Source organism: Streptomyces sp. NRRL B-3229, assembly GCF_000719505.1.
Lineage (GTDB): Bacteria > Actinomycetota > Actinomycetes > Streptomycetales > Streptomycetaceae > Streptomyces > Streptomyces griseorubiginosus.
Genome location: NZ_JOGP01000008.1, coordinates 54926 through 112596, shown reverse-complemented (window position 1 = coordinate 112596; position 57671 = coordinate 54926). Strand labels below are relative to the sequence as shown.

Below are 57671 nucleotides of genomic sequence, written 5' to 3'. Positions count from 1 at the left end.
CGCGATCCCTGGTTCTTACGTGCCGCCGAATACCCGGGCGTGGGCTCGTCGTTGGCGTCCGGGACGCGGCTGCCGGTCCCGCCCGGCGAGACCGTCGTACGCCGCATCGTCACCGTCGTCGCCGACGGACGCCTGCCCCGGCTGGAAGCGGCGGCCCTGGTGCGGAAGGCGGTCAGCCAGTGACCCGGCCGATTCCGCACTTCAGGACCGACCACCTGTAACGCACCGAATCCGTAAGCCTGTTGGGAGCCGCAATGACGCAGCACCTTCGTAGCAAGCGCTTGCCGAAAAACGTCACATCTCCGCTGGACCCAGAAGAAGAGAGCCGGCCAATGAAGATCAGCATTCGCAGAAGCAGGCGCGCTGCCACAGCCGTCGCCCTCGGGGCCGTCCTGGCGCTCACCGCCACCGCCTGCGGTGACGACGGCAGCGGGGCCGGCGGCGACAAGGGCGAGGACGGCAGCGGCAAGGGCAAGATCGTCTTCTGGGACAACAACGGCGGTGTGCGCACCGACATCTGGAAGGAGGTCATCGCCGACTTCCAGAAGGCCAACCCCGACATCAAGGTCGAGTACGTCGGCATCGCGTCCACCGAGTACCAGTCCAAGGTCGACACCGCCATCCAGGGCGGCGGCCTCCCGGACGTCGGCGGAGTCGGCGCGGCCATGCTCGCCGGGTTCGCCGCGCAGAACGCGCTGGAGCCGCTCGACGACCGGCTCGCCGGGTCCTCGCTCGACGGCAGGCTCAACAAGGACATGGTGAGCGTGCTGAAGGCGTCCGGTGGCGGGGACGGAACCCTCTACTCGATCCCGACCTCAGCCAACAACGGTGTCCTCTACTACCGGACCGACCTGTTCAAGAAGGCCGGACTGGACGAGCCGACGACCTGGGACAAGTTCTACGAGGCCGCGAAGAAGCTCACGAACGCGAAGAAGAACGAGTTCGGTTACACCATCCGTGGCGGAGCGGGTTCCATAGCCCAGGCGCTGGACGCCGCGTACGGGCAGAGCGGGATCACCTCGTTCTGGAACGGCGACAAGACCACGCTCAACGACCCGAAGAACGTGGCGGCGCTGGAGAAGTACGCGGCGCTGTACAAGAAGGACACCCCGGCCGCCGACCTCAACAACGACTTCACCAAGATGGTCGCGCAGTGGGACTCCGGCACGATCGGCATGCTGAACCACAACCTGGGCTCCTACCAGGACCATGTGAAGGCGCTCGGGGCCGACAAGTTCCGGGGCATTCCGCAGCCGGTCGGCGCGAACGGCAAGCGGGTCCAGGTCTCCAACCCCGTCGACGGGCTCGGGGTGTTCAGGAGCTCGAAGAACAAGGACGCCGCCTGGAAGTTCATCGAGTTCGCGACCTCGCACGCGGAGAACTCGAAGTTCAACAAGGCGGCCGGGCAGGTGCCGTCGAACAACGAGGCCGCGAAGGACGCGTGGATCTCCGAGGCCGAGCCCACGAAACTGGCTGCGGCCGCGCTGACCGACGGTTCCACGTCGATCGTCCAGCTGCCGTACTACCTGCCCGACTGGAACACCATCTCCAAGGCGGACAACGAGCCGAACTTCCAGAAGGTGCTGCTCGGTGACATGAGTGCGAAGGACTTCCTGGACACGATGGCCGAGCAGCTGAACAAGGCTCAGGCGGAGTGGAAGGAACAGAACGGCTGAGAACTCGGGGGGATCGCTGTGCGGCCGGCTGCGGGTCTCGTCGTGGCTGGTCGCGCCCCGCGGCGGAGCCGCATGTCGATACCGCCCCGCACCCCTAAAAGACAGGAAGGTGCACCGGAAATGTCACTCACTCGTCGACAAGTCACCGTCGCAGCGCTTTCCGCCGCGCCGCTCGCATCAGGTGCGGCCGGTATCGCTCACGCCGCTCCCCGAAGGACGCGCACCCTCTATATAGCCGGTGACTCCACCGCCGCCCAGAAATACTCCGACGCCGCTCCCGAGACCGGCTGGGGGATGGCATTGCCCTTCTTCCTCCACAAGGATCTCTCCGTCGCCAACCACGCGGTGAACGGGCGGAGTTCGAAGTCCTTTGTGGACGAGGGGCGGCTGGACGCAATCCTCGGGCTGATCAGGCCCGGTGACGTCCTGCTCGTGCAGTTCGGGCACAACGACGAGAAGTCGGAGGACCCGACGCGGTACACGGAGCCCTGGACGACGTACCAGGACTACCTGCGCAGGTACATCGAGGGCGCCCGCGTGAAGGGTGCCCGGCCCGTGCTGGCCACGCCCGTCGAGCGGCGGAGGTTCGACGCTCAGGGGAACGCCGTCACCAGTCACGGCGAGTATCCGGCCGCCATGCGCGCCCTTGCCCAGGACGAACGCGTCGCCCTGCTCGACATCCAGGCCCTGTCGATCGCGCTCTGGCAGCAGCTCGGGGTCGAGGAGACCAAGCGGTACTTCAACTGGACCGCGACCGAGCAGGACAACACGCACTTCAACCCGCCGGGCGCGATCGCCGTGGCCCGGCTCGTCGCCGGTGAACTGGTGCGCCGACGGATTCTCTCCCCCCGGCATGTGTGCCGGCTCGACGCCGAGATCCCCGAGTCGTGGATCACCTGGCCGCCGCCGGCCACCGCCTGACCCCCCCTTCCCCACAACAGAGAGCCTCATGATGAACACACAGATATGGCATGCCCATGTCATAACAAAGACCCTGGCCGTGGCGGGCTGCACCGCCCTCGTTCTCGCGGTCACCGGTACCACCGCCGGGGCCGAGGGCCACGACACGGCCCGCGAGACCCTCGCCGCCGGGGACGGCTGGGCCTCGTACGGCACCGGCACCACCGGAGGCGCGGCCGCGGACGCCGCCCACGTCCACACCGTCACCGACTGGGCCGGCTTCAAGGCCGCCCTCACCGCGGACGGCAGCGCACCGAAGATCATCAAGGTGAAGGGGACCATCGACGCGGTCTCCGAGGGCTGCGACTCCCTCGCCGCGCCCGGATACGACTTCGACGCCTATCTGGCGAAGTACTCGCCCGAGGCCTGGGGCCTGGACACCGACCTGAGCGCCGAGCCCGACGACAGCCCCGAGGGTTTGCGGCGCGCCTCGGCCGCCAGCCAGGACCAGACCATCAAGGCGAACATCCCGGCCAACACCACGATCATCGGCATCGGCCGCGACGCCGGGTTCAAGGGCGCGAGTCTCCAGATCAAGGGCGTCGACAACGTCATCGTCCGCAACCTCACCTTCGAGAGCCCGGTCGACTGCTTCCCGCAGTGGGACCCCACCGACGGCGCCAAGGGCAACTGGAACTCCGAGTACGACACCGCCGTCGTCTACGGCTCCAGCCACGTCTGGCTGGACCACAACACCTTCACCGACGGGTCCCACCCGGACAGCGCCGCGCCCACCTACTTCGGCATGCTCTACCAGCAGCACGACGGTGAGCTGGACATCGTGCGCGGCGCGAACCACGTCACCGCCTCCTGGAACGTCTTCACCGAGCACGACAAGACGATCCTGATCGGCAACAGCGACAGCGAGTCCACGGCGGCGGGAGACCGGGGCAAGCTCAAGGTCACCTTCCACCACAACCTGTTCTCGAACCTGGTCGAGCGCGCGCCCCGGGTCCGCTTCGGACAGGTCGACTCGTACAACAACCACTTCGTGGCCAACAGCGACTACGTGTACAGCTTCGGCATCGGCAAGGAGTCCCAACTCGTCGCCGAGCACAACGCGTTCACGCTGCCGGCGGGGATCAGCGCGGCCAAGGTGCTCAAGCGGTGGAACATCTCGCCGCTCACCGCCGCCGACAACTACGTCAACGGCAAGCCCACCGATCTGATCGCCGTCCACAACGCGGAGATCCCCGCCGAGACCCTGGAGTCCGGCGCGGGCTGGACACCCACCCTGCGTACGAAGGTGGACCCCACGAAGAAGGTTCCGGCGATCGTCGACCGCGGCGCGGGCGCGGGCCGCATCTGCTGACACCGGCCCCATCCGCTGACACCGGCCCCTTCTGCTCTGACCCGCCTCACCGATCCGCCGGGTCAGCTGACCGACGCCGCCCCCGCCCGGCCAGGGGCGGCATCCAGCGGCCGCCCCGGCCACCCACCTCGACCACCCCCTCACGCGAGGCGCCCCCACGCGAGGCACCCCACCCCAGAGCCGCGTCCCCAAGGAGCACCCGCATGTCCTCGCACCACGACCGACTCCCCCTGTCCAGAAGGGGCTTCCTGCTCGCGGGCACCGGCGCGGCAGCCGCGCTCGCGCCGAGCCCCGCCCTCGCCACGGGCAACCGCAACCGGCCTCCGTTCGGCCGTTTCGGGTCCCCGGCCGCCCGGCTCACCTCGCAGACGCTCTACGTCGACCCGCGCGGCCGAGGCGACCACACGACCGTGAAGGACGCCGTCACCGCCGCCGGCGGCAGCGGCTGGACCCTGGTCCTCGCCCCCGGCACCTACCGGGAGACGGTGGCCGTCGACGTCACCCGCACCGAGACCACCTGGATCGGCGCCTCGGAGGACCCCCGTGACGTGGTCATCGTCCACGACAACGCCGCCGGCACCCCCAAGCCGGGCGGCGGCACCCACGGCACCACCGGATCGGCCACCACGACCGTGCAGGCCGACGGCTTCACCGCCCGCTGGATCACCTTCGCCAACGACTGGCTGCGCGCCGACCACCCCGACATCACCGCCACCCAGGCCGTCGCCCTCAAGGTCCAGGGCGACCGCTCCGCCTTCCACCACTGCCGCTTCCTCGGCCACCAGGACACCCTGTACGCCGACTCGATCGCGCTCACCTCCTTCGCCCGCCAGTACTTCGCGCACTGCTACGCCGAGGGAGACGTCGACTTCGTCTTCGGGCGGGCCACGGCCGTCCACGAGCACTGCCACTTCCGCACCCTGAACCGCACCGACCTGGCGGCGGCGCCGTACGGCTTCGTGTTCGCGCCCTCGACGGCGGGCGCCAACCCGCGCGGCTACCTCGTGACCAGGAGCCGGGTCAGCAGCGAAGCCCCCGACGCCTTCTACAAGCTGGCCCGGCCGTGGGTGCCGAGCTCCGACACCACCGCCCGGCCCTCGCTCGTGGTGCGGGACACCTGGCTCGGTCCCGGCATCGACGCGGTCGCGCCCTACACCACCATGTCGGACGCGTTCCCCTGGCAGAGCCAACGGTTCGCCGAGTACCGCAACACGGGCCCCGGCGCCCGCATCACCGTCCCCGACAACCGGCCCCAACTCACCCGCACGCAGGCGGAGTCGGCCACGCGGGAGGCGTATCTCGGCGACTGGCAGCCCTGGAAGGAGACGTGCTGACATGCGCAGACGGAACTTCCTGGCCGCCGCTACCGGACTCGCTCTCGGGGCCGCCGCCCCGGCCCACGCCGGTACCCGCCGCGTCCTCCACGTCCACCCCGGCGACTCCGTCCAGGCCGCCGTCGACGCGGTCACCGGCCCCGGCTGGACGATCGTCGTGCACCCGGGCACCTATCGCGAGTTCGTCGCCATCCCGGCGAGCGCAGCGGAGTTGACCCTGCGAGGCGCCACCCGTGACCCCCGTGCCACCGTGATCGTGTACGACAACGCCAACGGCACGAAGAAGCCCGACGGCACCACGTACGGCACCGCAGGGTCCGCCACCTTCACGTCCGCGGGCCCCGGCCTCACCGTCCGCGACCTCACCCTGGCCAACGACTGGCTGCGCGCCGACCACCCCGACATCACCGGCACCCAGGCGGTCGCGGCCTGCACCTACGGCGACCGTACCCACTTCGACAACGTCCGGCTCCTGGCCCACCAGGACACCCTCTTCGTCGAGACGACCGCGCTCGCCTCCTTCGACCGCCAGTACTTCCGCCGCTGCTACCTCGAGGGAGACGTCGACTTCGTCTTCGGCCGGGCCACCGCCGTCTTCGAGGAGTGCCACTTCCACACGCTCCAGCGGGACGTGACCTTCACGCCCAAGGGCATGGTCTTCGCCCCCTCCACGGCCCGCGCCAACCCGCGCGGCATCCTCGCCCTCCGCTCCCGGTTCACCTCCGGCGCCGAGGACGGGGCGTACAAACTGGCCCGCCCCTGGGTGCCGTCGTACGAGACGACCGCCTGGCCCTCGCTGGTCGTGCGGGACTCCTGGATCGGCCCCGGCATCGACCCGGTCGCGCCGTACACGAACATGCGCGAGCAGTACCCCTGGCAGACCATGCGCTTCCGGGAGTACGGCAACTCCGGCCCCGGCGCGGCGATCACGGTCCCGGAGAACAGACCCCAACTCACCCCCGAGGAAGCCGAGTCCCACACCAGGCGCGCCTACCTCGGCGACTGGCGCCCGTAAAGCACCCCGCACAACACCCCGTAAAGCACCCCGCACAACACCCCGTAAAGGACCCCGCACAACCCCCCCGAAAAGGACCCCGAAAGCACGACGAAAGGACCCGCCCCCCATGTCTCGTCGTACCCCTCTCATCGTCACGGCCGCCCTCGCCCTCGGCTCCGGCCTCGCCGTCCTCCCCACCCAGGCGCAGGCCGCCACCGTGGTCGTCAGCAACGTCACCGACCTGTCCAACGCCGTCAAGAACGCCACCCCCGGCACCGTCATCCAGGTCCGCGGCGGCACCTACCGCCCGACGGCCACCCTCCAGTCCACGGCCAACGGCACCTCCTCCTCGCCGGTCACCCTGACCGCGTACGGCTCGGAGACCGTGAAGATCGACGGGTCCTCGCTCCCCGCCGGTGCCTGGATCTTCAAGCTGACCGCCGACTACTGGAACGTCTCCAACCTGACCTTCCAGAACTCCCCGGACAGCGCGGTCGTCTGCCAGTCCTGCACCGGGACGGTCTGGAACAACATCAAGACCATCAACGGCGGCGACTCCGGCTTCACGCTCACCGGTGACGGCACGGTCAACAACACCGTGAAGAACATCGACAGTTACGGCAACTACGACGCCGCGAACCACGGCGAGAACGCCGACGGCATCGCCGTGAAGTTCGGCTCCGGCACCGGCAACCTCATCACCGGGGCCCGTCTCTACAACAACTCGGACGACGGCATCGACTTCTGGTCCTTCTCCTCGCCGGTCACCGTCGAGCACACCTGGTCCATGGGCAACGGCGTCAACCGCTGGTCCGACTCCGCCTTCGCGGGCGACGGCAACGGCTACAAACTGGGTGGCGACGGCGAGGTCGTCGCACACGTCGTCAACAACTCCGCCGCCTGGGGCAACGCGGGCAACGGCTTCACCGAGAACTCCAACACCGGAGCCCTGGTCCTCAACCGCACCACCGCCTACGCCAACAGCAAGTGGGGCTACTACTTCGCCACCAGTTCCGCGAAACTCGGCAAGAACCTCGCGGTGAGCAACGGCAGCGGCTCGGTCACCAAGGGCTCCCGGGTGACCTCGTCCGGCAACAACTGGGACAGCGGGATCGGCACCCCCGCGTTCAGGTCGACGGACGCCTCTTCGACGTACAACGCCCGCTCCTCCAGCGGCACCCTGCCCGCCACCACCTTCCTGACCACGGGCAGCACCACCATCGGGGCGACCATGAACTGATCCCACGGCACCCGTGATCAAGGCGCTTGACCCGTTTTTTACCGGGCGGGTCTCGCGCCCGACATGGTGACGCGCGTAGAACCTCTGTCATGCATAAGACATTGCGTATCGCCGCCGTCGCCTCGGCGTGTGCCGTCGCCGCCGGCGCCCTCTACGGCGCCGGTGCGGCCACCGCCGGCCAGTCCACGGCGAACTCCACGCACGAGCCCTACAACATCGGGCTCCTGGTCAAGGACATCGACACCTACTACGGCACCGCGGCCGACGCGAACGGTGTCTACCAGGCGTCGCCCACCAGCCCCTACGCCAAGGACCTGGCGGCCATCGACAAGGCGGCCAGGAAGTACATCGACCAGGCCACCCGCAAGGCGCACCACCGGGGCGAGAAGCCCGCGGTCGTCTTCGACATCGACGACACGCTGCTGCTCAGCCTCGACTACGAGAAGCGCTACAACTACACCTACAACTCGACCACGTGGGCCGACTACGTCAACAAGGCCGACCGCCCGGCCGTGTTCGGCAGCCCCGAGCTCGTGCAGTACGCCGCGAAGAAGGGCGTCGAGGTCTTCTACAACTCCGGTCTGAGCGAGGCCCAGCGCTCCGCAGCGGTCGAGAACCTGAAGAAGATCGGCGCCGACGTGAACCTCGACGCCGCCCACGTCTTCCTCAAGGACAAGGCGAACCCGCCGTCCTACCTCAGCGCCTGCGCCACGCCGGGCACCTGGACCTGCACCACCGTGCAGTACAAGTCCGGTACCCGCGCGCACATCGAGAACGACCTCGGGTACGACATCATCGCCAACTTCGGCGACCAGTACTCCGACCTCGACGGCGGCTACGCCGACAGGACGTACAAGCTCCCGAACCCGACGTACTTCGTCAGCTGAGGCTCACCTCCGTACCGGCCGGATCCCTTCGAGGGTCGGCACCACCGGCCTGATCGAACCGTCCGCCGCGAACTCCATGCGGTCGACGGTGGTCTCCCGGTGCGTGCCGTCCCCGCCCGGCCGCCCCGGCCCGTTCAGGGCGAACCGGTGATAGACGATGTACCAGTCGTCGGTGCCGGGGACGTTCACCACGGAGTGGTGACCGGTGGCGAGGATGCCGTACTCGGGACGCTTGGACAGGACCGTCCCCCTCTTGGTCCACGGACCGAGCGGGGACGGTCCCGTCGCGTAGGCGACGTGGTAGTCCTCGCTGCGGGTGTCGTCCTCGGACCACATGAAGTAGTACGTGCCCTGCCGTTTGATCACGAAGGACCCCTCGCGGAAGTCCTCCGGCGTGATGTCCTCGACCTTCGCCGGGTCGTACGAGGTCATGTCGTCGTTCAGCGGCACCACGTACGCGTGCCCGTTGCCCCAGTAGAGGTACGACGTCCCGTCGTCGTCGGTGAAGACGGCCGGGTCGATCATCTGGCCCTTGAGCGAACCGCCCTTCGCCACCAGCGGCTTGCCCAGCGCGTCCTCGAACGGCCCGGCGGGGGAGTCCGCCACCGCCACGCCGATCTGCTGCTCGGCACAGAAGTAGAAGTAGTACCTCCCGTCCCGCTCGGCGATCGTCGGCGCCCACGCGTACGAGTCGGCCCACGACACGTCCGCACCGAGGTCGAGGATCACCCCGTGGTCCTTCCAGTGGACCAGGTCCGTGGAGGAGTACGCCGTGAACCTGGTGCCGCCCCAGCCCTCGAAGCCGTCCGTCGTCGGGTGGATCCAGTACTCACCGTCCAGGTGGTGCACGTCCGGGTCGGCGTGGAGACCGGGCAGGACGGGACTGCCGGTCGGCACGGCCTCGACGGTCCAGCGGCGGCTGGTCCCGTCCGGAGCCGTCACCGTGTACGTCTGCGGCGTGCGGAAGTCCCGGCGGGTGCCGGATGCGGGGCTCACGCGCGCCCCCTCGCCGACCGCCAACTCCGGTGCCAGGACGGAGAGATCGGTGCCCGGCCGCATCGGCAGCACGACCTTCGACGCGGCCTCCGTGACGATCGCGTACCCCTTCTGACCGGCGGCCGTGGCGTCCACGACGGACGTCCCGCAGACCGGATACGCGGCCAGCAGCCGGTCGTACTCCTCCCGCGTCACCGGAAGCACCGAGCCGTGGCGGGGACTCGCGGGCAACCGGTGGTCCGTGCACGGCGTCCACCTGCCCGAGTCGAGGTCGGCGGTCTCGAAGGGGACGTACCCGCGACCGTCGTACTCGTCGATGAACAGGTACCACTTCCCACCGGAGTTGGCCCGGAAGGCGATCGGCCCCTCGCCCCGGCTCAGCACCCCGCCGCCGATGCCGTCCGCGACCGGTGTGTACGAAGTGCCGGTGAGCGTCGGTGACTTCTCGGCGGTGATGAACTTCGACCCCGGTGCACCGGACGCAGGATCCCGCTCGTCCTTGGTGTAGCGGTAGTAGGTGCCGTCGTGCTCCAGCACCGTCGAGTCGATCACCGAGTGCCCGGGGTCGTGCCAGACCTCCGGGGCGCTGAAGACGCGGAAGTCCTCCGTCGTCGCGTACAGCATGGTGTGGTAAGTCGAGCCGCGCAGCCTCGACGCCCAGTACACGACGTACGCGTCGAGCTCGGGGTCGTAACAGGCCTCCGGCGCCCAGGCGTTGCCCGCGCTCTCGGGAGCGACCTCCACCAGCCGCGGGTCCGTCCAGTGGACCAGGTCGGTCGACTCCAGGATCACGATCGACCGGCTGCCGTTGCGCTGGACCTCGTCCCAGCTGCCGCTGCTCTCCTGGTGCATCCGCAGATCCGTGGCGAGCAGGAAGAACCGGTCGCCCGTGGGGGAGCGGACCAGGAACGGGTCCCGCAGGCCCTTCTCGCCGATCGCTGAGGTGACGACGGGCGCACCGCCGTTCAGCTCACGCCAGTGCAGGGGGTCGTCGCCGCGGCTGAGGGCGTAGCGGATCTGCTCGCCGTCGGCGGTGCCCTCGCCGGTGAAGTAGGCGAAGAGATATCCGGCGTAGGGGGGACGGGTCACGGGCGGGGCTCCTCAGGGGCGGAAGGGGCGGGAGGTGTGGGGGTGTGGGGGTTTCTGTCGGGTCCGCAACGAGGAAACGCCCCGCCTGTCGTCACAGGCGGGGCGCTTCTGGTGCCGGCCCGAGGGGGGCTCCAGCCGGCAGCTGTCGACCGAGGGGGGCTCGGGTCGACAGGTCTGTGCACTGGAAAGGACGTCTAAATCGAACATGAGGTTGTGTCACTTCTACCCCAAGGGAGAAATCCTGCACATGCGGAGTCTTCGCGTCCCTGCGGGCCGCTATGAACCCCCCGCGTCCGCCGAACCGCCACCCTGCGCGGCGAAGCCGCCCTTCACGGAGAGTTTGTTCGACTTTGTGACCGCCGTCGCCGTGTAGCTGTCGCCCTTCACGTTCCGGTCGCCGCGTCCGCGGTTGTACTGCCCGGCGAACACCCACTCGCCCGCCGGGACCGTACGGCCGTCCTTGAGCACCCAGGTGTAGACGAGGAAGCCGTCCTTCTCGGCGACCGTGAGCGTGTAGTCGTCCTCGGGCAGTGAGCGCCAGGCACCCGTGCTGGTGACACCGCCGGTCTGTGCGATCTGCAACTCGACCGTGAGCGCGGTCAGGGGCGCGGAGGTCCTGAGGGTCACATCGCTCTGCGCCCAGAACTCGTTGCTGTTCGAGCCCACCGAGCCGTCCGACCGGAGCGGGCCGTCCTCGGCACCGGAGGCCGGCACCTGGGGGGATGCCTCGGGCGTGCGCGAGGGCGCTCGGGTCGGACGGTCCGTGCCGTGGGAGGTGGAGCGCGGGGTCGGATCCGCCGACGGGGCGGGCGGACGGCTCGTCGCGTCGGGTGACGGGCTGGGCGTGCCGGTGGCGGCGACCGACCTCTCCGCGGGCGGTTCGTCCTTCACGGCCGACGCCACCGCATAGCCGCCGAATCCGAGGACGCAGGCGACCGCGGCCGTGGCGCCGACCACCCGCACCCAGCCGTACACCGGCGGCCGGGTCGCCCGGTGGTCACGCCGGCCCTGCTCCGCCATGCCGCGCTCGACCCGGGCGAGGATCCGCTCACGGTCCGGCTCGTGCTGCCCGGCCGCGTCCCGCAGCCGGGCGCGCAGTTCGCCGTGCCCGTCCCGCCGCATGGTCATCGGTCCCTTCCTCCGGCCTCACCGGTGCGCGCCATCGCCGCACGCATCCTCAGCGGGGCGTCCTGGACGCCCAGCAGGCGCTGCAACTCGGCCATCCCCTTCGAGGTCTGGCTCTTCACCGTACCGACCGACACACCGAGGGCCAGCGCGGTGTCCTTCTCGGAGAGGTCGAACGCGTGCCGCAGTACGACACAGGCCCGCTTGCGGAACGGCAGCCTGCGCAGCGCCTCCCGCACGTCGACCACGCCCGCCACGTCCGGGTTCTCGGCCTTCTCCTCGCGCTGGGACCAGAACAGGGCGATCCGGCGGCGCTCGCGGACCGTGCTGCGGACGCGGGTGCGGGCCAGGTTGGCGACCACCCCGCGCGCGTAGGCCGCCGGGTGCTCGGCCACGCGCACCCGGTCCCAGCGGTGCCACAGCGCCAGCAGCGCGTCCGCCGCCAGATCGTCCGCCGCGTCCGACTCCCCGGTCAGCAGGTGGGCGAGACGGGACAGTTCGGCGTAGTGGCGCTCGAAGAAGGCATGGAACTCCACGGAGGCGTCGTCGTCGACGACTGTGCCCACGGGCTACCTCTCTCACGGATGTGTGCCATGTGAATGTCATGTGATCGTTCCGGACGGGCCGGGACGATCCGGAGCGTAGCAGTGGTGAGTGTGCGGTTCTCGTACGGGCCTTCGAACGATGTCCGGCTCGTCGGGTCCGATTCCGTAACACGGGGAAAACCCGAACCGGGTTCTTGGCATGCACAATCCAGCCAGCATCCGCACATCGATCATTCAGGCACCAGGGAGCCGCCGGCATGTCCGTCGACCAGTACTTCAGGATCTCCGAACGGGGATCCACCTACACCAGAGAGATACGCGGCGGCCTCGCCACGTTCTTCACGATGGCCTACATCCTCGTCCTGAACCCGATCATCCTCGGCAGCGCCAAGGACAAGTTCGGGCACCACCTGGACGCCGTCCAGCTGACCACCGCGACGGCCCTGGTGGCCGCGGTGATGACGATCATCATGGGCGTGGGCGGCAACCTGCCGCTCGCGCTCGCCGCCGGGCTCGGACTGAACGCCGTCGTCGCCTTCCAGATCGCCCCGCTGATGAGCTGGGACGACGCGATGGGGCTGGTCGTCCTGGAAGGGCTGCTGATCTGCGTCCTCGTGGTCACCGGACTGCGGGAGGCCGTCATGCGGGCCATCCCGCAACCGCTCAAGCAGGCGATCAGCGTCGGCATCGGGCTGTTCATCGCCTTCATCGGCTTCGTGGACGCGGGATTCGTCAGCCGCATCCCCGACGCCGCGAACACCACCGTGCCGGTGCAGCTCGGGGGCACCGGCACCCTCGGCGGCTGGCCGATCCTGGTGTTCTGCCTCGGCGTGCTGCTGACCGTCGGGCTGCTCGCCCGCAAGGTCAAGGGCGCCATCCTGATCAGCATCGTGACCATGACGGTCCTCGCGATGATCATCAACTCCGTCGCCGACATCAAGTCCTGGGGCCTGACGACACCGGCCTGGCCCGACAAGATCGTCGACACCCCCGACTTCGGACTGATCGGCCACTTCAGCCTGTTCGGCGCCTTCGACGCACCCGGTGTGGGCGTGGTCACCGTCGTGCTGCTGATCTTCACGCTGATCCTGTCCGACTTCTTCGACACCATGGGCACGGTCGTCGGCATCAGCGCGGAGGCGGGCCTGCTGGACGAGGAGGGGAAGGTCCCCAACCTGGGCCGGGTGCTCCTCATCGACGGGGCGGCGGCGGTGGCCGGCGGCGCCGCGTCCGCGTCCTCCGCGACCTCGTACATCGAGTCGGCGGCCGGCGTCGGCGAGGGCTCGCGCACGGGCTTCTCGAACCTGGTCACCGGTGGGCTGTTCGCACTGGCGCTCTTCCTGACCCCGCTGCTGACCATCGTGCCGCTCCAGGCCGCCGCGCCCGCGCTCGTCGCCGTCGGGTTCCTGATGATGACGCAGGTCAAGCACATCGACTGGGACCAGTACGACATCGCGATCCCGGCATTCCTGACCATCGCCGTGATGCCCTTCACGTACTCGATCACGAACGGCATCGGGGCGGGCTTCCTGGCCTACGTCGTGATCAAGGTCGTGCTCGGCAAGGCCAAGGAGATCCACTGGCTGCTGTGGGGGACGTCGGCGCTGTTCCTGGTCTACTTCGCGATCGACCCCATCGAGCAGGTGCTCGGGGTCAAGTGACCCCCGGGACGGTTCAGTTCCGGACGGCCGCCTCCATCATGGCCTTGGCCACGGGGGCGGCCAGTCCGTTGCCGCTGACCTCCGAGCGGGCCGCGTTCGACTGCTCCACCACGACCGCCACGGCGACCTCCTTGCCCCCGGCCTTCGCATAGGACGTGAACCAGGCGTACGGCGTCTGGCTGTTGTTCTCGCCGTGCTGGGCGGTGCCCGTCTTGCCGCCGACCGTGACCCCGTCGATCCGGGCGTTGGTCGCGGTGCCGTCCGTCACCACCGACTGCATCGCCGACTGGAGTTGCTCCGCGGTCCGCGCGCTGACGACCCGCGTGCTCTTCGCCTCGTCGTCGTAGTTCTTCAGGACGTCGCCGCCGTTGTCGGTGATCGACGAGACCATGTGGGGCGTCACCAGCTCGCCGCCGTTGGCTATGGCCGCGGAGACCATGGCCATCTGGAGGGGGGTGGCGGTCACGTCGTACTGCCCGATGCCGGTCAGAGCGGTGGAGGACTGGTTCATGTCCGAGGGGTAGACGCTCTCGTACGCCCGCACCGGGACGTCCTGCTCGGCGTTGTTGAAGCCGAACTTCTCGGCCATCGCCCGCACCTTGTCCTGGCCCAGGTTGACGGCCATCTTCGCGAACACGGTGTTGCAGGAGTACTCGAGCGCGACCCGGATCGAGGCGTCCTTGCAGGGCGCCGAGGAGTTCTCGTTGCCCAGCGGGGTCACCGTGCCCGGCAGGGTGTACGGGTCCGGGCTGTCGGTCTTCTCGTCCACCGAGGAGTACAGACCGTCCTCCAGCGCGGCCGCGGCCACCACCAGCTTGAACGTCGAACCGGGCGGCAACGGCTGGCGCAGCGCGCGGTTGGTGAGCGGCTTGTCGGAGTCGGCGTTGAGCTGCTTCCAGGCGCCGGCCGCGGTGTTGGCGTCCGTCAGCGAGGACGGGTCGTACGACGGCGTCGACACGACCGCCAGGATCTTGCCGGTCGTCGGGTCGATGGCGACGGCCGCGCCCTTCTTGTCGCCGAGCGTGTCGTAGGCCGCCTTCTGCACGGCCGGATCGATCGTCGTGATCACATCACCGGGCTTGGCCCGCTGGTTGGTGAGGGTGTCCATGACGGTCTTCAGCCGGGTGTCCGTGCCGTTGAGGAGGTCGGCGTAGATGCCCTCCAGCTGGGTGGGGGCGTAGGCCTGCGAGGCGTAGCCCGTCACCGCCGCGTACAGCTTGCCGTTCGTGTACGTCCGCTTGTACGCGAGGTCGCTGTCCTCGGTCCGCGCGGAACCGGTGACCGCCTTTCCGGCCACGATGATGTTCCCGAGCGGCGAGGAGTACGTCTCGATGACGTTCCGCCGGTTGTCCTTGTCGTCCGCGAGTGCCTGGCCCTCGTAGAACTGCACCCAGGTCGCCCGCAGCAGCAGAGCGAACACCAGGAGCAGCGAGAAGACCGATGCGCGCCTGATCGTCTTGTTCATCCCACCCAGAGGACGATCAGGCCGCGGCGAGTCGTTCCCGTCCGTCCGCTTTTCTCATCGGACGCTCATTTACGACGGTCTCAGGCCTCCAGCGCGAGCACGAGTTCGTCGATCTCCGCCCCGCGCGCGTTGGCGTACCCGGAGGCCTCGGCGGTCACCCGGAACCCGCACTTGTGGAGCACCCGCAGCGAGCCCGCGTTGTCGGCGGCGGCGCGGGCGTACAGGGGCCGCTCGGGCACCTGGACGATCAGCTCCCGCAGGGCCGCGGTGGCGATGCCCCGCCCCCAGTAGGTGCGGTCGATCCAGTACGTCACCTCGCGCTCGCCCGGTTCGCCGTACACCGCCGCGCTGCCCACCACGTCCCCGTCCGCGAGCACCGTGCGGTGCACGGCGTCCGAGGCCCTGATCCGTTTCCAGTGGGCGTCGAAGGCGTCCCGGTCGCCCGGGTCCTTCGGGGTGAACGCGGCCATGTGCAGGGCCTCGGGATCGTTCATCTGCCGGAAGAAGACCGGCAGATCGCTGTCGTGGACCTCTCGGAGCGTGATCTGCATGCTCCGAGCCTAGGGGCAGGGTCTGTCAGAGCCTGCGGGTCGCGAGGGTCAGCCGGTCGCGGGCGTCGAACAGGGCGTCCTTCACCAGCTGTTCGTGGGCCGGGGTCAGCCGCGCGACCGGCACCGAGCAGCTGATCGCGTCCCGCGCGGGGGTGCGGTAGGGGATCGCCACGCCGAAGCAGCGCAGGCCCAGGGTGTTCTCCTCGCGGTCGACCGAGAAGCCCTGCTCCCGGATCTGGTGCAGTTCCTCGATGAGCTTCTCGCGGTCGGTGATGGTGTGCTCGGTCAGCGCGGGCAGGGTCTCCGGCAGCATCTTGCGGACCTGCTCGTCGGAGTACGTGCTCAGCAGCGCCTTGCCGAGGGAGGTGGAGTGCGCCGGGAGCCGGCGGCCGACTCTCGTGAAGGGGCGCAGGTAGTGCTGGGACTGCCGGGTCGCGAGGTAGACGACGTTCGTGCCGTCCAGCCGTGCCAGGTGGATGGTCTCCGTGGTGTCGTCGGAGAGCCGGTCCAGGGTCGGCCGGGCCGCCGCGACCACCTCGTCGCCGTCGATGTAGGAGGTGCCGACGAGCAGCGCCCGCACCCCGATGCCGTACCGCGTGCCCGTCGCGTCGGTCTCCACCCAGCCCAGCTCCACCAGCGTGCGCAGCAGCATGTAGAGGCTGGACTTGGGGTAACCGACGGCCTCCTGGACGGCGGCCAGGGAGTGCATGCCGGGGCGCCCGGCGAAGTATTCGAGCAGTTCGACCGTCCGTACCGCGGACTTGACCTGTGAACCGCCGCCCGTCTCGCCTGCCGACATCGCCCTTGACCCCTTCGTTGGACGAGAACCAGAGATATAGTCTCGGACAGCATATTCACCACCAGAGACAGCGTTCAGCATATCGAACGTTCCTGGTGGATGACCCGGATGTGGATGACCCGGATACACGTGGAGGGACCGCGGTGGCAGCAGCACCAGTCTGGAGTGTCGACCCCCGAACCGGGAAGCAGCGCGAACAGGTTGCGGTGGAGGCCACAGCCCAGGAGGTGGACGCCACGGTCCGCGCCGCGCACGACGCGCGCGCGTCCCTCGCCGACCGTGCCGTCCGCGCGGCCTTCCTGCGCTCCGCCGCCGACCTGCTCCAGGCCTCCGAGGACCACCTCGTGGAGGCCGCCGACGCCGAGACCGCGCTCGGCCCGGTCCGGCTCACCGGCGAGCTCGCCCGCACCAGCTACCAGCTGCGGGCCTTCGCCGACATCGTCGACGAGGGCGAGTTCCTCGGCGTGGTGATCAACCACCCCGACGACACCGCCACCCCGCCCATCCCCGACCTGCGCCGCTACAAGGTCCCCCTCGGCGTCGTCGCCGTCTACGCGGCCTCCAACTTCCCCTTCGCCTTCTCCGTCGCCGGCGGTGACACCGCTAGCGCGCTCGCCGCGGGCAACCCGGTCGTCGTCAAGGCCCACCCCGACCACCCGGCCCTGTCCGAGCTGGTCGCGTCGGTGCTGCGCCGGGCCGCGGCCGAGCACGGCATCCCGGCCGGTGTCCTCGGCCTGGTCCACGGCTTCGAGGCGGGCCTCGAACTGATCAGGCACCCTCTGATCGCCGCGGCCGGCTTCACCGGCTCGGTGAAGGGCGGCCGCGCCCTGTTCGACGCGGCGGCCGCGCGCCCGGTGCCGATCCCGTTCCACGGCGAGCTGGGCTCGCTGAACCCCGTCGTGATCACCGAGGAGGCCGCCGCCGAGCGCGCGGAGGCCATCGGCGCCGGGCTCGCCGGCTCGATGACCCTCGGGGTCGGCCAGTTCTGCGTGAAGCCGGGCCTGGTCCTCGTGCCGTCCGGCGCGGCGGGCGACGGCCTGGTGAAGTCCCTGACCGACGCCGTCAGCGACACCGACGCGGGCGTCCTCCTCGACCACCGCATGCGGGACAACTTCGTCGCCGGGGTCGCCGAGCGCAGGCGGCTCCCCGAGGTCGACTCCCCGGTGACGCCCGGCGCGGGCGGCGAGCACACGGTCAGCGCGGGCTTCCTCACCGTGGCGGCGGAGAAGCTGACCGAGGAGGGGGCGTACGACCTGCTCCTGGAGGAGTGCTTCGGCCCGGTGACCGTGGTGGTCCGCTACGACGACGACGCCCAGGCGCGCGCGGTGCTGTCCCGGCTGCCCGGCAACCTGACGGCCACCGTCCACCTGTCCGCCGAGGAGGCGGCCGGCAAGGGCCGCGGCGCGGAGATCCTCGCGGAGCTCACCCCGCTCGCCGGACGTGTGCTGGTCAACGGCTGGCCGACCGGGGTCGCGGTGGCCCCCGCCCAGCACCACGGCGGTCCGTACCCGGCGACCACGTCCACCTCGACGTCGGTGGGCGGTACCGCGATCGAGCGCTGGCTGCGGCCGGTGGCGTACCAGAACGCCCCCGAGGCGCTGCTCCCGCCGGAGCTGCGGGACGACAACCCGCTGGGTCTGCCCCGCCGTTTCGACAACCGTCTCGAACGCTAGGCACCCGAGGTCCGCACGCGCGGAGGGAGCTGGAAAACTCTGAGGATGGACGTCGAACTCTCCGAGCTTCCTTTCCCTCTCCGCACCTACGGCCCCGACGGACACTGGGCGTACGAGGACGGCATACTCTCCGGCTGGGCCGGCCCCCGGCAGGACCGGTTCGTGCCGCCCACCGGGGAGTCGCTCGACCCCGCCGCCGACGCGCCGCGGCTGCTCGGCGCCCCCGAGGGCGACTTCCAGCTGATAGCCCGCGTCACCGTGGGCTTCAACGGCTCGTTCGACGCGGGTGTGCTGTACGTCCACGTCGGCGAGCGGGCCTGGGCCAAGCTCTGCCTGGAGAACTCCCCGGACGTGCCCACCGTCTGCACGGTCGTCACCCGCGGGCACTCCGACGACTGCAACTCCTTCACCGTGGAGGGCAGTTCGGTGTGGCTCCGGGTCAGCCGCACCGGCCGCGCCTTCGCCTTCCACGCCTCCCGCGACGGCGAGCGCTGGACCTTCGTCCGCCTGTTCACCCTGGGCGACGAGAAGGAGACCGGCGCGGCCCTGGTGGGCTTCATGGCCCAGGCCCCGATGGGGTCGGGCTGCGTGGTGACCTACGACCACATCGAGTTCAGGGACGCCTGGCCGGACGACCTGCGCGACGGAAGTTGAGCGTTCTTCCGGAGTCGGCGGGGAATGGAACCCGCTGCTTGAACGTTCACCCATCGATGCGGAGGGAGTCTCCGTAACCCGTCCGACCTGGAGAGAGCCGAACCATGCGCGTCGAGATCTGGAGCGACATCGCCTGCCCCTGGTGCTACGTGGGCAAGGCCCGCTTCGAGAAGGCGCTGGAGGCCTTCCCGCACCGCGACGGCGTGGAGGTGGTGCACCGGTCGTTCGAGCTGGACCCCGGGCGGGCCAAGGGGGATGTGCAGCCCGTGCTCGCCATGCTCAGCAAGAAGTACGGCATGAGCCAGGCCCAGGCCCAGGCCGGCGAGGACAACCTCGGTGCCCAGGCTGCCGCCGAGGGGCTCGACTACCGCACTCGTGACCGCGATCACGGCAACACCTTCGACCTGCACCGCCTCCTCCACCTCGCCAAGGAGCAGGGCCGCCAGGACGAGCTGATCCAGATCTTCTACCGGGCCAACTTCGCCGAGGAGCGCTCCCTGTTCAGCGAGGGTGACGAGCGGCTCGTGGAGCTCGCCGTCGAGGCCGGACTGGACGCCGACGAGGTCCGCAAGGTCCTCGCCGACCCCACCGCCTACGCCGACGAGGTCCGCGCCGACGAGCGCGAGGCGGCCGAGCTCGGTGCCAACGGCGTCCCCTTCTTCGTCCTGGACCGCACGTACGGCGTCTCCGGCGCCCAGCCCGCCGAGGTCTTCACCCAGGCCCTCACCCAGGCCTGGGGCAACCGCTCCCCGCTCCAGCTGATCGACCAGGGCGCCGCGGACGCCGAGGCCTGCGGCCCCGACGGGTGCGCGGTACCGCAGCAGCACTGACAGCCGTGGTGCAGGAGCACTGACAGCCGTCGTGCAGGAGCACTGACGGCCGTGGTGCAGCAGCACTGACAAAGGTGCAGGTCGGCGCGGACGTATAAGCGTTCCTTAGCGGAACCACGTAAGAAATCGCAATGGACCGAGAGGTCTCGCGGCCCCACAGTGGACCCATGGAGACCTTCGAGAGCCTCGTCCGCGCCGAGTTCGCCCCGAAGAACACCTTCCTCAACACCGCGAGCAGCGGTCTGCTGCCCGCCCGGACCGTGACCGCCCTCCAGGAGGCGGTGCTGATCCGCGCCGAGGGCCGCCCGCTCGACCCCCTGTTCCAGGACGTGGAACAATCCCGCGCCGCCTTCGCCCGGCTCGCCGGAGTGCCGGTCACCAGGGTCGCGGCGGGCGCCTCCGTGTCGGCCCACTCGGGCCTGGTCGCCGCCTCCCTGCCCCCGGGCGCCGAAGTCCTCACCGCCGAGGACGACTTCACCTCCGTCGTGAACCCCTTCCACACCCGAGGTGACCTCAAGGTGCGGATCGTGCCGCTGGAGCGCCTCGCCGAGTCCGTCCGACCCGGCACCGCGCTCGTCGCGGTCAGCGCCGCCCAGTCCGCCGACGGCCGGATCGCCGACCTGCCCGCCCTGCGGGAGGCCGCGCGCGCCCACGGCGCCCGCACCTACGTCGACTTCTCCCAGGCCGCCGGCTGGCTCCCGGTGGACGCGGAGTCGTACGACTACACCGTCTCCACGACCTTCAAGTGGCTCCTCGGACCGCACGGCGCCGCCTTCCTCGTCGTGCCGCCGGAGTCCGAGGGCTTCGGCGAGCTCAAGCCCGTGCTCGCCGGCTGGGTCGCGGGGGAGGTCCCCTGGGACAGCTGCTACGGCCCGGTCGCCGAACTGGCCCACTCCGCCCGGCGGTTCGACGTCAGCCCGGGCCTGTTCACCTATACAGGAACCCGCAGCTCCCTCGAACTCATCGAAGAACTCGGCGTGGACGCCGTGCGTGCCCACGACCTCGCCCTCGCCGACCGATTCCGCGCCGGACTGGCCGACCTCGGGTACGCCCCGCTGCCCGCACCCGGCTCACCGATCGTCTCCGTGCCCGGACTCGGCGTGCGCCAGGGCGAGTTGAGCGTGGCGGGCATCGAGGTCTCCAACCGGGCCGGCAACCTGCGGGCCTCCTTCCACCTGTACAACACGCCCGCGGACGTGGACCGGCTCCTGGACGCCCTGTCTCCCTGAACGCGGCAGACGCGACAGGCGACGCGGCCGCCGTACGGAACGTACGGGAGCCGCGTCGCCTGTCGTGGGTGTGAGATCAACTCACCCGGTCACGTCACCGGTGGTCACTTCACCGGCGTGAAGTCCCTCGCGCCGATGAACTCCGGCCGCCGGATCGGTGCCGCGAACGGCTCCACGGCCTCGTTCTCCACGCTGTTGAACACGATGAACACGTTGCTGCGCGGGAACGGCGTGATGTTGTCGCCGGAGCCGTGCATGCAGTTGCAGTCGAACCAGGTCGCCGAACCTGCCTTGCCCGTGAACAGCTTGATGCCGTACTCGGAGGCCATCGCGGTGAGCGCCTCGTCCGAGGGCGTGCCCGCGTCCTGCATCTGGAGCGACTGCTTGTAGTTGTCCTTCGGGGTGGCCCCCGCGCACCCGAGGAAGGTGCGGTGCGACCCCGGCATGATCATGAGGCCGCCGTTGGTGTCGTAGTTCTCGGTCAGCGCGATCGAGACGGACACCGTGCGCATGTTCGGCAGGCCGTCCTCGGCGTGCCAGGTCTCGAAGTCGGAGTGCCAGTAGAAGCCGCTGGCCCCGAACCCGGGCTTGACGTTGATCCGCGACTGGTGGACGTAGACGTCCGAGCCGAGGATCTGCCGGGCCCGGCCGACGACCCGCTCGTCGCGCACCAGGTTCGCGAACACCTCGCTGATCTTGTGCACCTCGAAGACCGAGCGGATCTCCTTGGACTTCGGCTCGATGATCGAGCGCTCGTCCGCACGGATCTCCGGGTCCGTGACGAGACGCTCCAACTCCCGCTGGTACACGGGAACTTCGTCGGGGCGGATGAGCTGGTCGACGGCGAGGAAGCCGTCGCGCTCGAACGACTCCAGCTCGGCCGTGGCGATCGGTCCCGGCGCGCCGGGCGCCGACCAGACGACCGGGTCCTTGCGCGGGACGGACACCTCGGTGGCGCCGCGGCTGGGGTAGAGATCGGTGACGGTGGTCATGGTGGTCATGTGGTCACACCTCCTCGGTTTCGGCTTCGGGTTCCGTGAGCAGCGGGTAGACGCCGTTCTCGTCGTGGTCCTCCCGGCCGGTGACCGGCGGGTTGAACACGCAGAGGCAGCGGAAGTCCTCCTTGACGCGCAGCGTGTGCCGCTCGTGCCCGTCCAGCAGGTACATGGTCCCGGGCGTGATCGAGTGGGTCAGCCCGCTCTCGTGGTCGGTCAGCTCGGCCTCGCCCTCGACGCATACGACGGCCTCGATGTGGTTCGCGTACCACATCGACGTCTCCGTACCCGCGTACAGGACGGTCTCGTGCAGGGAGAAGCCGACCCGCTCCTTGGCGAGCACGATGCGTTTGCTCTCCCAGGTGCCGGACGCGGCCTTCACATGCCGGTCGGTGCCTTCGATGTCCTTGAACGAACGGACGATCACAGTGCTGCGATGCCTCCTAGTTAGACGTTGTGCTGAGACGGGGTCTCAGACGGTTTCCCGTACGGCACGGGCGAGGATGCTCAGCCCCTCGTCCAGCTCCTCCGGGGTGATCGTGAGTGCCGGAAGCAGCTTCACGACCTCGCTCTCGGGGCCCGAGGTCTCGATGAGCAGCCCGAGTTCGAAGGCCCGGTGCGCCACCTTCCCGGCGCGCGCCTTGTCGTGGAACTCCAGACCCCACACGAGCCCGCGGCCGCGGTACTCCTTGATGTCGGCCAGGTTCTCCTCGGTGATGGAGATGAGCCCCTGCTCGACCTGCTCGCCGCGCTGCCGGGTCTGCTTCTCCATCGCGGAACCGTCCGCCCAGTACTGCTCCAGGGTGGCGGTGGCCGTGACGAAGGCCGGGTTGTTGCCGCGGAAGGTGCCGTTGTGCTCGCCCGGCTCCCAGATGTCCAGCTCGGGCTTGAACAGGCACAGCGACATGGGCAGTCCGTAGCCGCTGATCGACTTCGAGACGGTGACGATGTCGGGGGTGATGCCCGCCTCCTCGAAGGAGAAGAAGGCACCGGTGCGGCCGCAGCCCATCTGGATGTCGTCGACGATGAGCAGCATGTCCTGCCGCTCGCACAGCGCGGCGAGGGCCTGGAGCCACTCGCGGCGGGCGACGTTGATGCCGCCCTCGCCCTGCACGGTCTCCACGATCACCGCGGCCGGCTTGTTGAGGCCCGAGCCCTGGTCCTCCAGGAGCCGCTCGAACCAGAGGAAGTCCTCGACCGTGCCGTCGAAGTAGTTGTCGAACGGCATCGGCGTGCCGTGCACCAGCGGGATGCCGGCGCCGGCCCGCTTGAAGGCGTTGCCGGTGACGGCGAGCGACCCCAGCGACATCCCGTGGAAGGCGTTGGTGAAGGACACGATCGCCTCGCGGCCCTTGACCTTGCGGGCCAGCTTGAGCGCCGACTCCACGGCGTTGGTGCCCGTCGGACCCGGGAACATGACCTTGTACGGCAGGTCCCGCGGGCGCAGCACCAGGTCCTGGAAGGTCTGGAGGAAGGCGCGCTTGGCGGTGGTCGACATGTCGAGCCCGTGCGTGACCCCGTCCCGCTCCAGGTAGTCGATCAACGCCCGTTTCAGCACCGGGTTGTTGTGGCCGTAGTTCAGTGAACCGGCGCCCGCGAAGAAGTCGAGGTACGCGCGGCCGTCCTCGTCGTACATACGGCTGCCCTGCGCGCGGTCGAAGACGGTGGGCCAGCCGCGGCAGTAGCTGCGCACCTCGGACTCGACCGTCTCGAAGACGCTGAGGTCGGGCTGGGTGATGGTCACGAAGAATCGCTCCTCGGGTGCGTGGGGGTGCGTGGGGGAGGGGAGTACGGGGTGGTCGGTCTTCGGCTCTCGTCCGGCCCTCAGGGGGAGAGGGGGCCGATGCGGTAGAGGACCTCGGGATCGTGCGGCCCGTCCGGGAACTGGCTCGTGTCGAACAGCACCTCGCGCTCCAGGGCGGCGCCACGGCGTTCGGCGAACGAGGTGAACAGCCGCTCCGAGGCGGCGTTGCCCGGGGTGATGGTGGTCTCGACGGCGGTCAGCCCGCGCTCGGCGACGAGCCGGGCGGTGAGGCCGTCCAGCAGGGCGGCGGCGAGACCGTGGCCGCGGTAGGCGGAGTCCACCGCCACCTGCCAGACGAGCAGGGTGCCGGGCCGGTCCGGGCGGACGTACCCGGTGACGAAGCCGACCGGCTCCCCACGCTCGTTCCGTGCGACGGCCGAGGTGGCGGCGAAGTCGCGGCACCACAGCAGATAGCTGTACGACGAGTTCAGGTCGAGGACTTCGGAGTCGCGGGCGATGCGCCACAGCGCGGCTCCGTCCGCGACCGTGGGCCGGTCGATTTGCAGGTCTGCTTGTACGGCAGTCATGCGAATTCAATTTACCGACGGAAATAGAAAAATGCATCGCCGGGTGGGGTTACGTGAGGGCGTTCCGTGTGTTATCACGCGTGCGCGCAGCGAGCCGTCAGAAGTGCCCGATATGAAATACTTCGCCCCATCCATAACGGGCAAATCCATCAAGATGTGTAACGCGTCACAACCGTGTAACCCCCACGAGATCTCCGCGAATTCTGCCTCGATGCGTTCGCAGAATCTTTGCGTTTAGGGAGAGGGAAAGCGGGCAGAAGAATACGGGAAGCTAAGCTCTTATAAACCCGGGAATTACCTCGCCAATTATGCTCCGGTAACCCCGTCGATGCGTTCCCGCAAGATGTCGGCGTGTCCGTTGTGCCGCGCGTATTCCTCGACCATGTGGATGAGCACCCACCGCAGACTGACCTCGACCCCGGCCATGTCCCCGTCGACGATCCGCCCCACCGCGTCGAGCGACCGCCCCGCACACACCTCCCGCCCCCGCGCGATCTCCCGTCGCCAGACGTCCAGCGCCTCGTCGAGCCCACGGCGCGGATCGAGGACGTAGCCGGTGGGCTCGTCGAACACGGGCGGCAGATCGGTCCCTCCGACGACCCGCTGAAACCAGTTCCGCTCCACCTCGGCCAGATGCTGCACCAGCCCGAGCAACGTCAGCGCGGACGGCTCGGCGGCCGCGTCCCGCACCTGCCGGTCGTCCAGCCCCCGGCACTTCAGCTCCAGCGTGGCGCGGTGAAAGTCGAGCCAGCTCTCCAGCATGGGCCGCTCGGCACCGGTGAGCAGGGGGACGGGCCGGCCGTCGGGAAGTGTGTGAGTGGTCATGAGCCCAGGCTGCCAGCGAGGAGTCGGCCAGTGCCCCGGTTCAGCCGCGAGCACAAATGAACGCCGTCGACTGGGGCGCCCCCTAAGGGACGCGGGGCTGTATCGACATGCGGCTCCGCCACGTGGGCGCGACAAGCCACGACGGCGCCCCGGACGACAACGAACCCCCGGCGCTATCGCGAAGCTCTCAGCTCCAGGCATCCTCCGCCGCGCGCAGCGCACGCTCCACATCCACCGCCGCCCCCGTCTCCGCCAGAGCCGCCCCCACCCCCGCCAAGCAGCCCCGCACGACCTCCCACGTCGCCTCCGCCCCGTAGTGGTTGACCCGGATCATCTCCGCGGCCAGCGCACCCCCACCGGCGGCCAGCGGCAACGCGGGGTCGAGGGACAGCGCCCGGGAGACCAGCTCCGAGGCCACCACACCCGCCGGCGTACGCAGCGTCGTGGCGACCGGTGCCGCCGCCCCGTCCTCGTGGACGTACGGCTCAAGGCCCCCGCCCAGGACCCGCGCCCCCGCTCGCGTCGCCGCGGCCGCGGACCGGTGCCGGGCCATCACCGTCTCCAGGCCGTCCGCCTCGATCCGCTCGACACAGGCCTCCAGCGCCAGCATCTCCAACTGTGCCGGCGCATGCAGCAGAGCACGGCGGCCGCCGTCGATCCAGCGCTCCTTCCAGTCCAGGAGCGAGAGGTACGACCGCCTCGGCGCCCCCGGGTTCGCGGCCATCCGCTCCCACGCCCGCGCGCTCACCGACACCGCCGACACCCCCGCCGGCCCGCCCATCGCCTTCTGCGCCCCGATCACGCACAGGTCCACGCCCCACGCGTCAGGCAGCACCGGCTCGGCGCCCACGGAGGCCACCGCGTCCAGGTAGAACAGGGCACCCCGCCGCCGTACGACCTCTCCGATCTCCGCGACCGGGTTGGTGTTGCCGGTCGCCGCCTCCGCGTGCACCAGCGACACGAAGTCGATCTCCGGGTGCTCCTCGAACGCCGCGGAGATCTCCTCGGCCGTCACCGCCGTGTGGAACGGCACCACCAGGTCGATCACCTTCGCCCCGCAGTCCCGCAGCCAGTTCCCGAAGGTCTGCCCGTACGGACCGGTGATGACGTTCAGCGCGGTCGTCCCCGGACCGGCGGTCCCCCGGATCGCCCCCTCCAGCGGCAGCAGCGCCTCGCCCTGCATGATCACCACGTCCTGCCGGGTGTCCAGCAGACGGGCCACCCGGTCCTCGATCTCGGCGAAGCGGGCGGCGCTCAGCGGGGCCAGGTCCAGGAGCGGGTGTGTCACGGCGGTGCCTTTTTCTCGGATGGGGTAGAGGTGTCGAGAGTAACCGGCGCCCCAACCCGACCGGCGACCCCATCCGCCCCCATCGGAGGTCCTCGTGCACACCGTCCCCGGCCGCAGAGCCCACACCCCGGCCCGCCTTCTGGCCGCCACCACCGCCGCGGCCGGACTGCTGCTCCTGACCGCCTGTACCTCGACCGACGACGGAGGCAGCGGCTCGAAGACCGCCGCGGGCGGCGTCGAACTGGTCAAGGCCGGACAGCTCACCACCTGCACCCATCTGCCGTACCCGCCCTTCCAGTCGGAGATCGACGGCAAGGTCCAGGGCTTCGACGTCTCGCTGATCGACCTGGTCGCCAAGGACCTCAAGGTGAAGCAGGAGATCCTCGACACCCCCTTCGAGAACTTCAAGACCGGCGCCTTCCTCAACTCCGGCCAGTGCGACCTGGCCGCGGCCGGCATGACCATCACCGAGGAACGCAAGAAGAACGTCGACTTCTCCGCCCCCTACTTCGAGGCCACCCAGGCCCTCCTGGTCGCCAAGGACAGCGGGATCACCTCGCTCGCCGACGCCAAGGCCAAGAAGATCAAGCTCGGCGCCCAGGCGCAGACCACCGGCGAGGACTACGCCAAGAGCCAGGGCTTCGACCCGGTCTCCTTCGAGTCCTCCGACGCCGTCCTCAGTGGCCTGCGCTCCGGCCAGGTCAAGGCCGTCGTCATCGACTACCCGGTCGTCCAGGGCTGGCTGAAGGACAAGGCCAACGCCGATGCCTTCCAGGTCGCCGACAACATCAACACCGGTGAGCAGTACGGCTTCACGGTGAAGAAGGGCAACACCAAGCTGCTCGCCGCCGTCAACAAGGCGATCGCGGACGCCAAGGCCGACGGCACGTACAAGAAGCTCTACGAGAAGTGGATCGGTCCCTACGATGAGTCCGCGGCGTCCCCGTCCGCCTCATGACCGCCGCCGACACACCGGTCCAGCCCCGCAGGAAGGGCCTGACCCGGCGTCAGAAGCGCAGCGTCTCACGCGGTGTCCAGTACGTCCTCTTCGTGGCCGTCGTGATCGCCTTCGCGGTCTCGGCGGACTGGGGGCGGCTGAAGAACCAGTTCGCGCAAGGGGACATCGCCCGGCAGATGTTCCCGGACGTCATCACCCTGGCGCTGAAGAACACCGTGCTCTACACGCTGTCCGGCTTCGTCGTCGGACTCGTGCTCGGCATGGTCATCGCGCTGATGAGGCTGTCCTCGGTCGGGCCCTACCGGTGGTTCGCCGGCGTCTACATCGAGATCTTCCGCGGGCTGCCCGCCCTGCTGATCTTCATCTTCATCGGCGTGGCCGTCCCGCTCGCGTTCCCCGGCACGGAGATCGTCGGCGGCACCTACGGCAAGGTCGCTCTCGCGCTCGGCCTGGTGGCGGCGGCCTACATGGCGGAGACGATCCGCGCGGGCATCCAGGCGGTGCCCAAGGGGCAGATGGAGGCGGCCCGTTCACTGGGCTTCTCGCCCGCCCGGGCCATGGTCTCGATCATCATCCCGCAGGCGTTCCGGATCATCCTCCCGCCGCTCACCAACGAGTTGGTCCTGCTGTTCAAGGACTCCTCGCTGGTGCTGTTCCTCGGCGTCACCCTGGAGGAACGCGAACTGTCCAAGTACGGCCGAGACCTGGCCAGTACGACCGCCAACTCCACGCCGATCCTCGTCGCCGGCCTGTGCTACCTGCTGGTGACGATCCCGCTCGGGTTCGTGGTCCGCCGTATGGAGGCGAAGGCCCAGGAGGCCGTGAAATGACCGTTGGAGCTAACCGCCCGGAGTCCGTCGGAGCGAACCGCCCGGAGATCGAGGTGCGGGGCCTGCGCAAGTCGTTCGGCGACCACGAGGTCCTCAAGGGCATCGACCTGGAGATCGGCCGGGGCGAGGTCGTCTGTGTGATCGGTCCTTCCGGCTCGGGCAAGTCCACGCTGCTGCGGTGCGTGAACCTCCTGGAGGAGCCGACGAAGGGTCAGGTCTTCGTCGGCGGCGCCGAGTTGACCGACCCGGACGTCGACATCGACGCCGTGCGCCGCCGTATCGGCATGGTCTTCCAGCAGTTCAACCTCTTCCCGCACCTCACGGTGACCGAGAACCTCACGCTGCCGCAGCGCAGGGTCCTCAAGCGGGACAAGGCGAAAGCCGCGAAGGTGGCCGCCGAGAACCTGGAGCGGGTGGGGCTCGCCGAGAAGGCCGACGCCTACCCGGCCTCCCTCTCCGGGGGCCAGCAGCAGCGGGTCGCGATCGCCCGCTCGCTGTCCATGGGCCCTGAGGTGATGCTCTTCGACGAACCTACCTCGGCCCTGGACCCGGAGCTGGTGGGCGACGTCCTCGCGGTGATGCGGATGCTCGCCCGGGAGGGCATGACGATGATGGTCGTCACCCATGAGATGACCTTCGCCCGTGAGGTGGCCGACCGGGTCGTGTTCATGGACGACGGCGTGATCGTCGAGGACGGCACTCCGGCCCAGGTGATCGGCAGCCCCTCGCACGAGCGCACGCGTCATTTCCTGTCCCGGCTGCTGGACCCGGCCATGGCCGAGGTGGAGGAGGAGACGTCGGACCAGGTGGGTGAAGGCGGCTGAAGCGGGGACATACGTTCCTCTGTCGGCAAGGGGTTGCGGACCTGCATGATTCGGGACATGACGACTCTGCATGACATGGGCGGCAGCGCACTGCCCCCGCTGCCGGAGGACTGGGAGCGATGTCTGGCCGTGGCCTCGCATCCCGACGACATCGAGTACGGCGCCGCCTCGGCCGTGGCCCGCTGGACCGCGCAGGGCAGGCAGGTCACGTATCTGCTGGTGACCCGGGGCGAGGCCGGCATCGACGGGCTGCACCCGGACCGGGCGGGCCCGCTGCGGGAGGCCGAGGAACGGGCCGGGGCGCGTGAAGTGGGCGTCGACACCGTGGAGTTCCTCGACGGTCACCGCGACGGGATGATCGAGGAGGGCCCGGCCCTGCGCCGCGACATCGTGCGGGCGATCCGCAGGCACCGGCCCGAGGTGGTGGTGACCGGGGCGTACACCGTGCGGATGATCGCCGGTGTCGTCAACCAGGCCGACCACCGCGTGGTCGGGCTCGCCACGCTGGACGCGGCCCGCGACGCGGGCAACCGGTGGATCTTCCCCGAACTCGCCGACGAGGGCCTCGAACCCTGGGGAGGTGTCCGCTTCGTGGCCGTCGCCGGTACCGATCGGCCCACCCACGGAGTCGACATCACCGGCGAACCCCTGGAGCGCGGCATCGCCTCCCTGACCGCGCACGCCGAGTACACCAAGGGCCTCGGCGCCGGAGCCTTCGAACCGCGCCCCTTCCTGACCTGGGCGGCCCGCCAGGGCGGACCCGCCCTCGGCGTCGAGGCGGCGGTCCTCTTCGATGTCCACCAGCTCGCCTTCGACGGCCCGCCGCCCTGGGAGACGTGACCGCGCTCCGAGCGGCCGGCCGGGGCGCGGGTCCAGCGGAACGTCCGGCTGACCGGGGCGCGGGCCCCTCGGAGCTTCCGGCTGGCTAGGGTGCGGTCCATGAACGATCACGCGGTGCTGCACGTGAAGGGCCGGATCCTGGTCGGCCCCGAGGAGGTCCGGAACGAACTGTGGGTGGTCGACGGGCGGATCTCCTACGACCGTCCCGTCGCCGCCCGTGACGTCCGCACGGTGTCGGGCTGGGCGCTGCCCGGTCTCGTCGATGCCCACTGTCATGTGGGACTCGGCCCGCACGGCCCGGTCGGCCTGGACGTGGCCGAGCAGCAGGCCCTGACCGACCGGGAGGCGGGCACCCTGCTGATCCGGGACGCCGGTTCCCCCTCCGACACCCGCTGGGTCGACGACCGCGAGGACCTTCCGAAGATCATCAGGGCCGGTCGGCACATCGCCCGCACCCGCCGCTACATCAGGAACTTCGCCTGGGAGATCGAGCCCGAGGACCTCGTCGCGTACGTCGCCCAGGAGGCCCGGCGCGGCGACGGCTGGGTCAAGCTCGTGGGGGACTGGATCGACCGCGAGGTGGGCGACCTGGCCCCCAGCTGGCCGCGGGAGGCGGCCCGGGCGGCCATCGCGGAGGCCCACCGCCTCGGCGCCCGGGTCACCGCGCACTGCTTCGCCGAGAACTCCCTCCAGGACCTGGTGGAGGCGGGCATCGACTGCGTCGAACACGCCACGGGCCTCACCGAGGACCTGATCCCGCTGTTCGCCTCCCGGGGCGTCGCGATCGTCCCCACCCTGGTCAACATCGCGACCTTCCCGAAGCTGGCGGACGGCGGCGAGTCCAAGTTCCCCCGCTGGTCGGCCCATATGCGCCGGCTCCACGAACGCCGCTACGACACGGTCCGGGGCGCCTTCGACGCCGGCATCCCGGTCTTCGTCGGCACCGACGCCGGCGGCACCCTCCCGCACGGTCTGGTCGCGGCGGAGGTCGCGGAACTGGTCACGGCCGGCATCCCCGCGCTGGACGCCCTGGCCGCGACCACCTGGAGGGCCCGCGCCTGGCTCGGCCGCCCCGGCCTCACCGAGGGCGCCCCCGCCGACCTGGTGGTGTACGGACAGGACCCCCGTGCGGACGTCCGCGTGCTGGCGGACCCGGCGCACATCGTGCTGAACGGCCGGGTGGTGCGGTAACGCCGGGGCGGCGAGGGGCGAGCGGCCCTCGGACGGGGAAGACGCGCTCGAAAGCGTGCACGGATGCGCCACGATCGTGTGAACTCCCGGGGGAACGCTGTCGAACGACGAGGGGTGCGACATCCTTTCGAGGTCCCGAGCCAGTTCTCTCTGGGGGTCCCACCACCTTGAACAGCACCAACTTCCGCATGCCCGCACGCCGACTCGCCACCGTGGCGGCGGCCACGGCTCTTGCCGCCGGTCCCGCGGCACTGGGGGGCGCGAGCGCCGCGCACGCGACCGGCGAGCAGGGCCGGGCGAGCGCCGTCGTCCTGCGCACCGGGCTGGACGTCTCCCTCCTCGGAAGGACCGCGAACGTCCCGCTCGCGGTCGCCCTCAACGAGGTCGAGGCGCCCCGGAGCGCCCGGGAGACCGCCCTCACCGCCACCTTGGACGGCGTGGACGCGGGCCGTCCGTTCGAAGTGCTCGCCGCCGAGACCGCCGACGCGAAGGCCACGGTCACGGACGGGACGGCGGAGGCCACCACCGAGCTCGCCCACGCGAAGGTCCACGTCCCCGGACTCCCGCTGCTCTCCCTCATCGAGATCGAGGGAGTCACCTCCAAGGCGACCTGCGAGGCTGGAAAGACCCCTACGGCCTCCTCGAACCTCCTGGGCGCGGTCACGGTGCTCGGCAAGAAGGTCACGGTGACCGCGGGCGGTCCCACCGACGTCAAGGTCCCGGGCGTCGGGGAGGTCCGCCTCGACCTGTCGACGAACGCCACCACCTCGCGCACGGCCGCCGCCACCGCGCTGCAACTCCGTGTCTCGGTGGACCCGTTGAAGCTGGGTGTCGCTGCGGTCGAGGGCACCCTCACCCTCGCGAAGGCCACCTGCGAGGCCCCGGCGGCTCCCGCCGCGTCGTCGGCGCCCCCGGCCGAGCCGAAGCCTAAGGGAGAGGTGAAGCCCCAGGGAGAGGTGAAGCCCCAGGGCGGCCCCGCCAAGGAGGCCGGCCTGGCCGAGACCGGCGGCGGCTCCCTGACGCCGTACCTCGCGGGCGGCGCACTCGCCCTGCTCGTGGCGGGCGGCGCCGCGGCGGCGACGGCCCGGCGCCGGGGCTGACGCGAGCCCCCGGCCGGCCGGCGCGGAGGGGGCGCCGGCCCGGCCGGGAGTGCGGGAGGTGTGTCGGCCGGCCGGGAGTGCGGGAGGTGTGCACGGCCGGCCGGGAGTGCCGGAGGTGTGCCTGGGGAGGAGGTCCCCGGCCGTCACCCCTTCGCCAGCGTCACCGCCTGGTCCAGCGCCTGGAGGAAACGGTTCACCGTCGGCCGGTCCCGCACCGCGAGCCGTAGCCACTCCTCGTCGAGCCCCGGGAACGTGTCCCCGCGTCGCACTGCCCACCCGAGATCCCGCAGATGCCGTCGCACCGCGGTGGCGCGCGGCAGGCGGACGAGGACGAAGGGGCCCTCCGCCGGTTCGACGACCCGGAGCCCGTCCGGGGCGAACTCCCGCAGCCCGGCGACGAGATGGGCCCGGTCGGTGGCGACGCGGTGGGCCGCGTGGGCCGCCTCCGCCAGGGCCCGCGGCTCCATGCAGGCCTGCGCCGCGGCGAGGGCCGGGGTGGAGACCGGCCACAACGGCTGGGCCTGCTCCAGGGCGGCGATCGTCTCCGGGGCGGCGAGCACGTACCCGATCCGGAGACCCGCGAGGCCCCAGGTCTTCGTCAGACTGCGCAGCACGACCAGACCGGGCACGTCCGTCCGCCCGGCCAGGGCCTCGCGCTCGCCGGGCACCGCGTCCAGGAACGCCTCGTCCACCACCAACGTCCGCCCCGGACGGGCCAGTTCGGCGATCGTGGCGGCAGGGTGCAGGACCGACGTGGGGTTGGTCGGGTTGCCGACGACCACCAGATCGGCGTCCTCGGGGACGGCCGCCGGGTCCAACCGGAAGCCGTCCTCCTCCCGCAGCAGCACCCGCTCGACCGGGTGCCCGGCGTCCCGCAGCGCCGCCTCCGGCTCGGTGAACTGCGGGTGCACCACGACCGCATGACGAACCGTCAGGGCGCGGGCGAGCAGCACGAACGCCTCGGCGGCCCCCGCCGTCAGCAGCACCCGCTCCACGGCCACCCCGTGCCGGGCCGCCACCGCCGCCCGCGCCGCGCGCCCGTCCGGGTACGCGGCGAGCCCCGCCAGGGACCCGGCGATGTGCTCCCGCAACCACGCCGGGGGAGTGTCCGCGCGGACGTTCACGGCGAGGTCGGTGAGCCTCGCCCCGTCGTCCCGCACCTCGGCGTCGCCGTGGTGCCGCAGGTCATGGGCCCCGGCGGGTTCAGTGCGCATGGGTGTGCGCGCCGTGGTGGTGCCCGTGGTGATGGTGGCCGTCGTCGTCCGGGTGGAAGTGCGGCTGCTGCGCCAGGCCCACCTTGTCCTCGAAGCCGGGCAGCGCGATGCGGTACACGCAGGTGTCGCAGTTCATCCTGAGATCGCCCTTGACGGCCTCTTCGTACCGCTCCAGCACCAGGTCCAGCAGCTCCGGCTCCGGGCCGATCACCTCCGCCGAGCGCACCTCGACCTCCGGGTGCGCGGCCGCCCAGCCCTCGGTCTGCTGCTTCACCCGGTCCGGCAGGATCCCGGTGAACAGGAAGTAGGGGAGCACGACGATCCGCCGCGCCCCCAGCGCCGCGCACCGGTCGAGTCCGCTCGGCACGTCCGGCGCGGCCAGCGACACGAACGCCGTCTCCACTCCGGCGTACCCGCGCCCCTCCCACAGCAGCCGGGCCGCCTTGTGGACCTCCGCGTTGGCGTCCGGGTCCGTGGAGCCACGGCCGACGAGCAGCACCGTCACGTCAGAGCGGTCCAGGGGCGTACGGCCCCCGGTGGCGCCCAACGCCTCGTCGAGACGGCGCTCCAGCACGTTCAGCAGCGCCGGGTGCGGGCCCAGCGGACGGCCGTAGGTGTACGAGATCCCCGGGTGCCGCTCCTTCTCGCGGGCCAGCGCGGCCGGGATGTCCCCCTTGGCGTGTCCGGCGGACACCAGCATCAGCGGTACCGCCGCGAACCGGCGGACCCCGCGCTCCACCAGCTCGCCCACCGCCTCGGTGAGCGGCGGCGGGGACAGCTCGATGAAGCCGCCCGCGACGGGCAGATCGGGACGGCGGGCCCCCAGCTCCCGGACGAAGTCGCGGAACGCCTCGGCTCCGGCCTCGTCCCGGGTGCCATGACCGGCGATGAGCAGGGCGGGCGGCGGGGTGGTCACGATGTCTCCTCAGAGGGGTGGGTGGGGTGGTACAGCAGGGCGTTGAGCGCGGCCGAGGCGACCGCCGAACCGCCCTTCTCGGACACGTTGCTCACGGCGGGCAGCCCGCTCGCGCGCAGCGCGGCCTTGGACTCGACCGCGCCGACGAAGCCGACGGGCAGCCCGATGACGAGCGCCGGGGCCGCGTCCAGGGTCAGCAACTCCTCCAGCGCGGTGGGGGCGTTGCCGATCACCCAGATCGCGCCCGGCCCGACCTGCTCGTGGGCGAGGCGGATGGCGTGGGCCGAACGGGTCAGCCCGGGACCCGACTTGGCGTCCCTCAGCCGGCAGACGGTCTCCCGCCGGGTGATGCCGGCCGCGACCATCTCCACGTCCGTGACGACGGGCGCCCCGGAGTGCAGCGCGGCATGCGCCTTCTCCAACTCGCCCTCGTCCATGACGAGATCGGTGGCGTACTCCAGATCGGCGGCGGAGTGGATGACCCGCTCCACCACCGCCCGGGTCAGCGGCGGGAAATGCGAGGTGTCCAGGCGGGCACGCAGCCGCCGGTAGGACTCCACCTCGATCGGGTGGACGACACGATTCACCGGGTGCCCTCCTGCCAGCGGTAGCCGCGCGGGGTCACCATGCGCCCCGCGATGTCACGGGTGGCCGTGTTGCCCACGGTCACGACCGTCATCATGTCGACCGTCTCCGGGTCGAGCGCGGCCAGGGTCGTCAACCGGGCGGACTCGTCCGGCCGCGACGCGTTCCGTACGACACCGACCGGCGTGGCCGGCTCCCGGTGCCCGGCGAGGATCGCCAGCGCCTTGGGCAGCTGCCAGTCCCGGCCCCGGGAGCGCGGGTTGTAGAAGGTGACCACGATGTCCGCCTCGGCCGCCGCCCGCACCCGCCGCTCGATGACCTCCCACGGGGTGTGCAGGTCGGACAGGCTGATGGACACGTGGTCGTGGCCCAGCGGGGCCCCCAGGATCGCGGCCGCCGCGAGCGCCGCGGTGACCCCCGGCACGCCGATCACGTCGATGTCGTCGGAGGCCTCGGCGAGCGCGGGGGACGCCATCGCGTACACCCCGGCGTCCCCGCTGCCGATCAGCGCGACGGCCTGCCCCTTGCGGGCCTCCTCGACGGCCGTACGGGCCCGCTCCTCCTCGGCGCCCAGGCCCGACTCCAGGACCCGGGTGCCGGGCCGCAGCAGATCGCGGATCTGGTCGACGTACTGGTCGAGCCCGACCAGTACGGAAGCACGCCGAAGCTCCGCCTTGGCGCGCGGCGTGAGCAGGTCCCGGGCACCGGGACCGAGCCCGACGACCGCGAGCCGGCCGCGCGCGGGACGCCGTACGACGGCGCAGGTCACCATGGCGGGGGACGCGTTGGACTTCCGCTTGGGGACGAGGAGTTCACCGCCACCGATCAGCGCGGCGGCCTCCGCGACCGACGGCGTGCCCACGGCGGCCAGGGGCGCTTCCGACGGATTGGGCACCTCGACGGCCGCCAACTCCTCGGCGGACCAGGTGATCAGGGGGACGCCGAGCCGCTCGGCCGCCGCCACGATCCCCGGCTCCCCGGCCTTGGCGTCCACCGTGGCGAGCCCGGCGACACTGCGGGCGGACAGCCCGGCCTCGCGCAACGCGCCCTCGACCAGCTCCAGCACCTCGTCGGCGGGCGCCCCCTTGGAGGCGCCCACTCCGATGACGAGGGTGGGCGGACGCAGCACGACCTCCCGCTCGGACGACTCGACGAGCCGGTCCGTGACACGGATGCCGTACGCGCCCTCCACGGCGACCGGCAGCGGGGGCAGCGGCCAGCCCGACTCGTTGTGCAGGGCGACGGGTTCACCGTCCAGGAGCGCCCGCGACACGGCCGCCACGGCTCCCTCCACGGGCAGCCCGAGGGTGTCGAGCCCCGGCACCCCCACCGCGTCGGTCGCCGTCGTCACCACGGGCTCGGCACCGAGCAACTCCCCGACCTCCCGGGCGAGTTCATTGGCACCGCCGCCATGCCCGCCGACCAGGGACACGGCGAACCGCCCGCCCTCGTCGACGCACACCACACCCGGGTCGGACGCCTTGTCGCCGAGCAGCGGGGCGATCAGCCGTACGACCGCTCCCGTCGCCAGGGAACACACCAGCTGCTCACACTCCGCGAACGCCAAGCGCACGGCGTCCGCCACCGGACCGTCGTACACCCGCGTGCGGTCCGGCCAGGCCGCGGCCAGCCGGTCGCGCGCCGCCGCCCCCGCCGCGGTGGCGGAAATAAGGCCGATCACTGAGCAACTCCCTCTCGATACGCGGGGTTTCGGACGCCCCACAGCAGAAAAACCGGATTGGTCGCCGCGAGCCGGGTCACCTCACCCGGCAGCGGCGCGAGCCGGGACGACTGGAGCAGGACGCCCTCGCAGCCGAACCCGGCATCGGTGAGGGCCGCACGTACGGCCGGCACCCGGTCCAGGGCGGCCATCGCCACCACGACACTCCGCCGGGCCCGGCGCGCACAGGCGGCCACGATCCCGGGCAGCTCACGGCCACCACCACCGACGAAGACGGCGTCGGGATCGTCCAGCCCGGCGAGCGCGTCCGGCGCCGACCCGTGCACGACCTGCACGTCGACCCCGTGCGCGTCGGCGTTGGCACGGATGCGCTCGACTCCGTCGGCGGCCTTCTCGACGGCGACGACAGCTGCCCCCAGCCGCGCACACTCCACGGCCACGGACCCGGACCCCGAACCGACGTCCCAGACCAGATCCCCGAGCCGGGGCCCCAGCCGGGCAAGCGCCAGCGCCCGCACCTCGAACTTGGTGATCATGGAGTCACGGTGAGCGAACTCACCTTCTTCCAGGGCCCATTGAGAGGGGGCGGGGGAAGGCCCGGCGACTGTGCGGGCCGTACCGACGGCCCGCCCCTCGTCGAGACACAGCACGACACTCACGGCCGTCCCCCAGTCCCGAGCGGCAGCCTCAGCAGGGGTGACCCGCTCGACCCGTTCGTCGCGGGTACCGAGCGCAGAGGCAACGAGGAGTACGCGTTGCAGGGGCGCGGGGAACTGCGCGACAAGCCCCGACGCAGCCGCACCCGCCCAACCACCTCTCTCGGCACCCCCTGAGGCGAGCGCAGCTCCAAGCTCCGCAGGACCCGCCCCCGGCCCCGTAAGCACCGCAACCTTCGGACGAGCCCGGCACACATTCACCGCCGTCCGCAGATCCCGCCCATGCGCACTCACCACCACCGCGTCGTCCCACGGCACCCCCACCCGGGCGAACGCGGCGGCCACGGAGGACACACCGGGACGTACATCCAACGCACCCGCCCCGAACCGCTCCGCCAGCACCCGCACGATCCCGAAGAACCCGGGATCCCCCGAGGCCAGCACGACCACCCGGGACCCCTTCTCCAGATGCCGCCCGACGACATCCAGCGCAGGAGCGAGCGGCCCCAGAACGACCCGCTCGGCCGCCGCGGGGACCGCCACCGCGTCCAGGTGCCGCCGCCCGCCCACGACCAGCCCGGCCCCGGCGAGCACCTCCGCGGGCGCCGCCGAAACCCCCGTACCCACGACCGTGATCACGTGCCGGCGCCCTTCGCCGCCCGCAGTGCCCGACGGGCCTCCGGGTCGGCCTTGCGGTACCCGTGGAAGTGCCCGGGGTGGTAGAGGTGCGAGCGCGTGCCCTCGGCGTCCAGCGCCGGTCCGACCAGGAACAGCGTGTGCTTCCACAGCTTGTGCTCCTTGACGGTCTCCTCCAGCGTCTCGATCGTGCACCGCACCATCAGCTCCTCCGGCCAGGTCGCCTGGTAGGCCACGACGACCGGGGTGGACGTCGGATACCCGCCCTCCAGCAGCTCCCGCACCAACTGCCCGCTGCGCGCCGCGGACAGGAAGATCGCCATGGTGGTGCCGTGCTTGGCGAACTCGCGCACCTCCTCGCCGGGCGGCATCGGCGTCTTGCCGCCGCCGAGCCGGGTCAGCACCACGGACTGCGCGACCTCCGGGATCGTCAGCTCCCGTTGTGCGAGCGCGGCCACGGCCGAGAACGCGGAGACGCCGGGCACGATCTCGGTCTCCACGCCGATCGCCGCGCACCGGTCGAGCTGCTCCTGCGTGCCACCCCAGAGAGCAGGGTCGCCGGAGTGGATGCGCGCCACTTTGAGTCCCGACGCGTGGGCCCGCTCGTACACCGCGACGACGTCCTCCAGCGACATGGTCGCCGAGTCCAGGATCTCCGCGTCCGCACGGGCGTGTTCGAGGACCTCCGCCTGCACCAGGCTCGCGGCCCAGATCACGACGTCGGCCTCGGCGATGGCGCGCGCGGCACGGAACGTCAGCAGGTCGGCGGCGCCGGGGCCGGCACCGACGAAGGTCACCTTGCCGGTGGTGGCATCGGCCATGGAAATCGGTCCTCTCATTGCAAAGGGTCTGGAAAAGGTCTCAGGGCTGAGGTCGGCCGGGTGGCCGGATGTGCGCGAACGCGGGTCGATCGGATACCAAGTCCCTATGGCGGTCTTCGTAGCGCTCGGCGCGTTCCTGATGACGCTGGCCGGCGGCTGGACGGCACAGCGCGTGACCGACCGCCGTCACCTGGTCCTGGGCCTGGCCGGCGGACTGATGCTCGGCGTGGTCGGCCTGGACCTGCTGCCGGAGGCCCTGCACGCGGCCGGCGACGAGGTCTTCGGCGTCCCCGCGGCCCTGCTCCTGTTCGTGGCCGGCTTCCTGCTGGCCCATCTGGTGGAACGCCTGCTGGCCGCCCGCCAGGCCGCGCACGGCGGCGGTGAGCACTCCCACCGGGTCCCCGAGGTGGGCCTGACGGCCGCGGCCGCGATGGTCGGTCACAGCGCGATGGACGGCGTGGCGATCGGCGCGGCCTTCCAGGTGGGCGGCGGCATGGGTACGGCGGTCGCGCTGGCCGTGGTCGCCCACGACTTCGCGGACGGCTTCAACACATACACGATCACGAGCCTGTACGGGAACGCCCGCCGACGGGCGCTGGTCATGCTGTGGGCGGACGCGGCGGCCCCGGTGCTGGGCGCCGCCTCGACGACGTTCGTGACCATCCCGGAGGGCCTGCTCGGCGGCTATCTCGGCCTCTTCGGCGGCGCGCTCCTCTACCTCGCCGCCGCCGAGATCCTCCCCGAGGCCCACCACGAACACCCCGCCCGCTCCACCCTGCTGTGCACGGTCGCCGGGGTGGGCTTCATCTGGCTGGTGGTGGGCCTTGCGGGCTGACCCGGCGGCATGCGGCTGGTGGTGGGGCCTGCGGCCCGACCCGGCGGTTTCCGGCTGGTGGTGGGGCCTGCGGGCCGACCCGGTGGCTCTGTCCGCGGCGGGGTTCACAACTTGCCACCCCGTGAGCCGTCCCGTCGCGCGGGCGCGATGAGGGTGGAGAGATACGGCAGCGGAGCCCCGTCGAGTTCGGCGGCCGGCCGGATGGACTCGCCGTCCATCCCCAGCGCCGATCCCCATACGGCGTCCTCGATCCGCCCGGTCTCCCGGAGCGCCTCGGCCACCTCGGCGGCCTGCCGCCCGAACTTGTAGGCGACGACAGTGCCGGGACCGGCGAGGGCGTCCTTCAGCACCGCGGCCCCCGCGGTCACGGGCACCAGCGTGAGCGGCTCGGTGCCCTCGGTCAGCACGGCGCCCGACCGTGCCGCGAGATCCTGCATGGCGGTGATGCCGGGCACGGTCTCGACGACCACGTCGGGCACGAGCTCGCCGATGGTGTGCGCGAGATAGGTGAAGGTGGAGTACACGTTGGGGTCCCCGATGGTGGCGAAGGCGACCGAACCGTGGACCCGCAGCAGCTCGGCGACCCGCTCGCCGGCGGCGTCCCAGGCGGCCTCGCGCCGGCTGTGGTCACTGCGCTCGTTGAGGGCGAACACGACCCGCAGGATCTTTTCCTGCGGCACGTAGTGCAGCACGGTGGCCTCGGCCCGACCCACCTCTCCCGTGTCCATGACCGGTACGACGACCACGTCGGCGGCGCGCAGGGCGTTGACGCCCTTGACGGTCACCAGCTCCGGATCCCCGGGCCCGACCCCGACCCCGATCAACCTGCTGCTGCTCATGACGTCCGGCACCTCTCCACGAACCGACGGGCGACACCGGGCTCCGAGGCCCAGTGCGTGTGCAGATAACTCGCGTGCACACCACGCTGTACGAAACCTTCGAGCCGCCGCCGGGGCGTCCGCACACCCCAGGCGGCGATGTCCCCGGCGCCGGGCTCGACCACGGTCCGGTGGAACTCGTGCCCCCGCATCCGGGTCCCGGCGACGGCCAGCGCACTGTCACTGACGGCGACGGCGTCCCGGTACCCGAGCGTGAGCGCCTCCGTCATCCGCGCCTCGGCGTCGAGCACCCCGCACATCGGCTGCCCGTCCAGCTCCCGGCACAGATACAGCAGCCCCGCACACTCGGCGGCGACGGGAGCGCCGGTCTCCGCGAGGGCGGCGACGGCTTTGCGGAGGGGTTCGTTGGCGGACAGCTCGGCGGCGAACACCTCGGGGAAACCGCCCCCGATGACCAACCCGCGCGTTCCGTCCGGCAGTTGCTCATCACGCAGCGGGTCGAAGACGACGACTTCGCCCCCGGCGGCGGCGAGCAGTTCGCTGTGCTCGGCGTAGGAGAAGGTGAAGGCGGGACCACCGGCGACGGCGACCACGGGAGCTGTCGAACCAGGCGTGCTCGAATCCAGCCCGTCCGGCGTCTGAGGAGGACGAGGCCCTTCGGGCCGATGGGGGTCTGGGGGCGCAGCCCCCAGGACCTCGGCCGCGTCCCAGGCCGCACAGGACAACGCACCGGCCCCCCGAGCAAGAGCCATAAGCCCCTCGAGATCGCACCCGGCACGCACCTGCTCCGCCATCGCCGCAACGGAGTCCACCGCCTCCGCCCGCCGCTCGGCGACCGGCACCAGCCCCAGATGCCGCGACGGCGTATCCACCTGCGCAGCCCGCCGCAACACCCCGAACACCGGCACCCCGGCCGACTCCAACGCCTCCCGCAACAACGCCTCGTGCCGATCGGACGCGACCTTGTTCAGGATCACGCCCCCGACCCGCACCTCCGGATCCCACGACGCGAACCCGTGCACCAGAGCCGCCACCGACCGGGACTGCGACGAGGCGTCCACCACCAGCACCACCGGCGCCCGCAGCAGCTTGGCGACCTGCGCGGTGGACGCCAGCTCACCCTCTCCCGCGGCCCCGTCGAACATCCCCATCACGCCCTCGACGACGGCGATGTCGGCCCCGCGCGCCCCGTGCAGGAACAGCGGAGCAATCAACTCCGGCCCGCACAGGTACGCGTCGAGATTCCGCCCCACCCGCCCGCTCGCGAGCGCGTGGTACCCGGGATCGATGTAGTCCGGCCCCACCTTGTGCGGGGACACGGCGAGCCCCCGCGCGGCGAACGCGGCCATCAGACCCGTGGCCACGGTGGTCTTGCCGCTGCCCGAGGAGGGCGCGGCGATGACCAGCCGGGGGACGGAGGACGAGGAACTCACGACGACATCACCACTCGATGCCCCTCTGGCCCTTCTGCCCGGCGTCCATCGGGTGCTTGACCTTGGACATGTCGGTGACGAGATCGGCGAACTCGACGAGCTTCTCGGGAGCGTTCCGTCCGGTGATCACCACATGCTGCGTCCCCGGCCGGTTCCGGAGCACCTCGACGACCTCATCGGTGTCCACCCACCCCCAGTGCATCGGGTAGGCGAACTCGTCGAGCACGTACAACTTGTACGTCTCGGCGGCGAGATCCCGCTTGACCTGCTCCCAGCCCTCCCGGGCCTTCTCCTCGTTGTCCATCTGAGCATCGCGCTGGACCCAGGACCAGCCCTCACCCATCTTGTGCCAGTCGACGGACCCGCCCTCGCCGCTCGCCCCGAGCACCCGCAGCGCGTTCTCCTCGCCGACCTTCCACTTCGCCGACTTGACGAACTGGAACACCCCGATGGGCCACCCCTGGTTCCAGGCCCGCAGCGCGAGCCCGAACGCGGCGGTCGACTTGCCCTTCCCGATCCCGGTGTGCACGACCACCAGCGGCCGGTTCCGGCGCTGACGGGTCGTCAGTCCGTCGTCCGGCACGACACTCGGCTGCCCCTGCGGCATTACGCGGCCCTCCTCTGTACGTCCTTCACCAGTCCGGCGATCGAGTCGGCCCGCAACTCGTCCAACGTCACCGCCGTACCGCCCAGTTCACCGGCGAGCTGCCCGGCGAGGCCCAGCCGCACGGGCCCGGACTCGCAGTCGACCACGACCGAGGCGACCCCCTCCGCCGCGAACAGCCGGGCCGCCCGCCCCGCGAGAGCGACCGGCTCGGGACCGCCGGTGGCCCGGCCGTCGGTCACCACGACGACGAGCGCCCGACGGGCGGGGTCCCGCAGCCGCTCCACCCGCAGCACCTCGTGCGCCCGCAGCAGCCCCGCCGCGAGCGGGGTGCGCCCACCGGTCGGCAGGGTCTCCAGCCGGGCCGCCGCCGCGTCCACCGACGAGGTCGGCGGCAGCGCCACCTCGCCGGTCGTCCCCCGGAAGGTCACCAGACCCACCTTGTCCCGCCGCTGGTACGCGTCGAGCAGCAGCGACAGCACGGCCCCTTTCACGGCGCTCATCCGCTGCCGTGCCGCCATCGACCCCGAGGCGTCGACGACGAACAGCACGAGATTGCCCTCGCGCCCCTCGCGCGTCGCCTGCCGCAGGTCGTCCCGCCGTACGACGAGACCGCGCCCCGACCGCCCGCGGGCCCGCTGATGCGGCGCCGCCGCCTGCACGGTGGCCGCCAAATGCAGTTTGGTGAGCGCCCCCTGAGGCCGCCGCGCCCCGGTGGTCCGCCCGTGCTCGGTCCGCGCTCGCGACCGCCGCCCGGCAACGCCGTCGCCGAGCCCGGGCACACTGAGCACCTTCGTCCGGAAGGGCTCGGAAGCCCGCGCCGCGGACTGCTCCCCGGAACCGGCCCCGGAAGGCTGCGGCTCGCCGCCCTCTCCGGCCTCCGGCTGAGCGCCGGACCCGCCCCCGTCGGCCTGCGGCCCGTCCGACGACGGCGGCTGCCCGCCGCCCCCACCGGGCCCGTCCGGATCCGGCTGGTCATCGTCGTCGGAGCCGCCGAACTCCTCCAGCGTCTCGTCGAGCCTGTCCTCGTCGAGACCCGGCGCGTCGAAGGGGTTGCGGCGCCTGCGGTGCGGCAGCGCGAGCAGCGCGGCCTGCCGTACGTCCTCCGCGAGCACGTCGGTCCGCCCGGCCCACGCGGCCAGCGCGGTCGCCGTGCGCGCCATCACGATGTCGGCCCGCATGCCGTCCACCTCGAACGCGGCACAGGTCGCCGCGATCTGCCGCAGCGCCCCGTCCCCGAGCCGCACCGACGGCAACAACTCCCGCGCCGCGACCACCCGTTGCCGTACGGCGGACTCCTCGGCCGCCCAACGGGCCGCGAACCCCGCCGGATCGTCGTCGTAGGCGAGCCTGCGCCGGACCACCTCCACCCGCTGGTCCGGCTCCCGCGAGGCCGCGACCTCGACGGTCAGCCCGAACCGGTCGAGCAACTGCGGCCGCAGCTCGCCCTCTTCGGGGTTCATCGTGCCGACCAGCAGGAACTTCGAGGCGTGCCGCACGGAGACGCCCTCGCGCTCGACGTACGACGCCCCCATCGCGGCGGCGTCGAGCAGCAGGTCGACCAGGTGGTCGTGGAGGAGGTTGACCTCGTCGACGTAGAGGATCCCGCGGTGCGCGTCCGCCAGGAGGCCCGGTTCGAAGGCCTTCACGCCCTCCGCGAGCGCCCGCTCGATGTCGAGGGCGCCGACGAGCCGGTCCTCGGAGGCGCCGACGGGCAGTTCGACCATGCGGGAGGGGCGCGTGGCGCCGCTGCCGGGCTCGTGCGGTCCGTCCGGGCACGACGGGTCCGGCGCGGCCGGGTCACAGGAGAAACGGCACCCGGCGACGACCGCCACCTCCGGCAGCAGCGCCGAGAGGGCCCGTACCGCCGTGGACTTGGCGGTGCCCTTCTCGCCGCGCACCAGCACCCCGCCGACCGCAGGCGAGACGGCGTTGAGCAGCAGCGCGAGCCGCAGGTCGTCCTGGCCGACAACGGCCGTGAAAGGGAAGGGGGTGGTCACTGGTCGTCGCCCTCCAGGTCGCCTTCGAGCTCCAGATAGGTGGCCCGCAGCCGCTCCAGCGTGTCGGCGTCCGGCTCGGCCCACAGTCCGCGGTCGGCCGCCTCCAGGAGCCGTTCCGTGATGCCCCGCAGCGCCCAGGGGTTGGACTTCTTCATGAAGTCCCGGTTCTCCGGGTCGAACACGTACTCCGCGCTGAGCTTCTCGTACATCCAGTCGTCCACGACCCCGGCGGTGGCGTCGTACCCGAAGAGGTAGTCCACGGTCGCCGCCATCTCGAAGGCGCCCTTGTAACCGTGCCGGCGCATGGCCGCCATCCAGCGCGGGTTGACCACCCGGGCCCGGAACACCCGGTGCGTCTCCTCGCCGAGCGTGCGCGTCTTCACCTGGTCCGGAGTCGCCGAATCGCCCACGTAGGCCTCGGGGTTGGCGCCCGTCAGGTGCCGCACCATGGCGACCATGCCGCCGTGATACTGGAAGTAGTCGTCGGCGTCGACCAGGTCGTGCTCCCGGGTGTCGACGTTCTTCGCGGCCACGTTGATCCGCCGGAACGCGGTCTCCATGTCCCCGCGCGCCGCCCGCCCGTCGAGCCCGCGCCCGTAGGCGTAGCCGCCCCACACCGCGTACACCTCGGCGAGGTCGGCGTCCGAACGCCAGTTGCGGGCGTCGATCAGCGGCAGCAGACCGGCCCCGTAGGCGCCCGGCTTGGACCCGAAGACCCGGGCCGTGGCCCGACGCCGGTCGCCGTGCTCGGCGGTGTCCTCGTCGGCGTGCGCCTTCACGAAGTTGCGGTCGGCGGGCTCGTCGAGGTCGGCGACCCTGCGCACCGCGTCGTCGATCAGCCCGACCACGTGCGGGAACGCGTCCCGGAAGAACCCGGAGATCCGCACGGTGACGTCGATGCGGGGCCGCCCGAGCTCCTCCAGGCCGATCACCTCGAACCCGGTCACCCGCCGCGAGGCCTCGTCCCACACCGGACGGCAGCCCAGCAGCGCCAGGATCTCGGCGATGTCGTCGCCCTGGGTACGCATCGCGGAGGTGCCCCAGACCGTCAGGCCGACGGACTTCGGGTACTCCCCGTTGTCGGCCAGGTACCGCTGCACCAGCGAGTCGGCGAGCGACTGCCCGACCTCCCAACTCAGCCTGGACGGGATGGCCTTGGGGTCGACGGAGTAGAAGTTCCGCCCGGTCGGCAGGACGTTGACGAGCCCGCGGGTCGGCGAGCCGGAGGGCCCGGCCGGGACGTAACCGCCGTCCAGTGCCCTGAGGATGTGGTCGATCTCGTCGGTGGTGCGGGCGAGCCGCGGCACGACCTCGTTGCAGGCGAACTCCAGCACGGCGATGCCGTCGGGGAGTTCGACACCGAGGACGCCGCGCAGGACGGCGGGGACGAGGGCGACGTCCCAGTGCCGTGCCTCCATCCCCTCCGCGACCCGCCGGCACAGCTGCTCCAGCAGGTCGATCGCGTCGGCGGCGGTACGGGACGGGCCCTCGACGAGGTCCGACAGCTCGACCGGGACCTTCACCGGCGCCCCCGGCTCGGCGAGCAACTCCTTCTCGTCAAGGCCGAAGTGGGCGGCGAACGAGGCCCGCAGACCCGGCAGGGCGTTCGCCTGCCCGCCCCACACCTGCGAGGCCCGCAGCACGGCGAGCACCAGGTTGACCCGGGCCTCGTCGACCGGCCCGCCACCGAGGATGTGCAGCCCGTCCCGGATCTGCACGTCCTTGATCTCGCACAGATAGCCGTCGATGTGCATGACGAACTCGTCGAAGTCGTCGTCGTCCGGCTGGTCCTCGACATGCAGGTCGTGGTGCAGCTCGGCCGCCTTGACCAGCGTCCAGATCTGCGCCCGCACGGCCGGCGCCTTCGTCGGGTCCAGGTCGGAGACGAGCGCGTACTCGTCGAGCAGCTGCTCCAGCTTGGCCAGGTCGCCGTAGGTGTCGGCCCGTGCCATCGGCGGCACCAGGTGGTCGACGACGGTGGCGTGCCCGCGCCGCTTGGCCTGGGTGCCCTCGCCCGGGTCGTTGACGATGAAGGGGTAGACCAGCGGCAGCTCACCGAGCACCGCGTCCGGCGCGCAACCCCCGCTCAGGCCGAGCCCCTTGCCCGGCAGCCACTCCATCGTGCCGTGCTTGCCCATGTGGACGACCGCGTCGGCGCCGAACGAGTTTTCCAGCCATCGGTAGGCGGCCATGTAGTGGTGCGACGGCGGCATGTCCGGGTCGTGGTAGATCGCGATCGGGTTCTCCCCGAAGCCGCGCGGCGGCTGGATCATCACGACGACGTTCCCGAACTGGAGGGAGGCCAGCACGATGTCGTCCCCGTCGACGTACAGCGAGCCCGGCGGCTCACCCCACGCCTCAAGCATCGCGTCCCGCAACGACGGGTCCAGCTTGTCGAACCACGCCTGGTAGTCGGCGAGCGGCACCCGCGCGGGCGCCGCGGCCAGCTGCTCCTCGGTGAGCCACTCGACGTCGTGGCCACCGGCGTTGATGAGCCGGTGGATCAGCTCGTCACCGTTGTCGGGATGCCCCTCGACCACGTACCCGGCGTCCCGCAGCGCGTCCAGCACCCGCACCGCCGAAGCGGGCGTGTCCAGCCCCACCGCGTTGCCGACCCGCGAGTGCTTGGTCGGGTACGCGGTGAAGACCAGCGCCAGCTTCTTCTCGGCGTTCGGTTTGTGCCGCAGCCTCGCGTGCCGAACGGCGATCCCGGCGACCCGCGCGGCCCGCTCCGGGTCGGCCACGTACACCGGGACGTCGTCGGGCCCCTGCTCCTTGAAGGAGAACGGCACGGTGATCAGCCGACCGTCGAACTCCGGGATCGCGACCTGCATGGCCGCGTCCATGGGGGAGAGGGCGGCGTCGGACTCGTCCCAGACCGCGCGGGACGACGTGAGGCAAAGCCCTTGCAGGACGGGCACGTTGAGGTCTGCGAGCGCCCCGATGTCCCACGCCTCCTCGTCACCGCCGGCCGACGCCTGCGAGGCGTGGGTGCCACCCGCGGCGAGGACGGTGGCGACGAGGGCGTCCGCCCGGCCGAGGATCTCGTAGAGCCCGGCGTCCGCCCCGCGCAGCGAACCGCAGTACACGGGAAGGGCGTTGGCCCCCTTCGCCTCGATCTGCTCGCACAGGGTGTCCACGAAGCCGGTGTTGCCGCTCAGTTCATGGGCCCGGTAGAAGAGCACGCCGACGACCGGCCGTCCCTCGACCCACGCGCGGTCGCCGTGGACGCCGAACTCCGGCATCTTCCGCGGCTCTTCGAACCCCTCACCGGTCAGCAGCACGGTGTCGGACAGGAACCGGGCGAGCTCCTCCAGGTTCGAGGGACCACCCTCCACGAGGTACTTCAGCGCCTCGGCCACCACACCCGCCGGCACCGACGACTCCGCCATCAGCTCGGCGTCCGGCACGGACTCCCCGCCGAGCAGCACGGTCGGGACGCCGGAGGCCTTCAGCGCGGCAAGACCGTCCTCCCAGGCCCGTTTGCCGCCGAGCAGCCGTACGACGGCGATGTCCGCGCCCTCGATCAGCGCCGGCAGCTCCTCCGCCACATCCACCCGGGTCGGATTGCCGATCCGGTAGTCGGCACCCCCGGCGGCCCGGGCCGCCAGCAGGTCCGTGTCGGCGGTCGACAACAACAACACTGTGCTCATGCGGGCGCTCCCGGTGGAATGAAAGGCAGTCCTTGCGGCGCGCCGGACTCGATGAGCCGCCACAGCGCGTCCGTGTCCGCGTGCTGTTCGATCAGGTCGCCGAGCCGGTCGAGCTGCTCCTCGCGCAGCGCGGCGAACGAGGTGTCGGGGGCGGGCACGAACCGGCGGCCCGCGGCGGCCGCCACCTCCCGCAGGAAGGCCCGCCGGAACCCGTCCGACTCCAGGGAGCCGTGCCAGTGCGTCCCCCAGGTCTGGCCGACCCGGCAGCCGTCCAGGAAGGGCTCCCCGCCCCCTACTCGGGCGACCCCGTGATGGATCTCGTACCCCTCGACCGGCTCCCCGAGGGCCTCGCCGACCGGCCGGGTGAGGGTCTTCTCCCGCGCGAACCGCACGCGGACGGGCAGCAGCCCGAGACCGTCGACCGAGCCGGCGCGCGATTCGACCTCGTCCTCGATGTGCTCGCCTAGGATCTGGAAGCCGCCGCAGATGCCGAGCACGGGCCGCCCCTCGGCGGCCCTGCGCGCGATGGCCTCCGCGAGGCCCCGCTCCCGCAGCCACTCCAGCGCGCGGACCGTTCCCCGCGTACCGGGGACGACTACGAGGTCGGCGTCGGCGAGTTCCTCCGCCCGGTCCACGAACCGCACCACGACACCCGGTTCGGCGGCCAGGGCGTCCACGTCGGTGAAGTTGGACATCAGCGGGATCGCGCAGACGGCGACCCGCAGCACGTCCTCACCCACCGGAGGGCTCACGGAGGACTCCCGGACGGTGCCCCGCAGGGACACCCGCAGTCCGTCCTCCTCGTCGATGCCGAGCCCGTGCCGGAAGGGCAGCACGCCGTACGTGTGCCGCCCGGTGAGCCCGTGGAGCATGTCGAGTCCGGGTTCCAGGAGGCTGACGTCCCCGCGGAACTTGTTGACGAGGAACCCGGCGACCAGCGCCTGGTCCTCGGGCGAGAGCAGCGCGACGGTCCCGAAGAAGGAGGCGAAGACGCCACCCCGGTCGATGTCCCCGACGACCAGCACCGGCAGCCCGGCATTGCGGGCGATGCCCATGTTCACGATGTCGGTCCGCCGGAGATTGATCTCCGCCGGACTTCCGGCCCCCTCACAGATCACCGCGTCATACGTGCCCCGCAACTCGGCGAGACAGTCGAGCACGGTCCCGAGCAACTGCTGCTGCCGCCCCCCGTGATAGCCGCGCGCGCTCAGCTCACCCACGGGCTTCCCGAGCAGCACGACCTGACTGCTCTGCTCCCCACCGGGCTTGAGCAGCACGGGATTCATCAGCGCGGTCGGCTCGACCCGGCAGGCCTGCGCCTGCATGGCCTGCGCCCGCCCGATCTCGGCACCCTCCCTCGTCACGAACGAGTTGAGGGACATGTTCTGCGCCTTGAACGGCGCGACCTTCACTCCCTGCCGCACCAGCCACCGGCAGATCCCGGCGGTCACGACGCTCTTCCCCGCGTCGGAGGTGGTGCCGGCGACGAGAAGCCCCCCGCTCATGCCGTACGTCCCTTCCGGATCAGCCGTGCGGCGACCGCACCGGCACCGAGTGCGAGCAGCCCGACCCGCCGCGACAGCCGTACGGCACGCTCGATGTCGTACGAGGCCACGGCGCGCCCTTCCCCGTTGAGCACGGGCCGGTGCTCGACCCGGCCCCCGTACGAGAGCGTCCCGCCGAGCCGCACCCCGAGCGCCCCCGCGAAAGAGGCCTCCACGGGCCCGGCGTTGGGGCTCGGATGCTTTCCGGCGTCCTCCCGCCACGCCCGCCGGGCACCCCGCGGATCCGCCCCGGCGACCGTCGCCAGTACGGCGGTCAGCCGTGCCCCCGGCCACCCGGCGAGGTCGTCGAGCCGAGCGGAACCCCAGCCGAAACGCCGGTAGCGGAGCGACTTGTGACCCACCATGGCGTCCAGCGTGTTGACGGCCCGGAACCCGAGCAGCCCCGGCACACCACCGACGGCACCCCACACGAGCGCGCCCACGACGGCGTCGGAGGTGTTCTCGGCGACGGACTCCACGACGGCCCGGGCGATCCCGTCGGCGTCGAGGGCCTGCGGATCCCGCCCGCACAGATGCGGCAGCCGCTCCCGGGCCGCCTCGACGTCCCCGGCCTCCAGCGCCCGCCCGATGAGCCGTGCCTCGCGGGCCAGCGAAGTCCCGCCCACGACGGCCCAGGTGGCGGCGGCGGTCAGCGCGACGGAAGCGGTACGGGACGGACGTACAAGATGCTGCGCCACGGCCCCGAGCCCCACCGCACCGCCCACGCACACGGCGGTGTGCAGCGCGCCCCAGCCCCGGTGGTCCCGCCACAGCACCCGTTCCACGGCACCCGCGGCCCGCCCGAACACGGCGACCGGGTGCCCGCGACGCGGGTCACCGAGCAGGAGGTCACCGATCAGACCGGCGGCGGCGCCGTACGCGAAAACGCGATCGGCACGCACCGGGTCAGCCGATCGCGGGGTCGTTCAGGTGCCTGGCAGCGCAGGTGGATCGGCAGGCGAGCATCGCGTCATGTCCTCACTCAGGGTGTCCACGCCCTGGTTCGACGAGTCCGGCGGCGAGAGTTCCTGGCTCCCGGGGGTGTCTACCCCGGTGACAGTGGCGGGACCGCGCCGGATTCGCACCGGCTTCCTCTCCTGCTGCCGTAAATGGCTCCGGCAGTCCACCACGGGCCTTCGAGACCCGTCAACTTGCTGTTGACCTGCGACGGGGGAGTGTGCAGAACCCCACACCACGGGTCACACGAGGACGGCCGGGCGGGCACAGAACGCGGGGTTCCGTGTCCACCCGGCCGCCGGGTGACGAGGTGTCGTCAGGCCACGATCAGATAGATCCCGTACGCCACCGCCGCCGCGCAGGCCGCGAAGCAGGCGTAGGCGCCGGTGACCGCGAGAGCGGCCGAGCCGCCCTGGGCGGTGGCCCGCTCCTGGCGGGAGAGGCCCATGATGCCGAGGGTGAACAGGGCCACGAGGCCCACGGTGACGACGAGGCTGACGCCGAAGACGGAGCCGAGGGCTTCCCAGTCGATCTTCATGCTGAGGCTTCCTTAGGACTGGTGCGGGCTCAGACGGCGGCCGGCGGGGCGGCCGTTTCCGTGGCGGTGGATTCCGGGGCGGTGGGCGGGGCCGGGATCGTGGCGGTGAGGCCCTCGGTCACGGTGCCCGCGGGCGGCGGGGTCACGGCGGCGATCGCCTGCGTCACCACACCGGCCGGCTCGTCGGTCGCGTTGACGTTGGACGCGTCCACCACCTCGCGGCGCGAGATCTTCCAGATCGCCGCGCTGGAGGCGATGAGGAAGACCGCCACGACCGCGGTGCCCCAGTCACCGAGACCGGTCACCGACTCGGCGAGCGCGCCGACCAGGGCCGCCGCCGGGAGGGTGAGCCCCCAGGCCACGAACATCCGGGTGGCCGTGGACCACCGCACGACCCCGCCCTTGCGGCCGAGGCCCGCGCCCATCACCGAACCGGAGACGGAGTGCGTGGTGGAGAGGGAGAAGCCGAGGTGGGAGGAGGCGAGGATCACGGTGGCCGCGCTGGTCTGGGCGGCGAAGCCCTGCTGCGGCTGGAGGTCGGTCAGGCCCTTGCCCATGGTGCGGATGATGCGCCAGCCGCCCAGGTAGGTGCCGAGCGCGATGGCGAGGCCCGCCGAGAGGATGACCCAGGTGGGCGGGTCGGAGTCGGGGGCGACGGCGCCGCCGGCGACCAGGGCGAGGGTGATGATGCCCATCGTCTTCTGCGCGTCGTTGGTGCCGTGGGCCAGCGAGACCAGGCCGGCCGAGGCGATCTGACCGGTGCGGTAGCCCTTCGCGGCGGCCTTGCCGTCGGCCTTCTTGCCGAGCGAGTAGGAGAGCCGGGTGGCCAGCATGGCGGCGACGCCCGCGACGATCGGGGCGGCGACCGCGGGGATCAGCACCTTGGTGACGAGCGCGTCACCGTGCACCGCGCCGAAGCCCGCCGAGGCGATGGTGGCGCCGATCAGACCGCCCATGAGGGCGTGCGAGGAGCTGGAGGGCAGGCCCACCAGCCAGGTCAGCAGGTTCCAGAGGATCGCGCCGACCAGGGCGGCGAAGATGACCTCGGGACGGATGCCGGTCTCGTCGACGAGACCCTTGGAGATCGTGTTCGCGACCTCCACGGAGAGGAAGGCGCCCACAAGGTTCAGCACGGCGGACATGGCCACCGCGACCTTGGGCTTGAGCGCACCGGTCGAGATGGTGGTGGCCATCGCGTTGGCGGTGTCGTGAAAACCGTTCGTGAAATCGAACGCGAGTGCGGTCACGACCACAATCGCGAGGATCAGCGAGAAGTTTTCCATTTACCCAGGCAATCGTTCGAGGTCATTGGCATGTTGAAGGTAAGTAACCTGAGTGAACGGAAGATGAACTGAGGCGGGCCACACGGTGACCGCAAGCTCAGGTGATTGCCGGGCCCGGCCCCGCGGCCCCCGCGCGACCCATCCGCCCCAGGGCCACGGGCTGGCAGGATCACGGCATGGCTGAGGAACAGCGCGAACCGCGAAACGCACAGGACGGCGGACAGGAGCAGGCGGAGGCCTGGGCCGAGCTGGTCGGCACGGCCCGCCGGACGGTCTCCGACGGACTGGTCGTCGGCACCTCCGGCAACGTCTCGGTCCGGGTCGGGAACACGGTCCTGGTCACCCCGTCCGGCGTCCCCTACGACCGCCTCACACCAGCCGACGTGACGGGCGTCGACCTCCAGGGCCACCAGGTCCTCGGCACCCTGGTCCCCACCAGCGAACTCCCCATGCACCTCGCGGTCTACCGCAGCACCGACGCCCGCGCGATCGTCCACACCCATGCCGTGCACGCCACGGCCGTCTCCACCCTCGTCCCCGAGCTCCCGGCGATCCACTACATGACCGGCGCGCTCGGCGGCCCCGTCCGGGTCGCCCCCTACGCCACCTACGGCACCGACGAGCTGGCCGAGAACATGCTCCGAGCCCTCACCGGCCGCACCGCCTGCCTCCTCCAGAACCACGGCACGATTGCATACGGAGCGAGCCTGTCCCAGGCGTACGACCGCACGGCCCAACTGGAATGGATGTCCCACCTCTGGCTCACAGCCCGCTCGGTACCGGGCCTGAGCCCCCACCTGCTGACGGAGGAACAGGTGGGGGAGGCGGGGGAGCGGTTGCGGGGGTACGGGCAGCGGGGCTGACCGGGTGCCGGGTCAGGTTGTCGGGCGGCTTGAGGTCCGTCGTGGTTGGTCGCGCAGTTCCCCGCGCCCCTGGTGGGTGCAGCGGGCCTGCGCCATGACAGGACCCCCTTCAGGGGCGCGGGGAACTGCGCGAAAGCGCCCGCCCCCACCCAGCCGCGGACAACCGGACGACCCCCGCCCACTGGCCCAACCCACCCAACCCCGCGAAACTGAGACACGTGCGCACTATCAAGACGAAGGCCGCCGCCGTCACCGCAACCCTCGCCGCCGCGGCCGCCGCCGGCGCGGCAGGCATCGTCGCCGGCCGCATCGCCAGCGACGCCGGTCTGAAGGCGCCGCCCGGCCGCCCTCTCCCCGGTGAACCCCGCCTCACCGTGCACTCCACCGCGGCCGGCCGCATCGCCCTCACCCGCGACCTCGCCGCCCTCCGCCCCGGCACCTACGGCCTGGCAGGCGACGCCGCACACGCCGTCGTCGGCCCCGTCCTCACCGGGGAACCCCACTCCGCCGACACCGTCGTGCGCCGCCTGGAACGCGTCACCCACGGCATCCTGAAACCCGGCGACAAGGTCTGGCTCACCCCGAACGCCCACGTCGGCGACCCGACGTCCGCCCTCGGCCTCGACCACACGGACGTCGAGATCCCCAGCGAACTCGGCCCCCTGCCCGCCTGGTTCGTGCCCGGCTCCAGGAACACCTGGGTCATCGCGGTCCACGGCCTCGGCCCGACCCGCGAACACGCCCTGAACGTGATGGAGTTCCTCCACCACCACCGCTTCCCGGTCCTCGCCCCCGCCTACCGCGGCGACGCCGACGCGCCCCGCCCGCCCGACGGCCTCCACCACTTCGGCGAGACCGAGTGGCGCGACCTGGACGCGGTGATGCGCTGGGCCGTCGACCACGGCGCCCGTCAACTCGTCCTGCACGGCTGGTCCACCGGCGCCACCATGGCCCTGCGCGCCGCCGCCCGCTCCGGACTGCGCGGCCGCGTCAAGGGACTCGTCCTGGACTCCCCGGTGCTCAGCTGGGAACGCACCCTGCGCGCCCTCGCCGCCGCCCGCCACACCCCCGGCGTGCTCCTCCCGCTCGCCGTGCGCGCGGCCCAGGGCCGCACCGGCCTGCCCAGCGACCACTCCGGCCTGTACGCCGACCGGACCGTCCCCTACGCCGACCACGCGGACCGGACCGGCGACATGGGCCCCGACCGGCCCCCGCCCCCCACCCTGATCTTCCACGGCCCGGACGACACGATCGCCCCCTGGGACCTCTCCCGCCGTCTCGCCGCCACGCACTCGGACCGGATCACCCTCCACACGGTCGACCAGGCCCCCCACGCGGCCATGTGGAACGCCGATCCGAGCGCCTACGAGGAGGCACTGCGCCGCTTCCTCACGCCGCTGATGTGAGCCCCCGGCACCCTGTTCGGGCGCCAGGAGGGTGGTACGGACCCCCGTCCCGCACCCCGTTTCCGCCCCCCGGTCCCACCGCTTCCGTTTAAGCCCGTACCACTGGCCTGATCTCGGCGTATACCCCTCCGCGCGGGCCCGGCGTCGGCCCTGCCTGTCGCCCGCGGTGGCATTCCGTTTGGGTTTTCGGACCGTCAACCGGAAGACTGCACCCGTGACGTCCCGTATCCCGCGCGACTCCAGGCTTCGACTCGTCCGCCCGCGACCCCTGGCCGCCGCCCCCACAGCTGTGAACCAGCGACGCCCTCGCCGCCCCGCGCCCCGCCCCCCGGAGGGCACTCCGGCCCCCGCGGAACTGGCCAGAATGGCGCGCTCCGGCCTGGCCGACGCGGCCCGCCTCGCCCACTGGGCCGACGACGCGCTACGGCCCGGCGGCGACGGCGCGAGCGACGGCAAGGGCACGCTCTCCGACGAGACGGCCGAACGCGCGGCCGCGGACCTCGGACTGACCGCGGCTCAGATCCGCGCCGACTGGGACACCGCCCGCCTCGCCGGCCTGATCGAGGTGCACGGGAACAGCGCCCGCCCGGGCTGGCGGCTGCGCGCCTGGGACCGCGACGACAGTGCCGTGCTGCGCGGCTGGGTCGCACTCTTCGACGCCTGGTCGCTCGCCCACCCGGAGCCCGGCGACCGCGAGCCCGCCGCCGTCGCCGAGGTCGTCTCGGCCATGCCCCAGGTCCTCTCCTTCCTCCAGCTCTCCGCCGGACCGGTCCCCGTCGAGCAGCTCCTGGACCTCCTGGAGCAGCGCGTCATCGAACTGCGCACCGAGCGCTGCGAGATCCCCTACGGCCCCCAGCCGGAGCCCGTGGAGGAGCCCGAGGCGACGGAGCCTCAGGACGCCCCCCTCGCCCCCCTTCTGGACTGGGCCCTGCGCGCCCTCGCCTCCGTCGGCGCCCTGACCTACGGAGACGGCCAGGCCACCCTCACCCCGCTCGGCAACTGGGCGGTGTGGGTCAAGCTGGAGCAGATCTGCGTGGCCGCGCAGAGCCCCGCCGGGAACATCGAGGTCGCCGCCGAGGAGATGCTCCGCGGCTGCGCCCAGCTGCGCCCCAACGCGGCCCGCGCCGAGTACCGCGCCTGGCTCGCCGCCCGCCCGGTCGGCAGCGCCGTCACCGAGCTGCTCGGCGCCGCCCGCGGCGATGACGCCCTGCTGCGCGGCCTCGCCTTCGAGGCCCTGCGGGTGGTCGGTGCCCCGGCCGAGCCGGACGTCCGCGCGGTGGCCGAGGAGCCCACCCTGCGGCCGTACGCCCTGCTGTGGCTGGCCGAGCACGACGGCATCGACCCGGAGGACGCCCACGAGGTCCTCACCCGGGAGGAGGCCACCTGGCTGTGGGTCGACACGGCTGCCGCCGTCGCGGACCACGGCGAGGCCCCGATGCTGGTGCGGCACCTGGAGTCCGCCCTCCAGCCGACCGTCCCCCAACTGCTCGACGAGGTCAGGGCCGTGGGCCATCCCCGTACCGTGCAGGTCCTGGTCGCGCTCGCCGCCGCCCACCCCGACCCGGCCCTCGCCAAGGCCGTCCGCCGCGCCGCCTTCCAGGTGCACACCGGAGGCTGATTGCCGGAGGGTCGCCGGATGGTGAGCGCCGGAGGATGAGTCAGACGCGTATCTCCGGCGCGTAGGTGCCGAAGCTCCAGATGTTGCCCTCGAGGTCCCGGGCCATGTAGTCGCGGGAGCCGTAGTCCTGGTCCGTCGGGGGCATCAGGATCTCCGCGCCGTGCTCCACGGCCCGGCGGTGGTGTGCGTCGACGTCGTCCACCACGACGTACACCCCGGTCGTGCCCGCCTCTTTCATCGCCGCGTCGAAGAGGCCGCCGCGGCCCTTGGAGCCGAGCATCACCGCGCCGTTGCCCTGCACCAGTTCGGCGTGCATCACCAGGCCGTCCTCGCCCTCGTACACCGACGACTCGGTGAACCCGAACACCTCCGTCAGCTGCCTGATCGCCGCCTTCGCGTCGGCGTACAGCAGGGTCGGGTAGATGCTCGGACGCGTGCCGCTCGTCCCCGTCATGCCGATCACTCCCTCGTGAACCGAGTGCCGTGGTCCCCTCTGCGAAACAGTCTTGCAGCGACCACTGACAATCGCCTGTGACCAGGCAGAACAGCCCGCGCCCCGTGCGGATCGCCGCTCACCGGAAGGTCCGTGCCGGTCGCCGCTCACCGGAAGGTCCGTGCCGGTCGCTGCTCACCGGAAGGTCCGTGCCGGTCGCCGCTCACCGAAGGTCCCGTGCGCGTCCCCGCTCAGCGGAAGGTGTCGCAGCGGGCCATGTCGCCCGACTCGTACCCCTGCCGGAACCACTGCTGCCGCTGCTTCGCCGACCCGTGCGTCCACGACTCCGGGGTCACCCGCCCCTGGAAGCGCTCCTGGATCCGGTCGTCGCCCACGGCCGCCGCGGCGTCCAGACCGTCGGTGATGTCCGCGTCCGTGAGGCTCGTGATGAGCGGCCGTTCCGTGGACTCGTCCTTCGTGGTGGTCGCGTGCCAGGCCCACACGCCGGCGTAGCAGTCCGCCTGGAGCTCCACCCGCACCGCGTTGCTGCCGGCCCCGGTGCGCCCGTCCTGCGACCGGCTCAGCGTGCCGGTCAGGTCCTGCACGTGGTGCCCGTACTCGTGGGCCACCACGTACGCCTGTGCGAACGGCCCGCCGGTGGCCCCGAACTTCGAGCGCAGCTCGGCGAAGAACCCGAGGTCCAGATAGACCTTGCGGTCGCCCGGGCAGTAGAACGGCCCGACCGCCGAGGTGGCCGACCCGCACGCCGTGCCGACCCGCTCGCTGAAGAAGACCGTGCGGGAGGGCTCGTAGGAGGTGCCGCGCCGCGTGAACTCCTGGTCCCAGTAGTCCTGGACGCTGTTGACCACGGCCACCATGCGGCAGTCGTCGCGCGTGTTCGCGTCCTGCCCGGTCTTGCAGTCCCGATCGACCTGCGCGAGCCCGGAGGCC

Annotated in this window: 52 protein-coding genes and 1 riboswitch (2 of these 53 running past the window's edge); of the genes, 23 read left to right on the top strand and 29 right to left on the bottom strand. The window is 71.4% G+C overall.

What is annotated here, in order from left to right:
• The 8 genes from IF54_RS0114795 to IF54_RS0114760 all read left to right on the top strand — a co-directional run.
• Positions 1-183 carry the 3' end of a PmoA family protein gene (locus tag IF54_RS0114795; RefSeq protein ID WP_030318520.1) on the top strand. 663 nt of this gene lie to the left of the window's left edge, so the window shows 183 of its 846 coding nt (coding positions 664-846); its start codon lies beyond the left edge, outside the window; it ends in the stop codon at positions 181-183.
• Positions 184-332: 149 nt separating this feature from the next.
• Positions 333-1676: an ABC transporter substrate-binding protein gene (locus IF54_RS0114790; RefSeq protein WP_030318518.1), complete on the top strand. Its 1344-nt coding sequence runs from the start codon at positions 333-335 to the stop codon at positions 1674-1676.
• Between the two features lie 120 nt (positions 1677-1796).
• On the top strand, positions 1797-2597 hold the full coding sequence (locus IF54_RS0114785) for a rhamnogalacturonan acetylesterase (protein WP_030318515.1): 801 nt from the start codon (positions 1797-1799) through the stop codon (positions 2595-2597).
• A gap of 31 nt (positions 2598-2628) precedes the next feature.
• Positions 2629-3948 carry a pectate lyase family protein gene (locus IF54_RS0114780; RefSeq protein ID WP_030318514.1) on the top strand — a complete coding sequence of 440 codons (1320 nt, stop codon included), beginning with the start codon at positions 2629-2631 and terminating at the stop codon, positions 3946-3948.
• 203 nt (positions 3949-4151) lie between these two features.
• Complete coding sequence (locus IF54_RS0114775; RefSeq protein WP_030318512.1) at positions 4152-5282, top strand: pectinesterase family protein; 1131 nt, start codon at positions 4152-4154, stop codon at positions 5280-5282.
• A gap of 1 nt (position 5283) precedes the next feature.
• Positions 5284-6297: a pectinesterase family protein gene (locus IF54_RS0114770; RefSeq protein WP_030318510.1), complete on the top strand. Its 1014-nt coding sequence runs from the start codon at positions 5284-5286 to the stop codon at positions 6295-6297.
• A 109-nt stretch (positions 6298-6406) separates the two neighbouring features.
• Positions 6407-7519, top strand: a complete 1113-nt coding sequence (locus tag IF54_RS0114765; RefSeq protein WP_030318508.1) for a right-handed parallel beta-helix repeat-containing protein — start codon at positions 6407-6409, stop codon at positions 7517-7519.
• An 89-nt stretch (positions 7520-7608) separates the two neighbouring features.
• Entirely contained in the window at positions 7609-8406 is a 798-nt protein-coding gene (locus tag IF54_RS0114760; protein WP_030318505.1) for an HAD family acid phosphatase, read from the top strand.
• A gap of 3 nt (positions 8407-8409) precedes the next feature.
• On the opposite strand, the gene IF54_RS0114755 is transcribed toward IF54_RS0114760, so the two are convergent.
• The 3 genes from IF54_RS0114755 to IF54_RS0114745 all read right to left on the bottom strand — a co-directional run bounded on the left by IF54_RS0114755 (position 8410) and on the right by IF54_RS0114745 (position 12182).
• Entirely contained in the window at positions 8410-10491 is a 2082-nt protein-coding gene (locus IF54_RS0114755) for a family 43 glycosylhydrolase (RefSeq protein ID WP_051735444.1), read from the bottom strand.
• Between the two features lie 276 nt (positions 10492-10767).
• On the bottom strand, positions 10768-11619 hold the full coding sequence (locus tag IF54_RS0114750; RefSeq protein ID WP_030318500.1) for a hypothetical protein: 852 nt from the start codon (positions 11617-11619) through the stop codon (positions 10768-10770).
• The gene (locus IF54_RS0114745) at positions 11616-12182 is read right to left on the bottom strand and encodes a SigE family RNA polymerase sigma factor (RefSeq protein ID WP_030318497.1); all 567 of its coding nucleotides are present in this window, start codon (positions 12180-12182) and stop codon (positions 11616-11618) included. Before IF54_RS0114745 ends, IF54_RS0114750 begins: the two co-directional genes overlap by 4 nt.
• Positions 12183-12418: 236 nt before the next feature.
• Between IF54_RS0114745 and IF54_RS0114740 the strand changes: the two genes are divergently transcribed.
• The gene (locus IF54_RS0114740; RefSeq protein ID WP_030318496.1) at positions 12419-13822 is read left to right on the top strand and encodes an NCS2 family permease; all 1404 of its coding nucleotides are present in this window, start codon (positions 12419-12421) and stop codon (positions 13820-13822) included.
• Positions 13823-13835: 13 nt separating this feature from the next.
• Here the strand turns inward: IF54_RS0114740 and IF54_RS0114735 are convergent, their stop codons facing one another.
• The 3 genes from IF54_RS0114735 to IF54_RS0114725 form a co-directional block, all read right to left on the bottom strand.
• Positions 13836-15287 (bottom strand): peptidoglycan D,D-transpeptidase FtsI family protein, encoded by a 1452-nt coding sequence (locus IF54_RS0114735; protein ID WP_030318494.1) that lies wholly within the window; start codon positions 15285-15287, stop codon positions 13836-13838.
• Positions 15288-15367: 80 nt separating this feature from the next.
• Positions 15368-15838 carry a GNAT family N-acetyltransferase gene (locus IF54_RS0114730; protein WP_030318492.1) on the bottom strand — a complete coding sequence of 157 codons (471 nt, stop codon included), beginning with the start codon at positions 15836-15838 and terminating at the stop codon, positions 15368-15370.
• A gap of 25 nt (positions 15839-15863) precedes the next feature.
• The gene (locus IF54_RS0114725; RefSeq protein ID WP_020121403.1) at positions 15864-16637 is read right to left on the bottom strand and encodes an IclR family transcriptional regulator; all 774 of its coding nucleotides are present in this window, start codon (positions 16635-16637) and stop codon (positions 15864-15866) included.
• 206 nt (positions 16638-16843) lie between these two features.
• Here IF54_RS0114725 and IF54_RS0114720 point away from each other — a divergent pair, with 206 nt between their 5' ends.
• The 4 genes from IF54_RS0114720 (at position 16844) to IF54_RS0114705 (ending at position 21023) form a co-directional block, all read left to right on the top strand.
• Positions 16844-18310: an aldehyde dehydrogenase (NADP(+)) gene (locus tag IF54_RS0114720; protein WP_030318488.1), complete on the top strand. Its 1467-nt coding sequence runs from the start codon at positions 16844-16846 to the stop codon at positions 18308-18310.
• 45 nt (positions 18311-18355) lie between these two features.
• Positions 18356-18964, top strand: coding sequence for a DUF1349 domain-containing protein (locus tag IF54_RS0114715; RefSeq protein ID WP_030318486.1), 609 nt, complete (start codon positions 18356-18358; stop codon positions 18962-18964).
• 104 nt (positions 18965-19068) lie between these two features.
• Positions 19069-19794 (top strand): DsbA family oxidoreductase, encoded by a 726-nt coding sequence (locus IF54_RS0114710; RefSeq protein WP_030318480.1) that lies wholly within the window; start codon positions 19069-19071, stop codon positions 19792-19794.
• A gap of 167 nt (positions 19795-19961) precedes the next feature.
• Positions 19962-21023, top strand: coding sequence for an aminotransferase class V-fold PLP-dependent enzyme (locus IF54_RS0114705; RefSeq protein ID WP_030318478.1), 1062 nt, complete (start codon positions 19962-19964; stop codon positions 21021-21023).
• Between the two features lie 104 nt (positions 21024-21127).
• On the opposite strand, the gene thpD is transcribed toward IF54_RS0114705, so the two are convergent.
• The 6 genes from thpD to IF54_RS0114675 all read right to left on the bottom strand — a co-directional run bounded on the left by thpD (position 21128) and on the right by IF54_RS0114675 (position 26462).
• Positions 21128-22024: an ectoine hydroxylase gene (gene thpD / locus IF54_RS0114700; protein WP_030318475.1), complete on the bottom strand. Its 897-nt coding sequence runs from the start codon at positions 22022-22024 to the stop codon at positions 21128-21130.
• Positions 22025-22028: 4 nt separating this feature from the next.
• Positions 22029-22445: an ectoine synthase gene (locus IF54_RS0114695; RefSeq protein WP_030318472.1), complete on the bottom strand. Its 417-nt coding sequence runs from the start codon at positions 22443-22445 to the stop codon at positions 22029-22031.
• A gap of 45 nt (positions 22446-22490) precedes the next feature.
• Positions 22491-23762: a diaminobutyrate--2-oxoglutarate transaminase gene (ectB, locus tag IF54_RS0114690; protein ID WP_030318470.1), complete on the bottom strand. Its 1272-nt coding sequence runs from the start codon at positions 23760-23762 to the stop codon at positions 22491-22493.
• 80 nt (positions 23763-23842) lie between these two features.
• The gene (gene ectA / locus IF54_RS0114685) at positions 23843-24349 is read right to left on the bottom strand and encodes a diaminobutyrate acetyltransferase (protein ID WP_030318467.1); all 507 of its coding nucleotides are present in this window, start codon (positions 24347-24349) and stop codon (positions 23843-23845) included.
• 306 nt (positions 24350-24655) lie between these two features.
• The gene (locus tag IF54_RS0114680) at positions 24656-25174 is read right to left on the bottom strand and encodes a DinB family protein (protein ID WP_030318466.1); all 519 of its coding nucleotides are present in this window, start codon (positions 25172-25174) and stop codon (positions 24656-24658) included.
• Positions 25175-25361: 187 nt separating this feature from the next.
• Positions 25362-26462 carry a pyridoxal-phosphate-dependent aminotransferase family protein gene (locus IF54_RS0114675; protein ID WP_030318464.1) on the bottom strand — a complete coding sequence of 367 codons (1101 nt, stop codon included), beginning with the start codon at positions 26460-26462 and terminating at the stop codon, positions 25362-25364.
• Positions 26463-26556: 94 nt separating this feature from the next.
• Here IF54_RS0114675 and IF54_RS0114670 point away from each other — a divergent pair, with 94 nt between their 5' ends.
• From IF54_RS0114670 to IF54_RS0114645, 6 genes are all read left to right on the top strand, one after another.
• Complete coding sequence (locus tag IF54_RS0114670) at positions 26557-27420, top strand: transporter substrate-binding domain-containing protein (RefSeq protein ID WP_030318462.1); 864 nt, start codon at positions 26557-26559, stop codon at positions 27418-27420.
• Positions 27417-28250, top strand: coding sequence for an amino acid ABC transporter permease (locus IF54_RS0114665; RefSeq protein ID WP_030318460.1), 834 nt, complete (start codon positions 27417-27419; stop codon positions 28248-28250). Before IF54_RS0114670 ends, IF54_RS0114665 begins: the two co-directional genes overlap by 4 nt.
• Complete coding sequence (locus IF54_RS0114660) at positions 28247-29074, top strand: amino acid ABC transporter ATP-binding protein (protein ID WP_051735443.1); 828 nt, start codon at positions 28247-28249, stop codon at positions 29072-29074. Before IF54_RS0114665 ends, IF54_RS0114660 begins: the two co-directional genes overlap by 4 nt.
• Positions 29075-29149: 75 nt before the next feature.
• Positions 29150-29914 carry a PIG-L deacetylase family protein gene (locus tag IF54_RS0114655; protein WP_030318456.1) on the top strand — a complete coding sequence of 255 codons (765 nt, stop codon included), beginning with the start codon at positions 29150-29152 and terminating at the stop codon, positions 29912-29914.
• A gap of 99 nt (positions 29915-30013) precedes the next feature.
• Entirely contained in the window at positions 30014-31105 is a 1092-nt protein-coding gene (locus IF54_RS0114650; protein WP_030318454.1) for an amidohydrolase family protein, read from the top strand.
• Between the two features lie 167 nt (positions 31106-31272).
• Positions 31273-32205, top strand: coding sequence for an SCO1860 family LAETG-anchored protein (locus IF54_RS0114645; protein WP_030318451.1), 933 nt, complete (start codon positions 31273-31275; stop codon positions 32203-32205).
• A gap of 143 nt (positions 32206-32348) precedes the next feature.
• Here the strand turns inward: IF54_RS0114645 and cobC are convergent, their stop codons facing one another.
• The 6 genes from cobC to cobM are packed head-to-tail and all read right to left on the bottom strand — an operon-like array spanning position 32349 to position 38714.
• Entirely contained in the window at positions 32349-33419 is a 1071-nt protein-coding gene (gene cobC, locus IF54_RS0114640; RefSeq protein ID WP_030318448.1) for an Rv2231c family pyridoxal phosphate-dependent protein CobC, read from the bottom strand.
• Positions 33409-34335, bottom strand: a complete 927-nt coding sequence (locus tag IF54_RS0114635) for a sirohydrochlorin chelatase (RefSeq protein ID WP_030318446.1) — start codon at positions 34333-34335, stop codon at positions 33409-33411. The genes cobC and IF54_RS0114635 overlap by 11 nt, the downstream gene beginning before the upstream one ends.
• The gene (locus tag IF54_RS0114630; RefSeq protein WP_030318445.1) at positions 34332-34922 is read right to left on the bottom strand and encodes a precorrin-8X methylmutase; all 591 of its coding nucleotides are present in this window, start codon (positions 34920-34922) and stop codon (positions 34332-34334) included. Before IF54_RS0114630 ends, IF54_RS0114635 begins: the two co-directional genes overlap by 4 nt.
• Positions 34919-36601: a precorrin-3B C(17)-methyltransferase gene (gene cobJ, locus IF54_RS0114625; RefSeq protein ID WP_030318443.1), complete on the bottom strand. Its 1683-nt coding sequence runs from the start codon at positions 36599-36601 to the stop codon at positions 34919-34921. The genes IF54_RS0114630 and cobJ overlap by 4 nt, the downstream gene beginning before the upstream one ends.
• Positions 36598-37896 carry a bifunctional cobalt-precorrin-7 (C(5))-methyltransferase/cobalt-precorrin-6B (C(15))-methyltransferase gene (locus tag IF54_RS0114620; protein ID WP_030318440.1) on the bottom strand — a complete coding sequence of 433 codons (1299 nt, stop codon included), beginning with the start codon at positions 37894-37896 and terminating at the stop codon, positions 36598-36600. Before IF54_RS0114620 ends, cobJ begins: the two co-directional genes overlap by 4 nt.
• Positions 37893-38714, bottom strand: coding sequence for a precorrin-4 C(11)-methyltransferase (gene cobM / locus IF54_RS0114615; protein ID WP_030318438.1), 822 nt, complete (start codon positions 38712-38714; stop codon positions 37893-37895). The genes IF54_RS0114620 and cobM overlap by 4 nt, the downstream gene beginning before the upstream one ends.
• Before the next feature lie 106 nt (positions 38715-38820).
• On the opposite strand from cobM, the gene IF54_RS0114610 reads away from it, so the two are divergent.
• The gene (locus IF54_RS0114610) at positions 38821-39549 is read left to right on the top strand and encodes a ZIP family metal transporter (RefSeq protein ID WP_030318436.1); all 729 of its coding nucleotides are present in this window, start codon (positions 38821-38823) and stop codon (positions 39547-39549) included.
• A gap of 104 nt (positions 39550-39653) precedes the next feature.
• Here the strand turns inward: IF54_RS0114610 and cobI are convergent, their stop codons facing one another.
• The 9 genes from cobI to IF54_RS0114565 all read right to left on the bottom strand — a co-directional run bounded on the left by cobI (position 39654) and on the right by IF54_RS0114565 (position 52400).
• Positions 39654-40400 (bottom strand): precorrin-2 C(20)-methyltransferase, encoded by a 747-nt coding sequence (gene cobI, locus IF54_RS0114605; RefSeq protein ID WP_030318434.1) that lies wholly within the window; start codon positions 40398-40400, stop codon positions 39654-39656.
• Positions 40385-41821 carry a cobyrinate a,c-diamide synthase gene (locus IF54_RS0114600; protein ID WP_030318432.1) on the bottom strand — a complete coding sequence of 479 codons (1437 nt, stop codon included), beginning with the start codon at positions 41819-41821 and terminating at the stop codon, positions 40385-40387. The genes cobI and IF54_RS0114600 overlap by 16 nt, the downstream gene beginning before the upstream one ends.
• A gap of 7 nt (positions 41822-41828) precedes the next feature.
• Positions 41829-42428, bottom strand: coding sequence for a cob(I)yrinic acid a,c-diamide adenosyltransferase (gene cobO / locus IF54_RS0114595; RefSeq protein ID WP_030318429.1), 600 nt, complete (start codon positions 42426-42428; stop codon positions 41829-41831).
• Positions 42428-44425: a putative cobaltochelatase gene (locus tag IF54_RS0114590; protein ID WP_030318426.1), complete on the bottom strand. Its 1998-nt coding sequence runs from the start codon at positions 44423-44425 to the stop codon at positions 42428-42430. The genes cobO and IF54_RS0114590 overlap by 1 nt, the downstream gene beginning before the upstream one ends.
• Positions 44422-48078, bottom strand: coding sequence for a cobaltochelatase subunit CobN (gene cobN, locus IF54_RS0114585; RefSeq protein ID WP_030318424.1), 3657 nt, complete (start codon positions 48076-48078; stop codon positions 44422-44424). Before cobN ends, IF54_RS0114590 begins: the two co-directional genes overlap by 4 nt.
• Positions 48075-49583 (bottom strand): cobyric acid synthase, encoded by a 1509-nt coding sequence (locus IF54_RS0114580; protein ID WP_030318422.1) that lies wholly within the window; start codon positions 49581-49583, stop codon positions 48075-48077. Before IF54_RS0114580 ends, cobN begins: the two co-directional genes overlap by 4 nt.
• On the bottom strand, positions 49580-50524 hold the full coding sequence (locus IF54_RS0114575) for a cobalamin biosynthesis protein (protein ID WP_030318420.1): 945 nt from the start codon (positions 50522-50524) through the stop codon (positions 49580-49582). The genes IF54_RS0114580 and IF54_RS0114575 overlap by 4 nt, the downstream gene beginning before the upstream one ends.
• Before the next feature lie 97 nt (positions 50525-50621).
• Positions 50622-50765: riboswitch (cobalamin riboswitch) on the bottom strand.
• A gap of 130 nt (positions 50766-50895) precedes the next feature.
• Positions 50896-51117: a hypothetical protein gene (locus IF54_RS0114570; protein ID WP_020140762.1), complete on the bottom strand. Its 222-nt coding sequence runs from the start codon at positions 51115-51117 to the stop codon at positions 50896-50898.
• Positions 51118-51146: 29 nt separating this feature from the next.
• Complete coding sequence (locus IF54_RS0114565) at positions 51147-52400, bottom strand: inorganic phosphate transporter (protein WP_030318418.1); 1254 nt, start codon at positions 52398-52400, stop codon at positions 51147-51149.
• A 176-nt stretch (positions 52401-52576) separates the two neighbouring features.
• Here IF54_RS0114565 and IF54_RS0114560 point away from each other — a divergent pair, with 176 nt between their 5' ends.
• From IF54_RS0114560 to IF54_RS0114550, 3 genes are all read left to right on the top strand, one after another.
• The gene (locus IF54_RS0114560) at positions 52577-53263 is read left to right on the top strand and encodes a class II aldolase/adducin family protein (protein ID WP_030318416.1); all 687 of its coding nucleotides are present in this window, start codon (positions 52577-52579) and stop codon (positions 53261-53263) included.
• 218 nt (positions 53264-53481) lie between these two features.
• A complete protein-coding gene (locus IF54_RS0114555; RefSeq protein ID WP_030318413.1) occupies positions 53482-54669 on the top strand; it encodes an alpha/beta hydrolase in 1188 nt (395 codons plus the stop codon).
• Between the two features lie 364 nt (positions 54670-55033).
• Positions 55034-56287, top strand: a complete 1254-nt coding sequence (locus IF54_RS0114550; RefSeq protein WP_030318412.1) for a hypothetical protein — start codon at positions 55034-55036, stop codon at positions 56285-56287.
• A gap of 40 nt (positions 56288-56327) precedes the next feature.
• Here IF54_RS0114550 and IF54_RS0114545 read toward each other — a convergent pair whose 3' ends face one another.
• Both IF54_RS0114545 and IF54_RS0114540 read right to left on the bottom strand, forming a co-directional pair.
• On the bottom strand, positions 56328-56741 hold the full coding sequence (locus IF54_RS0114545; RefSeq protein WP_030318409.1) for a VOC family protein: 414 nt from the start codon (positions 56739-56741) through the stop codon (positions 56328-56330).
• Between the two features lie 230 nt (positions 56742-56971).
• Positions 56972-57671: the 3' portion of a neutral zinc metallopeptidase gene (locus IF54_RS0114540; RefSeq protein ID WP_030318407.1), read on the bottom strand. It continues 191 nt past the right edge of the window; only the last 700 of its 891 coding nucleotides appear in the window; its start codon lies beyond the right edge, outside the window; its stop codon occupies positions 56972-56974.

Coding starts and splice junctions, on each gene's coding strand:
- IF54_RS0114775 (WP_030318512.1), top strand. CDS start 4,152: ATGTCCTCGCACCACGACCGACTCCCCCTGTCCAGAAGGGGCTTCCTG.
- IF54_RS0114750 (WP_030318500.1), bottom strand. CDS start 11,619: ATGACCATGCGGCGGGACGGGCACGGCGAACTGCGCGCCCGGCTGCGG.
- IF54_RS0114545 (WP_030318409.1), bottom strand. CDS start 56,741: ATGACGGGGACGAGCGGCACGCGTCCGAGCATCTACCCGACCCTGCTG.
- IF54_RS0114725 (WP_020121403.1), bottom strand. CDS start 16,637: ATGTCGGCAGGCGAGACGGGCGGCGGTTCACAGGTCAAGTCCGCGGTA.
- IF54_RS0114790 (WP_030318518.1), top strand. CDS start 333: ATGAAGATCAGCATTCGCAGAAGCAGGCGCGCTGCCACAGCCGTCGCC.
- IF54_RS0114780 (WP_030318514.1), top strand. CDS start 2,629: ATGAACACACAGATATGGCATGCCCATGTCATAACAAAGACCCTGGCC.
- IF54_RS0114550 (WP_030318412.1), top strand. CDS start 55,034: ATGGCGCGCTCCGGCCTGGCCGACGCGGCCCGCCTCGCCCACTGGGCC.
- IF54_RS0114570 (WP_020140762.1), bottom strand. CDS start 51,117: ATGAAGATCGACTGGGAAGCCCTCGGCTCCGTCTTCGGCGTCAGCCTC.
- IF54_RS0114565 (WP_030318418.1), bottom strand. CDS start 52,400: ATGGAAAACTTCTCGCTGATCCTCGCGATTGTGGTCGTGACCGCACTC.
- thpD (WP_030318475.1), bottom strand. CDS start 22,024: ATGACCACCATGACCACCGTCACCGATCTCTACCCCAGCCGCGGCGCC.
- IF54_RS0114660 (WP_051735443.1), top strand. CDS start 28,247: ATGACCGTTGGAGCTAACCGCCCGGAGTCCGTCGGAGCGAACCGCCCG.
- IF54_RS0114765 (WP_030318508.1), top strand. CDS start 6,407: ATGTCTCGTCGTACCCCTCTCATCGTCACGGCCGCCCTCGCCCTCGGC.
- IF54_RS0114735 (WP_030318494.1), bottom strand. CDS start 15,287: ATGAACAAGACGATCAGGCGCGCATCGGTCTTCTCGCTGCTCCTGGTG.
- cobN (WP_030318424.1), bottom strand. CDS start 48,078: ATGAGCACAGTGTTGTTGTTGTCGACCGCCGACACGGACCTGCTGGCG.
- ectA (WP_030318467.1), bottom strand. CDS start 24,349: ATGACTGCCGTACAAGCAGACCTGCAAATCGACCGGCCCACGGTCGCG.
- IF54_RS0114730 (WP_030318492.1), bottom strand. CDS start 15,838: ATGCAGATCACGCTCCGAGAGGTCCACGACAGCGATCTGCCGGTCTTC.
- IF54_RS0114610 (WP_030318436.1), top strand. CDS start 38,821: ATGGCGGTCTTCGTAGCGCTCGGCGCGTTCCTGATGACGCTGGCCGGC.
- IF54_RS0114770 (WP_030318510.1), top strand. CDS start 5,284: ATGCGCAGACGGAACTTCCTGGCCGCCGCTACCGGACTCGCTCTCGGG.
- IF54_RS0114760 (WP_030318505.1), top strand. CDS start 7,609: ATGCATAAGACATTGCGTATCGCCGCCGTCGCCTCGGCGTGTGCCGTC.
- IF54_RS0114655 (WP_030318456.1), top strand. CDS start 29,150: ATGGGCGGCAGCGCACTGCCCCCGCTGCCGGAGGACTGGGAGCGATGT.
- IF54_RS0114650 (WP_030318454.1), top strand. CDS start 30,014: ATGAACGATCACGCGGTGCTGCACGTGAAGGGCCGGATCCTGGTCGGC.
- IF54_RS0114710 (WP_030318480.1), top strand. CDS start 19,069: ATGCGCGTCGAGATCTGGAGCGACATCGCCTGCCCCTGGTGCTACGTG.
- cobO (WP_030318429.1), bottom strand. CDS start 42,428: ATGCCGCAGGGGCAGCCGAGTGTCGTGCCGGACGACGGACTGACGACC.
- IF54_RS0114560 (WP_030318416.1), top strand. CDS start 52,577: ATGGCTGAGGAACAGCGCGAACCGCGAAACGCACAGGACGGCGGACAG.
- cobM (WP_030318438.1), bottom strand. CDS start 38,714: ATGGCCGATGCCACCACCGGCAAGGTGACCTTCGTCGGTGCCGGCCCC.
- IF54_RS0114680 (WP_030318466.1), bottom strand. CDS start 25,174: ATGACCACTCACACACTTCCCGACGGCCGGCCCGTCCCCCTGCTCACC.
- IF54_RS0114715 (WP_030318486.1), top strand. CDS start 18,356: ATGGACGTCGAACTCTCCGAGCTTCCTTTCCCTCTCCGCACCTACGGC.
- IF54_RS0114665 (WP_030318460.1), top strand. CDS start 27,417: ATGACCGCCGCCGACACACCGGTCCAGCCCCGCAGGAAGGGCCTGACC.
- IF54_RS0114785 (WP_030318515.1), top strand. CDS start 1,797: ATGTCACTCACTCGTCGACAAGTCACCGTCGCAGCGCTTTCCGCCGCG.
- IF54_RS0114580 (WP_030318422.1), bottom strand. CDS start 49,583: ATGAGCGGGGGGCTTCTCGTCGCCGGCACCACCTCCGACGCGGGGAAG.
- cobC (WP_030318448.1), bottom strand. CDS start 33,419: ATGCGCACTGAACCCGCCGGGGCCCATGACCTGCGGCACCACGGCGAC.
- IF54_RS0114740 (WP_030318496.1), top strand. CDS start 12,419: ATGTCCGTCGACCAGTACTTCAGGATCTCCGAACGGGGATCCACCTAC.
- IF54_RS0114705 (WP_030318478.1), top strand. CDS start 19,962: ATGGAGACCTTCGAGAGCCTCGTCCGCGCCGAGTTCGCCCCGAAGAAC.